This window comes from Acidovorax lacteus, assembly GCF_039540375.1.
Taxonomy (GTDB): Bacteria; Pseudomonadota; Gammaproteobacteria; order Burkholderiales; family Burkholderiaceae_C; genus Acidovorax_G; species Acidovorax_G lacteus.
In genome coordinates this window covers 148,575-206,245 of sequence record NZ_BAABEX010000030.1, presented here as the reverse complement: position 1 = coordinate 206,245, position 57,671 = coordinate 148,575, and the positions used below count along the sequence as shown (strand labels likewise).

40 protein-coding genes (1 of these 40 only partly in view) are annotated in these 57,671 nt (G+C 67.6%); 24 read left to right on the top strand and 16 right to left on the bottom strand.

What is annotated here, in order from left to right; all coding sequences use genetic code 11:
• Window positions 1-1,583: the 5' portion of an outer membrane protein assembly factor BamB family protein gene (locus ABD866_RS15770; protein WP_345067346.1), read on the bottom strand. 1,078 nt of this gene lie to the left of the window's left edge; 1,583 of the gene's 2,661 nt are visible here — the first part of the coding sequence; the start codon lies at window positions 1,581-1,583; its stop codon lies off the left edge, out of view.
• A 285-nt stretch (window positions 1,584-1,868) separates the two neighbouring features.
• Here ABD866_RS15770 and ABD866_RS15765 point away from each other — a divergent pair, with 285 nt between their 5' ends.
• Together ABD866_RS15765 and ABD866_RS15760 are read left to right on the top strand one after the other, a co-directional pair.
• On the top strand, window positions 1,869-2,546 hold the full coding sequence (locus ABD866_RS15765; protein WP_345067343.1) for a LuxR C-terminal-related transcriptional regulator: 678 nt from the start codon (window positions 1,869-1,871) through the stop codon (window positions 2,544-2,546).
• Between the two features lie 138 nt (window positions 2,547-2,684).
• Window positions 2,685-7,619: an AAA family ATPase gene (locus ABD866_RS15760; protein WP_345067340.1), complete on the top strand. Its 4,935-nt coding sequence runs from the start codon at window positions 2,685-2,687 to the stop codon at window positions 7,617-7,619.
• 130 nt (window positions 7,620-7,749) lie between these two features.
• Here the strand turns inward: ABD866_RS15760 and ABD866_RS15755 are convergent, their stop codons facing one another.
• The 3 genes from ABD866_RS15755 to ABD866_RS15745 form a co-directional block, all read right to left on the bottom strand.
• Window positions 7,750-8,517: an ABC transporter permease gene (locus ABD866_RS15755; protein WP_345067337.1), complete on the bottom strand. Its 768-nt coding sequence runs from the start codon at window positions 8,515-8,517 to the stop codon at window positions 7,750-7,752.
• Window positions 8,518-8,533: 16 nt separating this feature from the next.
• A complete protein-coding gene (locus ABD866_RS15750; RefSeq protein WP_345067334.1) occupies window positions 8,534-9,373 on the bottom strand; it encodes an ABC transporter ATP-binding protein in 840 nt (279 codons plus the stop codon).
• Window positions 9,374-9,465: 92 nt separating this feature from the next.
• A complete protein-coding gene (locus ABD866_RS15745; RefSeq protein WP_345067331.1) occupies window positions 9,466-10,497 on the bottom strand; it encodes an ABC transporter substrate-binding protein in 1,032 nt (343 codons plus the stop codon).
• Window positions 10,498-10,796: 299 nt separating this feature from the next.
• On the opposite strand from ABD866_RS15745, the gene ABD866_RS15740 reads away from it, so the two are divergent.
• Entirely contained in the window at window positions 10,797-11,618 is an 822-nt protein-coding gene (locus tag ABD866_RS15740; protein ID WP_345067328.1) for an HDOD domain-containing protein, read from the top strand.
• Window positions 11,619-11,853: 235 nt separating this feature from the next.
• Here the strand turns inward: ABD866_RS15740 and ABD866_RS15735 are convergent, their stop codons facing one another.
• From ABD866_RS15735 to ABD866_RS15710, 6 genes are all read right to left on the bottom strand, one after another.
• Window positions 11,854-14,166, bottom strand: a complete 2,313-nt coding sequence (locus ABD866_RS15735) for an NADP-dependent malic enzyme (protein WP_345067326.1) — start codon at window positions 14,164-14,166, stop codon at window positions 11,854-11,856.
• A gap of 177 nt (window positions 14,167-14,343) precedes the next feature.
• The gene (locus ABD866_RS15730; RefSeq protein ID WP_345067323.1) at window positions 14,344-15,831 is read right to left on the bottom strand and encodes a nucleobase:cation symporter-2 family protein; all 1,488 of its coding nucleotides are present in this window, start codon (window positions 15,829-15,831) and stop codon (window positions 14,344-14,346) included.
• A 618-nt stretch (window positions 15,832-16,449) separates the two neighbouring features.
• Entirely contained in the window at window positions 16,450-17,691 is a 1,242-nt protein-coding gene (locus ABD866_RS15725; protein WP_345067321.1) for a M20 family metallopeptidase, read from the bottom strand.
• The gene (uraD, locus tag ABD866_RS15720; RefSeq protein ID WP_345067318.1) at window positions 17,688-19,475 is read right to left on the bottom strand and encodes a 2-oxo-4-hydroxy-4-carboxy-5-ureidoimidazoline decarboxylase; all 1,788 of its coding nucleotides are present in this window, start codon (window positions 19,473-19,475) and stop codon (window positions 17,688-17,690) included. The genes ABD866_RS15725 and uraD overlap by 4 nt, the downstream gene beginning before the upstream one ends.
• Entirely contained in the window at window positions 19,472-20,443 is a 972-nt protein-coding gene (puuE, locus tag ABD866_RS15715; RefSeq protein ID WP_345067315.1) for an allantoinase PuuE, read from the bottom strand. The genes uraD and puuE overlap by 4 nt, the downstream gene beginning before the upstream one ends.
• 14 nt (window positions 20,444-20,457) lie before the next feature.
• A complete protein-coding gene (locus ABD866_RS15710; RefSeq protein ID WP_345067312.1) occupies window positions 20,458-21,135 on the bottom strand; it encodes a GntR family transcriptional regulator in 678 nt (225 codons plus the stop codon).
• Between the two features lie 91 nt (window positions 21,136-21,226).
• Between ABD866_RS15710 and uraH the strand changes: the two genes are divergently transcribed.
• Window positions 21,227-21,583 carry a hydroxyisourate hydrolase gene (gene uraH / locus ABD866_RS15705; protein WP_345067309.1) on the top strand — a complete coding sequence of 119 codons (357 nt, stop codon included), beginning with the start codon at window positions 21,227-21,229 and terminating at the stop codon, window positions 21,581-21,583.
• Between the two features lie 17 nt (window positions 21,584-21,600).
• Here uraH and ABD866_RS15700 read toward each other — a convergent pair whose 3' ends face one another.
• The gene (locus ABD866_RS15700) at window positions 21,601-22,080 is read right to left on the bottom strand and encodes a hypothetical protein (RefSeq protein WP_345067395.1); all 480 of its coding nucleotides are present in this window, start codon (window positions 22,078-22,080) and stop codon (window positions 21,601-21,603) included.
• A gap of 151 nt (window positions 22,081-22,231) precedes the next feature.
• Between ABD866_RS15700 and xdhC the strand changes: the two genes are divergently transcribed.
• Window positions 22,232-23,062 (top strand): xanthine dehydrogenase accessory protein XdhC, encoded by an 831-nt coding sequence (xdhC, locus tag ABD866_RS15695; RefSeq protein WP_345067306.1) that lies wholly within the window; start codon window positions 22,232-22,234, stop codon window positions 23,060-23,062.
• A gap of 228 nt (window positions 23,063-23,290) precedes the next feature.
• Window positions 23,291-24,535, top strand: coding sequence for a urate hydroxylase PuuD (locus ABD866_RS15690; RefSeq protein ID WP_345067300.1), 1,245 nt, complete (start codon window positions 23,291-23,293; stop codon window positions 24,533-24,535).
• A gap of 31 nt (window positions 24,536-24,566) precedes the next feature.
• Here ABD866_RS15690 and ABD866_RS15685 read toward each other — a convergent pair whose 3' ends face one another.
• On the bottom strand, window positions 24,567-26,411 hold the full coding sequence (locus ABD866_RS15685; RefSeq protein ID WP_345067297.1) for an EAL domain-containing protein: 1,845 nt from the start codon (window positions 26,409-26,411) through the stop codon (window positions 24,567-24,569).
• Window positions 26,412-26,557: 146 nt separating this feature from the next.
• Between ABD866_RS15685 and ABD866_RS15680 the strand changes: the two genes are divergently transcribed.
• From ABD866_RS15680 to ABD866_RS15670, 3 genes are all read left to right on the top strand, one after another.
• The gene (locus tag ABD866_RS15680; RefSeq protein ID WP_345067294.1) at window positions 26,558-27,892 is read left to right on the top strand and encodes a glycerate kinase type-2 family protein; all 1,335 of its coding nucleotides are present in this window, start codon (window positions 26,558-26,560) and stop codon (window positions 27,890-27,892) included.
• 133 nt (window positions 27,893-28,025) lie between these two features.
• Window positions 28,026-28,649 carry a Crp/Fnr family transcriptional regulator gene (locus tag ABD866_RS15675; protein WP_345067291.1) on the top strand — a complete coding sequence of 208 codons (624 nt, stop codon included), beginning with the start codon at window positions 28,026-28,028 and terminating at the stop codon, window positions 28,647-28,649.
• A gap of 309 nt (window positions 28,650-28,958) precedes the next feature.
• Complete coding sequence (locus tag ABD866_RS15670) at window positions 28,959-30,977, top strand: sensor domain-containing diguanylate cyclase (RefSeq protein WP_345067289.1); 2,019 nt, start codon at window positions 28,959-28,961, stop codon at window positions 30,975-30,977.
• Window positions 30,978-31,031: 54 nt separating this feature from the next.
• On the opposite strand, the gene xdhB is transcribed toward ABD866_RS15670, so the two are convergent.
• Window positions 31,032-33,383, bottom strand: a complete 2,352-nt coding sequence (gene xdhB, locus ABD866_RS15665) for a xanthine dehydrogenase molybdopterin binding subunit (protein ID WP_345067286.1) — start codon at window positions 33,381-33,383, stop codon at window positions 31,032-31,034.
• The gene (gene xdhA, locus ABD866_RS15660; protein WP_345067283.1) at window positions 33,380-34,894 is read right to left on the bottom strand and encodes a xanthine dehydrogenase small subunit; all 1,515 of its coding nucleotides are present in this window, start codon (window positions 34,892-34,894) and stop codon (window positions 33,380-33,382) included. The genes xdhB and xdhA overlap by 4 nt, the downstream gene beginning before the upstream one ends.
• A 99-nt stretch (window positions 34,895-34,993) precedes the next feature.
• Here xdhA and ABD866_RS15655 point away from each other — a divergent pair, with 99 nt between their 5' ends.
• The 10 genes from ABD866_RS15655 (at window position 34,994) to dcd (ending at window position 46,411) form a co-directional block, all read left to right on the top strand.
• On the top strand, window positions 34,994-35,926 hold the full coding sequence (locus ABD866_RS15655) for a LysR family transcriptional regulator (protein WP_345067280.1): 933 nt from the start codon (window positions 34,994-34,996) through the stop codon (window positions 35,924-35,926).
• A 79-nt stretch (window positions 35,927-36,005) separates the two neighbouring features.
• Window positions 36,006-37,610, top strand: a complete 1,605-nt coding sequence (locus ABD866_RS15650; RefSeq protein WP_345067277.1) for an ABC transporter ATP-binding protein — start codon at window positions 36,006-36,008, stop codon at window positions 37,608-37,610.
• On the top strand, window positions 37,597-38,682 hold the full coding sequence (locus ABD866_RS15645; protein ID WP_345067274.1) for an ABC transporter permease: 1,086 nt from the start codon (window positions 37,597-37,599) through the stop codon (window positions 38,680-38,682). The genes ABD866_RS15650 and ABD866_RS15645 overlap by 14 nt, the downstream gene beginning before the upstream one ends.
• Before the next feature lie 84 nt (window positions 38,683-38,766).
• Window positions 38,767-39,687, top strand: coding sequence for an ABC transporter permease (locus ABD866_RS15640; RefSeq protein ID WP_345067272.1), 921 nt, complete (start codon window positions 38,767-38,769; stop codon window positions 39,685-39,687).
• A 110-nt stretch (window positions 39,688-39,797) separates the two neighbouring features.
• Window positions 39,798-40,964, top strand: coding sequence for a BMP family ABC transporter substrate-binding protein (locus tag ABD866_RS15635; protein ID WP_345067269.1), 1,167 nt, complete (start codon window positions 39,798-39,800; stop codon window positions 40,962-40,964).
• 134 nt (window positions 40,965-41,098) lie between these two features.
• Entirely contained in the window at window positions 41,099-42,085 is a 987-nt protein-coding gene (locus ABD866_RS15630) for an aromatic ring-hydroxylating dioxygenase subunit alpha (RefSeq protein WP_345067267.1), read from the top strand.
• Complete coding sequence (locus tag ABD866_RS15625; protein WP_345067264.1) at window positions 42,085-43,134, top strand: adenosine deaminase; 1,050 nt, start codon at window positions 42,085-42,087, stop codon at window positions 43,132-43,134. The genes ABD866_RS15630 and ABD866_RS15625 overlap by 1 nt, the downstream gene beginning before the upstream one ends.
• Before the next feature lie 200 nt (window positions 43,135-43,334).
• A complete protein-coding gene (locus ABD866_RS15620; protein ID WP_345067261.1) occupies window positions 43,335-44,435 on the top strand; it encodes a BMP family ABC transporter substrate-binding protein in 1,101 nt (366 codons plus the stop codon).
• A 70-nt stretch (window positions 44,436-44,505) separates the two neighbouring features.
• Complete coding sequence (gene guaD / locus ABD866_RS15615; protein ID WP_345067258.1) at window positions 44,506-45,789, top strand: guanine deaminase; 1,284 nt, start codon at window positions 44,506-44,508, stop codon at window positions 45,787-45,789.
• Between the two features lie 55 nt (window positions 45,790-45,844).
• The gene (gene dcd / locus ABD866_RS15610) at window positions 45,845-46,411 is read left to right on the top strand and encodes a dCTP deaminase (RefSeq protein WP_345067255.1); all 567 of its coding nucleotides are present in this window, start codon (window positions 45,845-45,847) and stop codon (window positions 46,409-46,411) included.
• 228 nt (window positions 46,412-46,639) lie between these two features.
• On the opposite strand, the gene pcp is transcribed toward dcd, so the two are convergent.
• Window positions 46,640-47,311, bottom strand: coding sequence for a pyroglutamyl-peptidase I (gene pcp / locus ABD866_RS15605; RefSeq protein WP_345067251.1), 672 nt, complete (start codon window positions 47,309-47,311; stop codon window positions 46,640-46,642).
• Between the two features lie 195 nt (window positions 47,312-47,506).
• Between pcp and ABD866_RS15600 the strand changes: the two genes are divergently transcribed.
• On the top strand, window positions 47,507-48,967 hold the full coding sequence (locus ABD866_RS15600) for a DEAD/DEAH box helicase (protein ID WP_345067248.1): 1,461 nt from the start codon (window positions 47,507-47,509) through the stop codon (window positions 48,965-48,967).
• An 11-nt stretch (window positions 48,968-48,978) separates the two neighbouring features.
• Here the strand turns inward: ABD866_RS15600 and ABD866_RS15595 are convergent, their stop codons facing one another.
• A complete protein-coding gene (locus tag ABD866_RS15595; protein WP_345067245.1) occupies window positions 48,979-49,824 on the bottom strand; it encodes a symmetrical bis(5'-nucleosyl)-tetraphosphatase in 846 nt (281 codons plus the stop codon).
• A gap of 23 nt (window positions 49,825-49,847) precedes the next feature.
• Between ABD866_RS15595 and ABD866_RS15590 the strand changes: the two genes are divergently transcribed.
• The 4 genes from ABD866_RS15590 to ABD866_RS15575 form a co-directional block, all read left to right on the top strand.
• On the top strand, window positions 49,848-51,137 hold the full coding sequence (locus tag ABD866_RS15590; protein WP_345067242.1) for a hemolysin family protein: 1,290 nt from the start codon (window positions 49,848-49,850) through the stop codon (window positions 51,135-51,137).
• Window positions 51,138-51,304: 167 nt separating this feature from the next.
• Window positions 51,305-51,592, top strand: coding sequence for an H-NS histone family protein (locus ABD866_RS15585; RefSeq protein WP_345067240.1), 288 nt, complete (start codon window positions 51,305-51,307; stop codon window positions 51,590-51,592).
• Window positions 51,593-52,197: 605 nt separating this feature from the next.
• A complete protein-coding gene (gene acnA, locus ABD866_RS15580; protein ID WP_345067237.1) occupies window positions 52,198-55,038 on the top strand; it encodes an aconitate hydratase AcnA in 2,841 nt (946 codons plus the stop codon).
• A 431-nt stretch (window positions 55,039-55,469) separates the two neighbouring features.
• Window positions 55,470-57,671, top strand: a 2,202-nt coding sequence (locus ABD866_RS15575) for a PAS domain-containing protein (RefSeq protein WP_345067235.1), incomplete at its 3' end; no start/stop codon positions are given.

Below are 57,671 nucleotides of genomic sequence, written 5' to 3'. Positions count from 1 at the left end.
ACGGGGCGGAGCTGGCAGGGGGCAGAGCCCAACAACCTGCCTTGGTGCAAGACTTCCAGCGCAAAGGCCGGGCGGTCCACGGGCACCACCAAGTGCACGAGCGTGCCGTCGGCGCTCAGCGCAAACGGCTGGGCCTGCTGGTCGATCCGAACCTGCAGGTCGGCGGGTTGCAGGTAGGCAAAGCCGTTGGCTCCCAGAGAGGCCAGGGTCATGAGCTGACCGCCGTCCACTGTCAGGGGCGTCTGTGGGTCCAGCGGCTGGCGGGCCATGCGGCCGGCAGGGGACACATAACGCAGGCCACAGGCCTGCGGCGGCACCGGGGATGCGCCGAAGGCGTCGTACGGAATGCGGGCCACGATACCGCCCGAGGTGACCGCCACCACGCCCTGTGGGCTGAGCGCCAGGGAGGCGTTGATGGCCGGGTACTGTACCGACGTCCAGAACGCTGGATCGTGCCCCTGGTCGTGCGGGCCGCGCGCCTGCCCGGCCACGTCGAACTGGCCGAGCACTGCGCCTGTGGCCGGAGCGATGGCCAGTACGACCCCGTCGCCTGTGGCCACGTACACGCGATAGCCACGCAGGTCGTCGGGGTCGGGCCCTACCACCGGGGACGAAAAGCTGGGCATGCCGGTAAAGCGCTCCCACATCAGCGACGGCGCGGCGCTGCGATCGCGCAGGTCATAGCCCCGCAGCACGCCATCTGACGAGAGCACGAACATCTGCTGAAGATCGTCCTGTTCGTAGAGCGCAGGCGATGCATAAATGAGCGCCGGCGTGTCCACGCTGGCCAGCCGCTTGCCTTGCGCGTGGGCGTCCAGGCAGACCACGCGTCCGTCGAATGCGCCCACAACCACCCGACCGTCGCGCGTAATGGCCGGCGAACTTGCGCAGAGGTTGTCCAGTGGCGCCGTCCAGAGCAGCGTGGGCGTGTCTTGACGGGGGTCGAACGCGTACACCGTCATATCGGCCGATGCGAAACAGCCCATAGAGCCATCGGCGCTGAAGGCCGCCGCGCTCCAGATGAAAAAGCCTGTGGCAAACGACCAGCGCGGCTTCAGTTGGGCGCCGTCAACCTGGCACGCGTAGAAAAAGAAGTTGTCACAACCCGCGTACAGGTGGCCGTGACCATCGGTGGTCACATTGCCCTCCAGCCAGTCGATGGTACTGGGGGAGTCGAGCTGGGCCTTGAGCTCAAAGCGCTCCAGGGATTGGCCCGGCGCGCGATGGTACAGCGCGCGGTCGCCCCCTGGCACACACAGCAAGCCGCTGGGCAGGTAGCAGGCCGCTGAATCGACCACGGCGCGCGGCGGGTCGGCATCGCGTTGGCAGGCGCCCGCAGCCACCGGCACATGGCTCCACGTTCCATCGGCACCGAGCGCGTACAGGTAGCCGTCCGACGACCCGACGTGCGCCGTGCCGTGCGCGTCCACGATGGGTGTGGCGTTGAGGATTCCGCCCGGCAATGCGCGTCGCAGTACCACGGCTTGGGCGCGCAGCGGAGGACCGAAGCCCCAGCAGCCGGTGTTCTGTGGGTTGCCGCGCATGGTCGGCCACGGTGCGGGTGCGGGGTCGGTGGTGTGCATGGTCCCTCCTTGTGTGCATTGCCTTCGTGGGCGCGAATGTAGGCCCGAACGCCTCGCATGGCGAGCCCCGCCGGTGCCGACTACCGCGAGCGCGGGAGGGGCTCCTGCGGCGCGCCGTATCGCGCATTCCCCGCAGTGGCGCCGGCGGTTTGCGGTGCCGTGGTGTCAGCGGGGCGGATCGCGCTCGGGGTGCGGCTGTCGAAATCTCCGCGCTGTTCGGTGTCCCATAAACATGGGAGCGGGGGGCACGGCAGCGGTGCGACAATCGTTCAAGGAGGTTTGGCTATGCCCGTCCGTGTGTTGGTGGTGGAGGACGAGCCCGCGTTCTTGCAGCGGTTTTCTGAAGCCGTGCAGCGCCATGCGCAGTTGGAACTCGTGGGCGCCGTAGCCACCGTGTCTGCGGCGTGCGCCACGATCGACGCCGTGCTGCCCGACGTGGTACTGACCGATCTGGGCTTGCCAGATGGCAGTGGCACGACCGTCATCCGCCATGCCTTGGCCCGGCGCTCTGATTGCGACGTGCTGGTGGTGACCATGTTTGGCGATGACGCCCATGTCACCGACAGCATTGCCGCCGGGGCCACCGGATACCTGATGAAAGACGCGCTGCCCGACAGCATGGCCGACTCCATCTTGCAGGTGCGCGACGGGGGGTCACCCATCAGCCCCGGTATTGCGCGGCGGGTGTTGCAGCGCTTCCGGGTGGCGGCCACCGGCATGGTGGCAAGTCCTGAGCCTCTGGTTGTCAGCCCGGCCACCCCGCCGGTGGACAACCCCCTCACGGCGCGCGAAGCGGACATCCTGCGCCTGGTGGCCAAGGGCCTGAGTTTCTCGGAGATTGGCGAGGTGCTCGACATCTCGCCGCATACCGTGGTGGCGCATGTCAAGCGCATCTACCGCAAACTGGCCGTGCACTCGCGTGGCGAGGCCGTGTACGAGGCCCAGGCCATCGGGCTGCTCTGACATGCAAGACCTCTGGACACGGCCGTGGAGCCCGGCGGTGTGGCGGTTTTCGGCGGGCTGCCGATGGCATCGGCAGACTGCGCGGGTGGATCGCGCAGGACATGAGCCCAGCCGGAAGCGCCTTGGCGTCTGCTGAGCATGTGGTCTGCCGCGCTTGCCACCCGTTTTGATGCGCTGACGGCCTTGCACGCGCAGGGCGATTTGGTCGTGGCGCGTGCAACCCACCGCGGCCAGCCGGTGCTGCTGTGGCACCGAAGCCTCCTGGATGAAGCCGCCATCCAGGCCGGCCGCATTGTGGCTGAGCGTTTGCGGCAAGGGCAGTGCCTCGAACTGCTGGAGTGCCTGGAAGGGCCTTCTGGGGTGACCTGGGTGGTGCCAGACGATGGCGCGCTGTTCCTGGACGAGTGGATGGGGCAGTACGGGCCTGTGCCCTTGGCCACTGCGGTGCAACTCTTGCAGGCTGTGGCAGAGGCACTGGACGCCCTGCACCGCAACGGCGTGCTGCACCTGCATCTGCGGCCAACCACCGTGCGTGTTCAGCCAGGGACGCCGGTGCGGGTGGCACTGCTGCCGGTGGATGCGGTGCCCATGGAGTCGGCCTCTACCTGGGACTGCACGGCGCCTGGGCACGATGCCCGCTACGGCGCACCCGAGCTCAGCGGCCGCACGGCCAACCGGCCTGGACCGCGTACCGACCTGTATCTGCTGGGACTGCTTGCCTACGAGGTGCTAACCGGCCGGCTGCCGTTTGATGCCGTCGATGCGCTGGAGTGGTGGCATGCCCATCTGGCCGTCCCTGCGCCCGAGGTGTCTGTGCTGCGCCCCGAGCTACCGCGGGAACTGGCTGAACTGGTGGCCGCATTGCTGTCCAAGTCGCCCGAGCAGCGCCCTGCATCCACCGCCGCGGTGGCCCGTGACCTTCGGGCCTGCGTCCAAGGCCTGGCCTCTCCGCAGCCCGGGCAGGCCGTGGCGCTGCGCTCGCCGCGCGCACTGTTCGCGCAGCCGCGCCTGCTGTTGGGCCGCGAGGCCGAAATGGAAGCGCTGCAACAAGCGCTGGACCGCGTGTCCGCAGGGCGTGTGGAGCAGGTCTGCCTGACGGGGCCCGCGGGCATCGGCAAGAGCGCGCTGGCGGCCCGGTTTCTGGAGTCGGCGCGGTTGGGGGGCGCGCGCGTACTGTCGGCCAAGTGCCAGCAACAGTGGGTGCCGCGGCCGTACCCGGTCGTGGCAGCGCTGCTGGATGATTTGGCCAGCCAGGGGAGGGCGCTGCCCCGGGGCGTGCTGGGGCCCGAGGCGGCCGCACTGGTGGCGCTGTCGCCCGATCTGGCCGCACCGCTGGGCCTGCCGGTGGTGGGTTCGGCCTTGCCCCCCGAGCAGGCCAGGCAGCGGCTGCTGACCGGTCTGGTGCAACTGCTGGCCGCGCTGGTGCGCGACCAGACACTGGTGCTGTGGGTGGACGATGCCCACTGGAGCGATCCGGGCACGCTGTCGCTGCTGGACGCGGTACTCTCAGACCGCGCTTTGCAGCGCATTCTGCTGCTGGTGGGACTGCGCAGCGATGAAACGGGGGCTGCGCCCGCACGGGCCGCGCTGGCGTCGCTGCCCGGAGCCGATATGCCACTTTCGGGCTTGCAAGACGACGAGATGCAGCATTGGGTGGAGGCCGCTTTGCCGGGCGGACTCGCCCACCCGGCGGCCACGTTGGCGCGGCTTGCGCAGCGCAGTGCTGGCAACCCGCTGTTTTTGGGTCAACTGCTGGATGCGATGGTCGCCCAGGGCCAGCTCGTGCCAGCCGAAGACGGCCGGTGGGTGCTGGACGACCGCGCCAGCGGCGTGGCCGCCTTGCCCGCGTCGGCTCTGGAGGCAGCCGCAGCGCGGCTTCGCGTACTGCACGGTGGCGACGCCTGGCTGTTGGGGCTCGCGGCCGCGCATGGGGGAGAGGTCGACGCGGCCCTGCTGGCAGCCGCCGCCGGACGCAGTCCCGCGCAGGTGGAGGCCACGCTGCTGCGCGCCCAGGCCGAGGGACTGGTGGAGCCGACGCGCGGTGGACGCTGGCGCTTTCTGCACGACCGTCTGCAGCAGGCCGCTTACCAGGGCGCGGACGAGCCCACGCGGCAACAGTGGCACCGCAGGCTGGGCGAAACCTTGCTCGACCGGGCTGACGACGGGGCGCTCTTCGAGATGTGCCGGCATCTGGCGCTGGCACTGCCGCTGCTGTCGTCCGCCCAGCGCCATGCGTTTGTGCTGGCCTCTCAGCGTGCAGCCCGGCAGGCTGGACTCAGTGCCGCCTTTGTGCAGCAGGTGACGCTGCTGCGCGGTGCGGTGGCGGCTCTGGATGACGAGGGCACCCTGGACGACGTGGCAAGGCGTGGGCTTCTGTTCGATGCCGCGGAAGCCCTGGTGTTGGCGCGCGACTTTGAGCAGGCGGCCCAGTGCCTGGGGGCCGCCGAGCGCTTGCTGGCCTCCGACACGCTGGCACAGGCCCGCGCCGATGAGTTGCGCATTGGATGGCTGGTGGCCCAGGAGCGTGGCGAGGACGCCCTGGCACTGGGCGTGCAGGCTCTCGGCCGCGTCGGCCTGCGCATACACCCAGCGCGCGCCAGCCTGGAGTCGCTGTGGCACTGGGCGCGGCTTCAGCACGTTCTGCGCAGCACCCCCCAAAGCCGTTGGGCTGCGGTGCCGGTCACCACGGATGCGCTGCACATCCAGACCGACCGCCTGATCTTTGCCTCGATCAGTGTGGCGCACACCCTGGCGTCGCCGCTGTATGCGGTACTGGGTCTGGTCGGGGCCCGCCTTGCGCTGCAGCGAGGCTTCACGCCCTGGTCCTGGCAGCCCATTTCAGGGGCCGCCCATGTGTTGTCGGGGGTGTTCAACGACATCGACACCGGCCATGCGCTGGGCGAGCTGTCGGTGCAGCTTGGGGACCGCCTGGGCACCCACAGCCTGAGCTTCAACCACTTGTTCTACGTGATGCACTGGAAGGTGCCCGTGGCCTCCACTTTGCCCCTGCTGCGCCACTGTTTTGAGCAGGCCGAGCGCAGCGGCAATTTCGAGATCGCTGGCTATGCCGCGGGCATGCTCGTGGGCGTCACCTGGAATGCCATGGGCTCGCTCACGGCGCTGGACGAAGTGCTGCACGAGGCGCGGGCCTTCGCCAAGCGGCGCGACAGCGCCCTGGTACGCGACTGCTGCGACACCTTCGACGGGGTGCTGCAGATCCTGCGCGGGGCGGTACCGCGCAGCGAGATCGCACCGCTGCAGCGACGGCGCACCGACGGCCGCGTGCTGCCTCACGATGCGATCTTTGCGCTCATTCACGACCAGCTGGCGGTGATGCTCAATGTGATGGCCGGTTTTACGGGCGACGCCGTGGTGGCCTGCGGGCAGCGCGTGCGGCGCAACCTGCACCGGCTGGCCGGTAATTTTTCGACACCGCTGCACCACTGGTTTGAAGCCCTGCTGCACGCCGACCGCCTGCGCGAACGCAGCTCGCGCGGATCACGGCGGCTGGTGCAGCGGCATCTGTCCAAGCTGCGCACCTGGGCGGCGCATTGCCCGGCCAACCATGCGCACCGCGTGCTCAGCCTGGAGGCAGAACTGGCAGCGCTGGCCGCAGACACCACAGCGAACAGTCTGTTCGAAAGGGCTTTGCAAACGGCTTGCGAACATGGCTTTACGGGAGACGCGGCGATTCTGGCGCACCGTTGGGCGCGCCACTGTGCCCGCAGTGGCCACCCCGATGGACTGCGTGTAGCCCTCGAGCGTGCCCATGCGCTGTACTCCCGATGGGGCGCAGCCTGCATGGTGGAGCAGATCGAAGCGAGCTTGCCCACCTTTGCCCGGCCTCGGCACGACCCGCCTCCATTGCCGCTGGACACGGCGACGCTGATCAAGGCCTCTCAGGCGATCGGCACCGAGCTGGAGATGGGCGCTGTGGCCGAACGCCTGCTCCAGCAGGTGATGGAGAACGCTGGTGCGCGCTACGGGGCGCTGCTACTGCAACGCGATGACCGTCTGGTGCTGGCAGCGCAGCGCTCCAGCCTGGGCGCACGCGTCGAGCCGCCACCGCCGGCTGCTCTGGAGCGTACCGGCCTGCCCCAGGCGTTGCTGCGCGCCATGGTGCAGGGGCGCGAGCCGGTCGTGCTCGAAGACGCCTGCGCCCCCCATGCCTGGGGCGTGGCGTCCCGCTGGGAGGGGCAGTCCCGCGTGTCGGTGCTGTGCGTGCCGGTGGTTGCGGCAGGCCGCCCGCTGGGGGTGCTGTACCTTGAAAACGAGCTGTCGGCCGCCTGCTTCACGCCCGATCGTGCGGCCGTGGCGCGCGTATTGGCGGCGCAGGCGGCGGTGTCTCTGGCCAATGCGCGCCTGTATGCCGAACTGAGCGAAGCCCACGACGAGTTGCAGGCTGCCAACCAGCGGCTGGAGGAGCGCGTGCGCGAGCGTACGCACGCATTGGAAGCCAACCACGCCCAGATGCGGCGGCTGGAACGCCAGCACGCTGCCGACGAGGAGCGCCAGCGCATCATGCGCGACCTGCACGACGGCCTGGGCTCCCAGCTGTTCGTGATGCTGTCGCGCGTCGAGCGCGAAGACATCGAGCGGGGCGAGATCAGCGACGCGCTGCGCGCCTGCATTGCCGACATGCGACTCGTGCTCGAAGCCATGGGCAGCGACGGGCACGACTTTTTGGCCGCCTGGGGCAGCTTCCGCTTTCGCTGGGACGCGCAGCTGCGCGCGGCTGGCTTGCAGGTGCGCTGGCGCGACGAGATTCCGCACGACACCCTGGAGCTGGCGCCGACGACCGGGCTGCAGGTCCTGCGGGTGGTGCAGGAGGCGCTGACCAACGTGCTCAAGCATGCGCATGCGCAGAACGTGGACGTGCACATTGCCGCTTTGCGAGGGGCCTTGCGCGTGACGGTGCGCGACGATGGGTGTGGCATCCGGGAGCAGGCAGGGCCCGCCAGCCGCGGCCTGGCCAACATGCGCGCACGCGCTTCGCGCGTGGGGGGCGAGCTTCGGCTGGAGCCGCTCGTCCCCGGCACTTGTGTGGTGCTGGAACTGCCTGTCGCCCGGTAGCGTGCTGCTTGCGCCGGTGTGGTGACTGCAGCTGATCCTGGGGGCTTGTCCCAGCCGCAGCCCGGTGCGCTTTGGTCCCGGGCCGCGCTGAATGCCCCCGGGCAGCAGGCCCCAAGCCGTGGGCGGGCGCTTACTCGCCCTGCGAACCGCGGTGCGCCCAGCCCGTGGTGCGCTTTTCCACCCAGCTGAACAGCTCGTACATGGCCATGGCCATGGCGCCCACCACCATCAGGCCTGCAAAGGCCAGGCCCATCTGCATGGACGAACCTGCGCTGATGAGCAGGTAGCCGATGCCCTCGTTGGCAGCGGTCATCTCGCTCACGGTGGTGCCCACGAAGGCCAGCGTGATCGCCACCTTGAGCGAGCCGTAGAAGTACGGCATGGAGCGCGGCAGGCCCACCTTGGTGAGCACGTCCCAGCGCTTGGCGCCCAGCACGCGCAGCACGTCTTCCAGCTCAGGCTCCAGCGTGGCCAGGCCCGTGGCGATGTTCACCATGATCGGGAAGAAGCTGATGAGGAAGGCCGTGAGGATGGCCGGGCCCACGCCGATGCCAAACCACACCACCAGAATGGGCACGAACGCCGCCTTGGGCAGGGCGTTGAAGGCGGTCATCAGCGGGTACACCGCCGCGTACGCCAGGCGCGAGCTGCCAATCAAAAAGCCCAGCAGCACGCCGACCACGATGGCAATGCCAAAGCCCGCCATGGTCACCCAGAACGTGCGCCAGGCATGGCCTGCGATCACGCCCTTGAACTCCACCAGCTGCGTGGCAATCGCCCACGGGCTGGGGAAGATGAATTCCGAGACTTGGAAGGCCGAGCAGACGAGCTGCCACAGCAGCACGATGGCCACGAGCAGGATCCACGGCGACCAGCGTTCGATGTTCTTTTTGTGCATGGTGATCAGGCCCCGGTTATTGCGGCAGGGGCGTGGCCGCCTGGGCTGCGCCGTGGCGCATGGCCCCGATGTGGCCGCGCAGTTCGTGGACGATGTCGGTGAACTCGCGGGTGTAGGTCATCTCCAGGTCGCGCGGGCGGGGCAGGTCGATTTCGCGGCGCACCACGAAACGGCCCGGGCCCTTACTCATCACGTACACGGTATCGGCCAGGAACACGCTCTCGCGCAGGTCGTGCGTGACGAGGATGACGTTGAATTGCTGCTCGGCCTGCAAATCGCGCAGAATGCACCACAGCTCTTCGCGGGTGAAAGCGTCGAGCGCGCCGAAGGGCTCGTCGAGCAGCAGCATCTTGGGCTCATGGATCAGCGCGCGGCAGATGCTGGCGCGCTGCTGCATGCCACCCGAAAGCTGCCACGGGAACTTGTCTTCATAGCCGCCCAGGCCCACCTTCTGCAGCAGGCCGCGCGCACGGGCTTCGTATTCCTTGCGGCGCGCCTTGAACTGGCTGCGGTGCGGCTCGACGATCTCCAGCGGCAGCAGCACGTTGTCCACCGTGGTGCGCCAGGGCAGCAGCGAGGGCGCCTGGAACGCCATGCCCGAGATTTTGAGCGGCCCGGTCACGCTCTGGCCGTCGATCAGGATCTTGCCCATGGAGGGCATGCGCAGGCCCGTGGCCAGCTTCATGAAGGTGGACTTGCCGCAGCCCGAAGGCCCAACGATGGCAATGAATTCGCCTCGGCGCACCTGCAGGTCGATGGCCTCGACCGCAAAGTGGTTCTTGGCACGCAGCTCGTCGTTGTAGGCGAGCCAGACATCGCGGAAGTCGACAAAAAAAGGTTCGGCGGCAGCCTGCATGGATAGTGCTCAAACAGGCTGCTCGTGCTTATTTTTCGAGCACGAGCAGCTATCAAAAGAATAGCAGACGCGGTGGCGCTGCACCGCAGGGCTTACTTCTTGGGCAGCACGTTCAGCTCGGCAGCGCTGGGCAAGAGGCTGCCGTTCCACACGTCTTCCACCTTCACGCGGGTCTTGGTGCCGTAGGCGTCGGACACCTGCGAGGCCATCAGCGACAGGCGGCCCGGGTTGACCTGGCCGAAGCCTTCGGCGCGGGCGTCCGGGCTGTTGATCACGGTGTCGATGGCCAGTTGCAGGCGGCGCGTTTCGAGCTGCACGTTCACGATGCCGTCGCGGGCCTTCACATGCTCGATGGCCGCCGCCGGATTGGCGATGACTTCCTTGGCACCCTTGGCAAAGGCCTGCAGGAAGGCCTTGACCGCGGCCGGGTTCTCCTTGACCAGCTTGGGGCTGGCAATGATGGCGTTGCCGTAGAGCTTCACGCCATGTTCGGCATAGGGCAGTACGACCACGTCGGCCGCCTTGGCGCCGCGGGCTTCCAGGTTCAGCAGCGAGGTGAAGGTGAAGCCCGTGATCGCGTCCACGTCGCCGCGCACCAGCATGGTTTCGCGCAGCGGCGGGTCCATGGCCGTCCAGGTGACGTTGCCCACGTTGTTCGCCTTGGCAAAGATCGGGAACGCGCGGCGACCAGCGTCGAACACGGGCGCGCCCAGCTTCTTGCCGGTCAGGTCAGACGGTTTGGTGATGCCGCTTTTCTTGAGCGCCATCACCGAGGCCGGCGTGTTGTTGTAGACCATCATCACAGCCACGGGCTTGTTCTGCGCGTCCGGGTTGTTGGCGTGGAACTCCATCAGCGCCGCAATGTCGGCAAAGCCCATGTCGTAAGTGCCCGAGGCCACGCGCTGCACGGCACCGCCCGAGCCATTGCCGGCGTCGACCGTCACGTCCAGCCCTGCCGCCTTGAAGTAGCCCTTGGCCACCGGTTGCAGGAACAGCGCCGAGGGGCCTTCAAAGCGCCAGTCGAGCTGGAACTTGATGGGCGTGGGCGACTGGGCCTGGGCCAGAGAGGTGGCGCCGACCAGGGCCAGCACAGCAGCGGTTTGCATGAACAATCGTTTTTTCATAAGGGGCTCCTGTCAGGCGGAAAAAGAATCCGGTGGTGCATGGGGTGGCCCGCGTTCGGTGCGGACTGGGGGGCAAGCAGCAAAAAAGATGCCCGGTTTTTGAACGCAGGCATGTGCCGAGGGCCGATTGTTCACCGAATTGGTGCGTGGCGGCATGCTGGGTTTCCCGACACGGTGCAATCGGTGCCGAGGCGTTTGGCAATGCCACGACACTGGGGCAAACCTGCAGTGCGGCGGCACGCGCTGGTGGTACAACGAAATGGCATTCATCACCCACACCACAGAGAGGGGACCGCGCTATGCCCATGGCTTCAGAGTTTTTGGAGAACGTGCAACTGCCCACCATGCCCGATGTGGCGAAGGAACTGATCGCCACCATGCGCGATGAGGACATCCCGTTCGAAAAGGTGCGAGCCGCCATATCGCGTGACCCGGCGCTGACCGCCAAGCTCATCCGCCTGGCCAACAGCGCCCGCTTCGGCTTGCCGCGTCAGGTCGCTTCGCTGGACGACGCCATCACCATGACCGGGCTCAACCAGGTGCGCACGCTGGCCTTGGCAGCGTGCATGTCGGGCGTCTTCAAAGACGCTGAAGGGGTGGACGCCAAGGCCTTCTGGCAGGAGAGCATGGCCATTGCCGGGTATGCGCAGTGGCTGGCGCGCACCCTGGGCTCGGACGTGCAGCAGTCGTGGCTGGCGGGGTTTGTGGTGCGGCTGGGCGAATTGATCATTGCCCAGAAGGCGCCCGAGCAGATTCCGGCCATTGAGCAACTGCCCCGCCATGCGGGTGTGCGCTGGGAGCGTGAACGGTCGCTGCTGGGCTTTTCGGAAGCCCAGGTCACCGCCGCGCTGGCCCGCCAATGGAGGTTTCCGGACACACTGGTGCGGGCCCTGGAGACGGCTGACGATCCGTTGGAACACAGACCGTTTTGTCGTTTGGGTGGCATCCTGCACGTGGCCATGCTGCTGGCCGAAATTGGTCTGGAGGAGCCCAAGTCGCCCGCCGACACGATTGCCAGCCTGCCCGAGGAACTGAAGCGGACGTTACAGCTTGACTCGGAGTGGCTGGCCGAACACTTGCCGCCGGTGGCCAACTTTGTGGATGTGGATATTCGCTCTTAGAGCAGCGCAGCCAACACCCCGGGTGCCGTGGTTCCGGTGTGTCACACGGCACGGGCTGCCTGCGGCGGCGCGCTGAGCCACGGCCGCTTTGCGAAATGCTGCGGGCGGCTCTTGCCCGCGACGGGCGCCAGGCGGTGGTTGCCCCGCAGGCCGCACTGCGCCATGGGGGTTGTGCAGCCCATCCCAGAAAAACGGGGCCCTGGAAGGCCCCGTGATTCGTGGTTGCGTGGAGGCTTCAGCGGGGCCGCGCAGCCGCGCTGGCCACAGCCAGGGCCGTCATGTTGAACACCCGGCGCACCGTGGCGGCCGGCGTGAGGATGTAGGCCGTGGCGGCCGCACCCATCAGGATCGGACCGACCGTGACACCGCCGCTGGTCGTGGTTTTGAGCACGTTGTAGAGGATGTTGGCGGCGTCGATGTTCGGGCAGATCAGCAGGTTGGCCGAGCCGCTGAGTGTGGCGTCGGTTTCGGCCATGTAGGTCTTGCGGATGCTCGGCTCCAGCGCGGCATCGCCGTGCAGCTCACCATCGCACTCGATCTCGGGGTGGCGGGCCACGAAAATGTCTCGCGCCTCGCGCATCTTGCGGGCCGAGGGACGCTTGGACGAGCCATAGCTGGAGTGCGACAGGAAGGCCACCTTGGCGGGCAGGCCGAAGCGCTGCACCTCTTGCACCGACATCCAGGCGATGTCCGCCAGTTGCTCGGCGGTCGGGTTCTCGTTGACGTAGGTGTCGGCGATGAACAGTGGCCCCTGGTTGGTCATCAGCGCATTGAGTGCGGCGTAGTCGTGTGCGCCTGCCTGCCGCCCGATGATGCTGTGGATGCGTTCGAGGTGGGTCTCGTACAGACCCACCAGCCCGCAGATCATGGCGTCTGCATCGCCCAGCTTGACCATCAAAGAGGCGATGATGGTGTTGGAGCGGCGCACCGCGGCTTTGGCCACCTCAGGCGTGGCACCGTTGCGTTTCATGAGCTGGTGGTAGTGCTCCCAGTATTGGCGGAAGCGCGGATCGTCTTCGGGGTTGCAGACCTCCACGTCCTTGCCGATCTGCATGCGCAAGCCTGCCTTGGCGATGCGCGCGGCGATCACGGCCGGCCGGCCGATCAGGATCGGGTGGGCGATCTTGTCGTCAATCGCCATCTGGGCCGCACGCAGCGCGCGCTCGTCCTCGCCATCGGCATAGGCCACGCGCTTTTGCGAGTCTGGCAGCGCCTTGGCGGCGGTCACCACCGGGCGCATGAGCAGGCCCGTCTGGTACACAAAGCGCGACAGGCTTTCCTTGTACGCCTCCATGTCGGTGATGGGGCGCGTGGCCACACCCGAATCGGCGGCGGCCTGGGCCACGGCGGGCGCGATCTTGAGGATCAGGCGCGAATCAAACGGCGTGGGGATCAGGTAGTCGGGGCCAAAGGTCAGTTCCTTGCCCGCATAGGCATTGGCCACCTCCTCGCTGATGTCGGCCTTGGCCAGGTCGGCAATCTGTCGCACGCAGGCCAGCTTCATCGCGTCGGTGATCTTGGTGGCACCGCAGTCCAGCGCGCCGCGGAAGATGTACGGGAAGCACAGGACGTTATTGACCTGGTTCGGGTAGTCCGAACGGCCCGTGGCAATGATGCAGTCCGGCCGCACGGCCTTGGCCAGTTCGGGGCGGATTTCGGGCTCGGGGTTGGCCAGCGCCAGGATGATGGGTTTGGCGGCCATGGTCTTGACCATCTCGGCCGTCAGCACGCCCGGGGCCGAGCAGCCCAGGAACACGTCCGCGCCGTTCACCGCATCGGCCAGCGTGCGCGCTTCGGTCTTCTGTGCGTACTGGGCCTTGGATTCGTCGTAGCCACCGGGGCGGCCTTCGTAGATCACGCCCTTGGAGTCGCACACGAAGATGTTTTCGCGCTTGACGCCCAGGCCCACCATCACGTTCAGGCAGGCAATGGCGGCTGCACCTGCGCCGGACACCGCCACCTTCACCGCGCCGATATCCTTGCCCACCAGTTCCAGGCCGTTGAGCAGCGCCGCGCTGCTGATGATGGCCGTGCCGTGCTGGTCGTCGTGGAACACCGGAATGTTCATGCGCTTGCTCAGCTCGCGCTCGATGTAGAAGCACTCGGGGGCCTTGATGTCTTCAAGGTTGATGCCGCCGAGCGTGGGCTCCAGGCTGGCAATGATGTCGATGAGCTTGTCCGGGTCGCGTTCGGCCAGTTCGATGTCGAACACATCCACGCCAGCGAACTTCTTGAACAGGCAGCCCTTGCCCTCCATCACCGGCTTGCCGGCCAGCGGGCCGATGTCGCCCAGACCCAGCACGGCCGTGCCGTTGGTGATCACGGCCACCAGGTTGCCGCGGGAGGTGTAGTCAAACGCCTTGGAGGGATCGGCCTGGATGTCCAGGCAGGGATAGGCCACGCCAGGCGAGTACGCGAGCGACAGGTCGCGCTGGTTGGACAGCGGCTTGGTCGGCGTGACCGAAATCTTGCCGCGGGTGGGCTTGCGGTGGTATTCGAGAGCGGCTTCGCGCAGGGCCTGTTCGGCGGCGGAAAGGTTCTGGGTCATTCGGAAATCCTCGGGTGCCAGGGCGGTGTGGCCGACGAGCTTACCCCAGGCTGACAGCGTCTGGCACCCCATCTCATGCGATGAATGCATCAATAGAAAACCCCCGGTACAAAGGCGGTGCACCAGGGGTTGCGGCTTGGGCCGGTGGGGTACTCCGGGCATCGCCCGGCCGGCGCGCTAGTGGGCGTCGGCCTGGCGTGCGGCGTTCACGGCCGCGGAGGTGTCGCGGCTGGCGCCATTGAAGAACAGGTTCAGGACCACAGCAGTGATCGAGGCCAGCAGGATACCGGATTCGATCAGCGGATGAATGGAGTGGGGCATCCACTGCCGGAAGTTCGGGGCGATCAGCGGAATCATGCCCACGCCAATCGACACGGCCACGATCATCGCGTTGTAGCGGTTGTCCTTGAAGTCCACCGCCGACAGGATGCGGATGCCCGTGGCCGCCACCATGCCGAACATCACCAAGCCTGCGCCGCCCAGCACCACGGTGGGCAGCGATTCGACCAGCGCCGCCATCTTGGGCAGCAGGCCCAGCAGTACCAGGATCACGCCGCCAGCCACGCAGACAAAGCGGCTCTTGACGCCCGTGACCGCCACCAGCCCCACGTTCTGCGAGAAGCTCGTGTACGGGAAGGTGTTGAAAATGCCGCCCAGCAGCGTGCCCAGGCCATCGGTGCGCAGCCCGCGCGTGAGCGCCGCCTGGTCCACCGGCCGGTCGGTCATGTCGCCGAGCGCGAGGAACATGCCGGTCGACTCGATCATCACCACGATCATCACCAGCGTCATGGTCAGGATCAGGATGGGGTCGAACACGGGCAGCGCGATCTCGAAGGGCAGCACCAGGTCAAACCAACTGGCCTTGGCTACCTTGTCAAAGTTCATCAGGCCCAGCGCCGTGGCCACCACGCCGCCGATCACGATGCCCAGCAGCACCGAGATGTTGGCCACGAAACCCTTGGCAAACCGTGCGATCAGCAGGATGGACACCAGCACCAGGGCTGAGATGCCGATGCCCGTGAGGTCGGCATAGCGCGGGTTGGGCACCGTGGGCACCAGCGCCAGGCCCTTGGGCACGGGCGGCAGGGCGCTGCCGGGCGCACCGGCCGCGGCCTGGGCTTCGGCCAGCCATTTCACATGCTCGGGGTTGACCACATTGGGGGCGGTCGGGCCCACGGGGTTGCCAAAGATCCAGTTGATGCCCACGCGCATCAGGCTGATGCCGATCACCGTGATGATCGTGCCCGTGACCACGGGCGGGAAGAAGCGCAGCAGCCGACTGACGATGGGTGCGATCAGGATGGAGATTACCCCGGCACCGATCACCGCGCCAAAGATCAGCCCCGCACCGGCCGTACCGCCCGTGGACTGTGCCATCGACACCATGGGCGCCACGGCAGCAAAGGTCACGCCCATCATCACCGGCAGGCGGATGCCGAACCACTGCGTGGCCCCCAGGGCCTGGATCAGCGTGACCAGGCCGCAGCAGAACAAATCGGCCGAGATCAGCATGGCCACCTGGTCGGGCGTGAGGTTGAGCGCGCGGCCCACGATCAGCGGCACGGCCACGGCGCCCGCATACATCACCAGCACATGCTGCAGGCCCAGCGCCGACAGCCGGCCCCAAGCCAGCCGCTCGTCCACGGGATGAACAGTGTTTTGCATAGCACTCCTTGCTGCGCCCGGCGGCGCGTTTGCGTACGATGAAGTACACATCGGTAAATACAAAAAGTGTATACAGTTCAGAATGCAGTGCGTCTAGCGGTAAACCCTTGGACATGTCCCGGGCGTGACCAGACCTGCAGGTCTGCGCGGGGTGCGTTGCCGCCGTAGGGCGCGAAACGGCGGCGCGGCCGAGGATGCGCGGCTGTGCCCTGAGGCCAAGGTGTGGCCTGCCAGCGGCCCCCAGGGGCGACGCACCATCGCCTGCCGAGCTGAGCCGACCGCGTGATGCGTGCCGGGGCGTGCGGTCCCCTTTTGCAGAGGGTTGGGTGGGCTGCCCGCGTGTGGGCCGGTGCGGCTGGTGGCACCGCTGTCGCCAGCCCCTGTGGTGCCAGACCGCCATGCCGCGCGAATTCCAGCGGGGCGCTGGCTTCGGTGATGTGTTAGGTCATTTCAGGCGTTCGTGCTGGAAAATCAAGCACGAGAAGCTATCAAAACAATAGCGTCTGAAGGTCGGGGCGAGGGGCTTGCACCCAGGGCTGCAGGACGCTGGAGCGCCCGCGGCGCAGGGACGTGGGCGCTGCCGGAGGCCAACACCGCCACCATGCCCGCGCGCTGCGCTCAGGCCAGCAGATCGGCCAGCGCGCGTGCCACCACCTTGGTGGCGCGGCGCAAGTCTTCGAGCTGCAGGCGCTCGTCGGCGCGCTTGGCGTGCGATTCGAGCACGGTGCGCGGTCCGGCGCCGTAGATCACGCCGGGAATGCCGCGCTCCACGTACAGGCGCACGTCGGTGTACAGCGGCGTGCCCACGGCGGGAATCGCCTCGCCCAGCACCGCCTGGGCGTGCGTTTGCAGCGCCTGCACCAGCGGCTGGTTGCCGGGCAATGGCGTCATGGCGTTGGCCAGCAGCAGGCGGCGGATGTCCACCGTCACGCCCTCGCAGGCCGCAGCGGCGGTTTCGATCACACGGCGGATCGCGGCCTCGACCTCGGCCGGGTTTTCTTCGGGGATCATGCGGCGGTCGAGCTTGAAGCTCACCTTGCCGGGCACCACGTTGGTGTTGGTGCCGCCCTCGATGCGGCCCACGTTCAGGTACGGGTGCTTGATGCCCGCCACGTTCGACGTGATCTGCCGGTAGGCCTCGTTCTGGGCGTACAGCGCGTTCAGGATCTTCACCGCGGCCTGCAGCGCGTCCACGCCCGTGTGCGGAACGGCCGCGTGGGCCATCTTGCCGTGCACGGTCACTTCCATCTGCAGGCAGCCGTTGTGGGCGGTGACGACTTCGTACGAGAAGCCGGCCGCAATCAGCAGGTCGGGCGAGGTCAGCCCTTTCTTGAGCAGCCATCCCGGGCCCAGTTCGCCGCCGAATTCTTCGTCGTAGGTGAAGTGCAGCTCCACGCCGCCGCGCTGCGGGCGGGCCACGGCTTCCAGCGCGCGCACGGCGAAGGTGAAGGTCGCAAAGTCGCTCTTGCTCACGGCGGTGGCGCGGCCGTACATGGCACCGCCCTCGATGGCCGCGCCGTAGGGGTCGTGCGTCCAGCCTTCGCCCGGGGGCACCACGTCGCCGTGCGCGTTCAGCGCCATCACTCGGCCCGAGCCCGGCGCGCCATAGGGGCGGCGCACGATCAGGTTGGTGATGGACTGCATGCCGTAGGCCGCCACCTCGTCGGCCGGGACCGGGTGCTGTTCGGCCTGCAGGCCCATGGCCTGGAGCAGCTCGGCCGTGCGCTCGGCGTGCGGTGCGTTGTTGCCCGGGGGCGTGTCGGTGGGCACGCGCACCAGCGCCTGCAGAAACTGCACCTGCTCGTCAAAGTGCGCGTCGATCCAGGCGTCGAGAGCGGCGTAGGGGGTGGGGGCGGTCATGTGGGGCTTTCTTCGTCGGCCAACTGGAGCAGCACCTGGGTGAAGGCGTCCACGGCCAGTTGCATGTCGTGGTTGGTGGTGGATTCGAGCGGGTTGTGGCTGATGCCCGAGTTCTGCCCGCGCACGAACAGCATGGCCTGGGGCATGATTTCGTGGAGCTTCATCGCATCATGCCCTGCGCCGCTGGGCAGGCGAAACACCGGCAGGCCCAGCGCATCCACGGCGCGCTCCCAGTGGTGCTGCAGACCCGCATGGCTGGGCGCGGCGGCAGCGCGCATGGTTTCTTCGGCGGTGTAGCGCAGGCCGCGGCGATTTGCAATGCGGTCCAGTGCGTCGAGTACGTCGCGCACCAGCGCGTCGCGCTGGGCATCGATGGGCGCGCGCAGATCGAGCGAGAACTGGCAGCGCCCTGGCACCACGTTGATCGAGCCGCCGGGCACGTTCAAGAGGCCGATGGTGCCTACCGAGTCGCCGTCTTGTCGGGCGCGTTCTTCCACGTACAGCGCCAGTTCGGCCACGCCCGCAGCGGCGTCGCGGCGGCGGTCCATGGGGGTGGTGCCTGCATGGCTGGCGGTGCCGATCATCTCGCACAGCAGGCGCACGCTGCCATTGATGGAGGTGACCACGCCGAGTGGCAAGTCCAGCTCATTGAGCACCGGGCCCTGCTCGATGTGCACCTCGACGAAACCCAGGTACTGCGCCGGGTCGCGCCGCAGCTTCGGAATGTCGTCGATGCACAGTCCGGCCTGCTGCATGGCTGCGCGCATCGGAATGCCATCGGCGTCCTTCTGGTCGAGCCAGGCGGGGTTGAAGTCGCCGATCAACGCGCCCGAGCCCAGGAAGGTGGCCTTGTAGCGCTGGCCTTCTTCTTCCGAAAAGGCCACCACTTCAATGCCGAACGGCAGGCGTTTGCCGGCCTGGTGCAAGTCGCGCACACAGGCCATGGGCACGAAGATGCCCAGGCGACCGTCGTACTTGCCGCCGTTGCGCACGGTGTCGTAGTGGCTGCCGGTCATCAGATAACGGCCCTGGCTGCCGGGGGCTGGGTGGTAGCGGCCCACCACGTTGCCCACCGCGTCGATGGCCACTTCGTCAAAGCCGCAGTCGCGCATCCAGTGGCTGATGCGCTGCGCGCAGGCGCGGTGCGCGTCGGTCAGGTAGGTGACGGTGAGCTGGCCTTTCTCGGCAAAGCCCGGGTCAGAATGCTCGGCCAGCTTTTCGTGCCAGTCCCACACGTGGTTGCCCTGCTCGGGCTGCTCGCCAAACTTGTCGGCCAGGCGAATCTCGGCAATGCGGTGGATGTTGCGCAGCGCCTCGGCCAGTTCGAATTCGGGGTGGTGGTCCAGCCGACGCGCGAAGGTGGCGATGATGGCCTGCTTGGACAGGCCCGTGCCCCGTGGGCCGCGCACGGCCAGGATGAACGGGAAGCCGAAGCGCGCGTTGTAGTCGCGGTTGAGCTGCTGGATGCGCTCAAACTCCTCGGGCGTGCATTCGGTCAGGCCCGCGCGCTGCTGCTCGCCGGTGGATTCGGCGGTGAGTGTCTTGCTCACCATGGCCTTGCCCGCCAGCTCGGGGTGGGCGCGGATCAGGCCGAGTTGCTCGTCAGTGGTGGCGGTGCGCACCGCCTGCACCAGCGCCTGGCGCAGGTGCGCGAGCGAGCGAAACGGCCGCTGGGCCAGCGCGCGCTCGGCAATCCAGGGCGAATGCTCGTAGGTGCCGTCCAGCCAGGCCAGGGCCTGGGCCAGGGGCGCCTCGTTGAGTTGGGCAAGGGTCAGAGAGGTCATGGGGTGCCCGTGGCGGTGGCCTGTGAGGGGAAGGGGTGCACGCGCTTCCAGTGCTGCGCGATATCGAGGCGGCGGCAGACCCACACGTCGGAATGGCGCTCGATGTGGTCCAGAAAGCGCTGCAGCGCGGTGATGCGGCCGGGGCGGCCCAGCAGGCGGCAGTGCATGCCGATGCTCATCATCTTGGGCGCGTTGTCGCCGTTCGGGTCACCTTCGGCGTACAGCACGTCGAACGTATCCTTCATGTACTGAAAGAACGGGTCGGCGTGCGAATAGCCCTGGGGCAGCGCAAAGCGCATGTCGTTGCAGTCCAGCGTGTAGGGCACGATGAGCTGCGGCACCACGCTGCCGTCGGTCTTGCACACCTTCATCCAGAAGGGCAGGTCGTCGCCGTAGTAGTCGCTGTCGTACTCAAAGCCGCCATAGTCGGCCACCAGGCGGTGGGTGTTGGGGCTGTCGCGTCCTGTGTACCAGCCCAGCGCGCGCTGGCCCGTCAGCCGCTGCAAGATCGCCATGGCCTCGGCCATGTGCGCGCGCTCTACGTCTTCGGGCACGTTCTGGTAGTGGATCCACTTGAGGCCGTGGCAGGCGATCTCGTGGCCCAGTTCCACGAAGGCATGGGTCACGTCGGGGTGGCGCTGCAGCGCGGTCGAAACCCCAAACACCGTGAGCGGGAGCTGTCGCTTTTCAAACTCGCGCAGCAGGCGCCACACCCCGGCGCGCGAGCCGTATTCGTAGATGCCCTCCATGCTCATGTGCCGATCTGGGTAGCTGGCGGGGTTGAACATCTCGGAGAGGAACTGTTCCGAGCCAGCGTCGCCGTGCAGCGTGGCGTTTTCGCCGCCTTCTTCGTAATTGAGCACAAACTGTACGGCCACGCGGGCGCGGCCAGGCCATTGGGCATGCGGGGGCGTGCGGCCGTAGCCAACCAGGTCGCGCGGGTAGGGCAGGGTGGTGTCGTAGACCATGGGGCGTTGCTCTCTCAGGGCGTGACAGGGGCAAGCGCCAGGGCCAGGTCGCTGGCCGGGCGCTTGCGGTCAAAGGTGAGGCTGGCCTCCACATGGGCCAGGTGGGCCTGCATCAGCGCCACGGCGCGCTCTTCGTCGCGCGCGGCCAGCGCCGCCACGATCTCGGCGTGCTCTTCATGCGAATGCTCGGCGGCGCTGGCCGACTGGTACATCAGCGTGATCAGTGCGCAGCGGGACACCAGGTCGCCCAGCATCTGCGCGAGCACTTCGTTGCCCATGAGTTCGGCCATGCGCACATGGAAGTCGCCCAGCAACTCATTGCGGCTGCTGGCGCTGGCAGCGCCCATGGCGGCTTTCTCGGCGGCCACGTGGGCCTTGAGCGCTTTGATCTTGGCGGGTGTGACCGCGCGCACAAAGGCACGGGTCATTTCGGTTTCGAGCATACGGCGCACCGCGAACACCTGGCGTGCCTCTTCCACCGAAGGGGCGGCTACGAACGCGCCGCGTGCGGGCTCCAGGGTGATGAGGCGGTTCTGCGCGAGCTGGAACAGCGCCTGGCGCACCAGCGTGCGCGACACACCAAAATGGTCGGCCAGCTTCTGCTCGGCCAGCTTGGCGCCCGGCTGCAGCCGGTGCTCGACGATGGCACGCGTCAGCGCCTCGACAATGGTGCTGGTGGACGAGGATTCCATAAGGGCATGATAGTACGGATCGGCTAAAAGTGTATACACTTTTGGTCGACACAGATGCCCGATTCCCCGGGTGCGATTCAGGAGATTCCCTATGGGCTTGAGTACCCACGTTCTGGACACCATGCACGGCACGCCCGCGGCGGGCATGGCGGTCACGCTGTACCAGACCGACGCCGCCGGCCAGGCCACGCCGGTGCGCAGTTTTGTGCTGAACCACGACGGGCGCAACCCCGACGGCCCACTGTACGACAACGCCAGCCTGCGGCCGGGCACCTACCGCCTGAGCTTCGAGGTGGCGGCGTATTTCCGCCAGCGCGGCGTGCAGCTGCCCGAGCCGCCGTTTCTCGACCGGGTGCACATCGACTTCGGCATTGCCGACGTCAGCCAGCACTACCATGTGCCGCTCTTGGCAAGCCCCTGGAGCTATTCGACCTACCGCGGCTCCTGAGCGGGCGCCGTCAACGGCTAATGCTGGCCTTCGCTGAGCGTATCGAGCTGGAAATGCCCGCTCTTGTCCCACAGCCAGGTGTCGGTGTAGGTCACACGTCCCATGCGGGCTGGCACCGGAAACGGTGCGGCAGCGCGCACGGTGCGCTCGATCTCGGCCACCACCTCGGGCGCATGGCGCGGCGCGCGCAGCCAGTGCAGGCGCGTCACGCGGCCCGCACGGTCGATGTCCACCTCCAGCACGCCGATGGCGTAGAGCATGGGGGGCAGCTTGCCCTGGTAGATGCGCTGGGCGTTCAGGCCGTACAGGTGGGTGGCGGCGTCCTGGCGGTAGGCGCGCGGTGTGGCTGCGGCCGACTGGCGGGCCGAGCCCTGGGCTGCGGAAACCGGGCCGGTCACGGGCGGCGCATCGGCACCCGGGCTGCGGCTGTCCACGGGCGGGGGCGGCGCCTCAGGCGCCGATTTGCAGGCGGACACGAGCGCGGCCACCGCCGCCAGCAAAGGGGCCAGAAAGCGCTGGGTGCGCGAGAAGGATGGCGGCGGGTCGGCAGAATGCGTCATGGTGTTGTATCGGGCCACTGGGCGCACCCCGTCTGCGGCCATGCCGGGTGCGCAGAGGCCTGAGGCGCAGGGCAAGGGAGCATGCAGGGTGAGCGATTGGACAGATTTGCAGGCGGCCCTGGCCACAGGGCCCGTGTGCCTGGTGGGGGTGGAGTCTACCCAAGGGTCGGTACCGCGGGAGCGTGGGGCCTGGATGGCCGTGTTGCCGGAGCGCAGCATTGGCACCATCGGCGGCGGGCATCTGGAGTTTGAAGCCCTGGCCGAAGCCCGTGCCCGCCTGGCCGGGCGCACTGGCCCGCGTACGGCGCGCTACGCGCTCGGCCCCAGTCTGGGGCAATGCTGCGGTGGCGTGGTGCATCTGGCGTACGACGTGGTCACGGCGCACGATCTGCCCGCGCTGGCCGGGCGGCTGGGGCAGGGCCTGTCGCCGCTGGCGCTGTTTGGCGGCGGGCATGTGGGCCACGCCTTGGTGCGCGCGCTGGTCCCCTTGCCCTATGCCGTGCGTTGGGTGGACAGCCGCGACGGCATTTTTGCGCCCGACCTGCCCGGACACGTGAGCACCGAAGTCTCCGAGCCCGTACACGAAGCCGTGCGCGACCTGCCCGCTGGCTCCGAGGTACTGGTCATGAGCTTCAGCCACGCCGAGGATTTGGACATCGTGGCCGCCTGCCTGCGCCGCCAGCGCCAGCAGGGCGATCTGCCTTTCGTCGGCCTGATCGGCAGCCGCACCAAATGGGCGACGTTTTCGCGCCGCCTGGCCGAGCGCGGCTTTGCGCCCGAAGAGCTTGCCCATATCACCTGCCCCATCGGGCTGCCCGGCATCACCGGCAAGGAGCCCGCAGTGATCGCGGCCGCTGTGGTCGCGCAACTGCTGCTGCGCCGGTCGGAGCGCATGGTGCAAGGGGGGCTCTCAGGGTAAGTCCGGCCCTGCTGCCAAGCCCCCGGGCTGGTGGCAGGAACCGTTCTTGCATACACTTTGTGTGGACCGCGCTGCAGGCATCGCCTGCCAGTGCGGCCATGGGTCGCAGCGGTGCCCCGGCGTGCAATACGCCCTGGTGCGCGGCCCTCGTCAACTGCTCAGAGCGCCCGCAGTGGTGAGCAGGTTGTGTGCAGGCGGCTCCACGGCCGCCGCAAGGTTGAGAACACTATGGAAAGCTATCTTCTCGACTGGGCCAACCTGCTGTTGCGGTGGCTCCATGTCATCACCGCCATTGCCTGGGTCGGTTCGTCGTTCTACTTCGTCTTTTTGGACAGCAGCCTCACGCCGCCCCAGGACGAAGACCTCAAGCGCCAGGGCGTGAGCGGCGAGCTGTGGGCCGTGCATGGCGGCGGCTTCTATCACCCGGTCAAGTTCAATGTCTCGCCCCCCAAGCTGCCCGGGCACCTGCACTGGTTTTACTGGGAGAGCTACAGCACCTGGCTCAGCGGCTTCGCGCTGTTCACGGTGTCGTACCTCTGGAGCGCCAGCACCTATCTGATCGACAAGTCGCGCATGGATTGGGCGCCTTCGCAGGCGATCGTCGTGGCACTGGCGTTTCTGGTGGTGTTCTGGCTGCTGTACGACGCGATCTGCCGCGTGTTCGGCCAGCGCAAGAACGGCGATGCCATCGTGGGCGCGCTGGTGTTCGGGCTGGTGTGCATCGCCTCCTGGCTGGCCTGCCACTGGTTTGCAGGGCGTGCGGCCTTTTTGCTGGTGGGCGCGATGATCGCCACGGCCATGAGCGCCAACGTGTTCTTCTGGATCATTCCGGGTCAGCGCAAGGTGGTGGCGTCCATCAAGGCCGGCGCGCCGGTGGACCCGATCCACGGCAAGCGCGGCAAACAGCGCAGCGTGCACAACACCTACTTCACGCTGCCGGTGCTGTTTGCCATGCTGTCCAACCACTACAGCTTTCTCTGGAGCCATCCGCAGAACTGGCTGGTGCTCATCCTCATGATGTTTGCGGGGGCTGCGATCCGGCAGTTCTTCGTCATGCGCCATGGCTACAAGCTGGGCCGCAATGCACACCCCTGGCCCTACGCCCTGGTGGGCGTGCTGGTGATCCTGGCCACGGCCGTCTGGATGCGTCCGGCCCCGGCACCGGCCGCAGCGGCAGGCACTACTGAATCGATAGCTGCAGCGCAAGCAGGGACAAGCACAAGCTCCGGTTCTGACTATGCGGCTGTGCGTACTGTGCTGGAGCAGCGCTGCTACCAGTGCCACGGCGAGCAGGTGCAGATGAAGAACCTGCGCGTCGATTCGGACGCAGCCGTGCGCCAGCATGCGCAAGCCATCTACCAGCAGGTGGTGGTGACCAAGCTCATGCCCATGAACAACTCCACCGGCATCACCGACGCCGAGCGCGCGCTGATCGGCCGGTGGTTCCAGGCCGGAGCCCCGACCACGCCCTGAGTCGCCGGGAGGCCGCGGCCCCTGTGGCCTCTCAGGCGACGCGCACCTGCGCAGCAGGCCAGGCCCCGTCGTCGGGCAGGCACACGACCACGGGCGACGCTGCCGCTTTGGCGCGGCGCTTGGCGGCGGCTGCTACATGGGCCACCTCTTCGGCGCGGGCAAAGCGCCCGGGTGCCACCGGCACAGCCCCGATCGATAGCGTGACCAGCGGAAAGAACCGCTGCACGCCGTGCCGGTCTTCTGCCAGGATGCCGCCCTGGCTGCGCGCCTCCTCGTCGTGCAGTTGCGCCGCCTCCAGCGCAAACTGCGCGGCAATGTGCTCGCAGCGCTGCTGCCAGTTCGGGCTCTGGAAGAGCAGCATGAAATCGTCTCCGCCCACATGGCCCACAAAATCGCGGCGCGGGTCGCAGTGGGCGGTGGCAATGCGCGCGGCGCAGCGGATCATCTCGTCGCCCTGCCAGTAGCCGTAGGTGTCGTTGAAGGGCTTGAAGTGGTTCAGGTCGGCGTAGCAGGCCGCAAAGGGCGTGCCGCTGTCCAGCAGGCGCTGCAGGTGCAGGCTGATGGGAATGTTGCCCGGCAAAAAGGTCAGCGGGTTGGCGTGCCGTGCGGCCTCGATGCGTGTTTCGGTCACGGCACGCACCAGTTCGTCGCCCGTGCCCAGGCCTACGTAGCGGCCGTTCTCGGTGACGATGTAGCCGTCGCGCAGGTAGCGCTGGTCTTGCGACGTGAGAATGCCCACGAGCTGGTCCACGTCGCAGTCGATCTCGACCACGCGCGGAGCCGTGTTGGCCTGCTGCAGGCAGGGCTTGCGGCCGTGCACCTCGCGAAAGTAGGGTGTGGCGTAGTGCGTCATGAACTGCAGCCGGTTGATCAGCCCGACGGGCCGTGCTCCCTCGACCACGGCCACCGCGTGCAGATCGGCCTGCTGGCGAAACAGCGCGGCCACCGCTTCGTTGGGGGTGTGCGGCGTCACCGTCGGGGCGTGCAGCCGCAGCAGGCTGCGCAGAATGCCCGGCCGCGCTGCCTGGCCCAGGTGCGGCAGCACGGCCACGCGCCGGTCTTGCAGCACGTCGTGCGCTGCGCCCTCGATGCGGCTGCGCGGCGCAGCCGCCGGACGCCCGATCAGCCAGCCCTGGCCGTACGGAATGTCCAGATCGCGCAACGCGTGCAGGTCTTCACGCGTTTCGATGCCTTCGGCCACCAGGGCTGTGCCAAACACGTCGGCAATGCCCTTGATGGCCTGCACCATCTGCAGGCGGGCCGGGTGGTCGGCAATCGCGTGGATGAAGTACTTGTCGATCTTCACGTAGTCGGGCTTCACCTCCGACCACAGGCGCAGGCTGGAGCGCCCGTCCCCGAAGTCGTCCAGCGCCACGCGCGCACCGGCGGCGTGCACCTCGCGCAGCGCCACGTCCAGTTGCTGCAAATCGCTGACCCGATCGTGCTCGGTGAGCTCAAGCACCAGCATGCGCGGCTGCAGGCCATAGCGCCGCAGCACCGCGCCCAGGGTGCCCGGCGGGCACAGGCGCATGGTGTGCACCAGCGCATCGGCGCTGATGTTGATGAACAGCCGCCCCGGTGCCTGCAGCGCCGTCCAGCCTTGCAGCGCCTGCACCACACAGGCGATTTCAAAGTCGTGCAGCAGCCCCTCGGCACGGGCCTGCGCGAGCAGCGCGTCTGGGGTGTGCAGCGCGGTGCCCTCAGGCCCGCGCACCAATGCCTCGTGTGCGTAGATGTGCCCGGAGCGCAGGTCGGCCAGCGGCTGGTACACACACCGCAGCCCCTGCTGGCGCAGCAAATGGGCCACGGGGCCTGCGCCCTGGTGCGCCGCGGGGCTCAGGAGCCGGTCGAGCAGCAGGGCTTGGAGGGAAGACATGGCGGCATGGCAGGGCGATGAGCGGCCTCGCAGCGTAGTGCGGTGCCATGACATGCGCATGACGCGTCTTCGTACCATTGACAGGCGGGTAGCGCAGAAGCCCGCGCCTCGGAAAGGCTGCGGTCGGCTCGGGCCACAATGACGGCATGAACTCCGCTGCGCCTGATCTTCAGCTTGCGTCCCTGCTTCGGCGCGACCCGCGTGCGTTCCTGGCGGAGCTGTACCGTGCGGCCGTGGCCAGTGCCCAGCCGCTGCACGGCATGCGCGCGCACCTGCCCGCACCGCCTCCGGGCCGCACCGTGGTGGTGGGGGCGGGCAAGGCTGCCGGTGCGATGGCCCATGCGCTGGAGCAGCTCTGGCCGGCCGATGCGCCGCTGTACGGCGCGGTCGTCACGCGATACGGCCATGTGCCGCCCCGGCCTGCCGGTCTGCCCCAGCGCATCGAGGTGCTGGAGGCCGCCCACCCCGTGCCCGACGCGGCGGGCGAGGCTGCGGCACAGCGCATGCTGCGCAGCGTGCAGGGCCTTGGGGCCGACGATCTGGTGCTGTGCCTGATCTCGGGCGGCGGCTCGGCCCTGCTGAGCGCGCCTGCCCCGGGGCTGGGGCTGGCCGACAAGCAGCGCATCAGCCAGGCCCTGCTGCACAGCGGAGCCAGCATCGCCGAGATGAACTGCGTGCGCAAGCACCTCTCGGCCATCAAGGGCGGTCGCCTGGCGGCCGCCTGCGGCGCGGCGCGGGTGGTCACGCTGGCCATCAGCGACGTGCCTGGCGACGACCCCTCGGTGATCGCCAGCGGCCCCACGGTGCCAGACCCCAGCACCTGCGCCCAGGCGCTGGACATCCTGACACGCTACGCCATCGACATTCCGCCTGTGGTGCGTGCCGCGCTGGAAAGTGGACAACTGGAGACTCCCAAGCCTGGCCACCCTGGGTGGCAGCACCATGCCGTACACCTCATCGCAACACCGTGGCAGGCCCTACAGGCCGCCGCCGAGCGGGGGCGCGCTGCCGGGGTGCCGGTGCATGTGCTCTCGGATGCGGTCGAAGGCGAATCGCGCGAGGTCGGGCGTGTGCATGCCGCGCTGGCCCGCGCGGTGGCAGAGCGGGGCAGCCCGTTTGCGCCGCCGTGCGTGCTGTTGTCGGGCGGCGAAACCACGGTCACCGTGCAGGCGTCAGCCGCAGTGGCAGGGCGCGGTGGCCGGGCCACCGAGTTCTGCATGGGCCTGGCGCAGGGCCTGCAGGCCCATCCCCGCATCTGGGCGCTGGCGGCCGATACCGACGGCATCGACGGCAGCGAGGACAACGCCGGTGCCTGGGTGCGGCCTGACACCACCGCCCGCGCGCAGGCCCTGGGCCTGAGCCTGGACGCCCACCTGCAGCGCCACGACGGCTGGGGCTTTTTTTCTGCGCTGGACGACCTGCTGGTCACGGGGCCGACCCATACCAATGTCAACGACTTTCGGGCACTGTTGGTGTTGTAGTCCGGGCCCGCCGAGGCCCGCACGGCCTTGAAGCCTGTAACTACAAGGTCTGTCACCTCCGCAAGGCGTGGCCTGCCATGGTCGTTGATCTTGCTCAAAGCCCCCGGCCGGCGTAGCGGGCACAGTGGCGAGCATGTCCTTCCCAGCCTGCTTTCACCTGCCTCCCGACGTTGAGGTCTTCGCGGGCGGTCATGTGCTGCGCCAGCGCAACGAGATGCTCGATTCGGTGCTCCATCTGGACAGTGGCCGTGTCTTGCGTTGTCTGCGCGAGGGCGGGGAGATCCGCCACCAGCTCGGCGTGGTCGAAGGTCCGTGCTGGGTGGATGCCGCGTCGGCCTTGCTCGGATTGCCGTTCCCGCTGGATCTGGTGGCCGAATCGCGCGTCCAGGTGCGGCGCATGCCGATGGCCGAGTTCCGGCGGCATCTGGACGCGTTGCCCGCCGAAGCGCGCTCACTGCTCATCGACATGGCCAAGGGTTTTCGCCAGCAGTCGGAGTTGGCAATCAGCCGGCTGGCGCTGGACGCGGAATCGCGCTGCGCCCAGTGGCTGCTCAGCCAGGCCCAGCCCGATCCGTCCGGGGCGATGCGGGTCACGCTCAACCAGCGCAAGCGCCTGATTGCAGCGCAGCTGGGGATTGCACCCGAGACGTTTTCGCGCGTGCTGCGCCATCTGCGCGAACTGGGCCTGATCGACGGCACCGGTACGGTGCTGAGCCTGCCTGAGCCTCGCGCGCTGCAGTCCATGGCCGGCTGCTGACGCAGCGCGCTCGGTTTCACGCGCTGGTCTTTTGCAGCCAGTGCGGCAGTGCGCCCCTGCGCCTGGTGCGCCATCAGGGTTTCTCCGTGCCCGCTGGTGAGGGTTCCACCCAAGCGCTGCCCGGCGGGGCGCTGCGTATATTGGTTGGACGCTTTTTCATGCGCCACCTGCCGCTATGTCCGCCGTCCTGTCTGCCTGTTCCGGATCGGTTCCTCGCAAGGGGGCGCCGTGACGCCGCCAGCGTCAGTGCCAGCGCCCACCGCTTCCGATGGCGGAGGCTGGCGCGCGCCAGGGGCCTTGGTGCTGCGCATGATATTGGTGGCGTGGCTCGCCATCTGGGTGGCAGGCGGCGCGGCGTTGTGGGTGGTGACCCGCGCTTCGGGCCAGGAGGCCGTGCGCCATGTGGTGCGCCAGCAGACCGATGAGGTCGAGGTGGTGGCGCGCCTGCTGGCAGGCAAGATCGAGCAGAGCCAGAAGGTACTGCGCATGGTCTCTGGTGGGGTGACGCCTGCCATGCTCGACGAATCGCTGTTGCTGGAAGGCTGGTTGCACCAGGGCATGCCCGCCGTACGCTTTTTTGATGCCCTGCAGGTGGCGCGTGCCGATGGTGAGATCGGCATCCATCTGCGGGCTGGCAAGCTGGAGAGAGCTTCGGCCGTTGACCCCGCCGAGCGCGACGCACTGCGCCGCACGCTGGTGGACGGTAAGCCCCTGGTCATTGAGCATGTGGCGGGCCGTTCCGGCGAGGCGCGGGTGCTGTTCACCATGCCCGTGCACCGCGAGGACGGCACAGTCATGGGGGCCGTGTTGGGCGCAATGCGGCTGCAGTCGCAAGGCCTGCTGCCTCCGTCCATGGCACTGCCCAGCCGCGAAGACTCGCGCCTGATGGTGTTCACACGCGACGGCACCATCCTGGCGCACTCGAATCCGGGACGCATCCTGGGGCATGTGCGGGACGAGCCTGGCGTGGCCAGCGTGCACGCCGCCTGGCGGGGGCAGGGCCATGCTGTGGCGGGTCGCGCAAGCAGCGAGGTCACGGCCGACCACGTGGTCAGCGTGGCGGGCATGCCCCTGCCCCAGTGGTTCGTGGGCCGTGTCAGCGACGCGCCCCCCCTGTTTGCTCCGCTGGAAGGCGCCCAACGCGAGGCCGCCGCCGTGGTGGGAGGAGTGGTGGCCGTGGCCATGGTGCTGGTGGCGCTGGCCATGGCGGCGCTGGCGCAGCCCCTCGCGCAGCTGCGCCATTGGGCGCCACGCCTGCTGCAGGGCCAGGTGCCCGAGCCGTGGCCCCGCGGGCGGGGCGAGGTCAATGCGCTGGTCGGTGTCTTCCGCGGCCTGGGCGAGCGTGCAGCGCTGCGCACCCAGGAGGCTGCGCAACTGGCCCAGCAATTTCAGGCCATTCTCGACTGCGCCTCGGTGGGCATCATCATCACGCGCTCGGGCATGCTCGAGGTCGTGGGCCGCCAGGCCTGCGAGATGCTCGGCTACTCGCCCGGCAGCCTCCAGGGGCGGCCTGCGCGGCTTCTGTATGCGTCAGACGCTGAGTACGCGCTCATCGGTCAGCGGGTGCGCCATGAGTTCGAGGCCCACCATGTGTTCGATGGCGACGTGCGCTTTATGCGCCGCGACGGCAGCGCCCTGTGGGCGCGGGTGCAGGGCCGCAGCGTGGTGCCGGGGCAGGTGGCCGGCGGCACGGTCTGGATTCTGGAAGACCTGACGGCCACGCGCGAGGCCCAGCAGGAACAGGCCTGGCAGGCCACGCACGACCCGCTCACGCAGTTGCTGCACCGCGATGCGTTCGATCAGCGCCTGCGCGCCTTGCTGGCCGAGCGTTCTACCCGCCCGCGTACCCAAGAGGGCCTGGATGCCGGCGACGACCCCCCGTGTGACGGGGTGGTGCTGTTCCTGGACATCGATCATTTCACGGTGGTGAACGACGTGGCCGGCCACGACGCAGGCGACGACGTGCTGCGCCACGTGGCGCGGATGATCGAGTCGCAGGTGCGCCGCATTGGCTGGGCCGCTCGCCTGGGGGGCGATGAATTCGCGGTGGTGCTGCCTGGGTGCTCACCTTCGCGCGGCCTGGCGGTGGCCGAGCAGTTGCGGGCCACCGTCGCCGAATGGGAGCCTTCGTACGGTGGACGCAGCTTCACGCTGGGTGTAAGCATTGGGCTCGTGGTGCTCGATGCCACGCTGCAGGACGTGCCCTCGGTGCTGTATGCGGCCGACATGGCCTGCTACGACGCCAAGCGAGCCGGTCGCAACCGGGTGGAGTTGCGCCGTGCGCGTGAGGCCACAGCCTCGGGTCGCATGGCGCTGGGCCCTGCCTAGCCGTCGCGATGCGGGCGGCCTTTCCCGCGGCCTCTTGCTCAGCCGGGCGCGGCGTCAGTCCTGCACCTTGCCCAGCGCACGCAGCACGTTTTCGGCTGTGGCCGGGGCCACCAGGGCGACGGGCTGTGCGGCTTGTTCGGTTGGGCGCGCCGCAGCCACCGCATTGCGCAGTGCTTCGTACACGCTGATGGCGAGCATGAACGGTGGTTCGCCCACGGCCTTGCTGCCGCCCACGTTGTCTTCGCGGTTGGCTTCGTGCCAGAGTTCCACGCGCAGGTGTTCGGGCACGTCGCCCGTAGCCGGAATCTTGTAGGTGCTGGGGGCATGCGTGGCCAGGCGGCCGTCGTCGGTCCACACGAGCTGCTCGGTGGTCAGCCAGCCCATGCCCTGCACAAAGCCGCCCTCGATTTGCCCGATGTCGAGCGCCGGGTTGATGCTGTGGCCCACGTCGTGCAGGATGTCCACGCGCACCACGCGGCTCTCGCCGGTCAGGGTGTCGATCACCACCTCGGAGCAGGCCGCGCCGTAGGCAAAGTAATAGAACGGCCGGCCCGTGAGCGTGGTCTTGTCGTAGTGGATCTTGGGCGTGCGGTAGAAGCCGTCGCTCCAAAGCTGGATGCGGTTGGCGTAGGCTTCCTTGACCACGTCGCCCCAGGCGCGCACCTTCTTGGGCGAGATCACCTGTCCGTCCTGGAAGCGGATGGCGCCCGCGCCGCAGCCGTCGAGCCCGCAGACGAACGAGGCCAGGTTGTCGCGCACGTTGCGCGCGGCAAACTGGGCCGCGCGCCCGTTGAGGTCGGTGCCGCTGCTGGCCGCGGTAGCGCTGGCGTTGGGCACCTTGCTGGTGTCGCTGGCCGTGACCAGCACACGGTGCAGCGGCACGCCCAGCTCGTCGGCCACGATCTGCGCCACCTTGGTGTGCAGGCCCTGGCCCATTTCGGTGCCGCCGTGGTTCACCTGCACGCTGCCGTCGGTGTACACATGCACCAGCGCACCGGCCTGGTTGAACAGCGTGGCCGTGAAGCTGATGCCGAACTTCACCGGCGTGATCGCCAGCCCGCGCTTGAGCACGGGCTGGCGTGCGTTCCATGCGGCAATGGCCTGCTGGCGGGCGCGGTAGTCGGCGCGCTGCTCGAGCGTGGGCATGAGTTCATGCAGGATGTTGTCTTCCACCTGCATCTGGTAGTGGGTCACGTTGCGGCCGCTGGCGGCGTCGGTGCCGTACAGGTTGTGCAGGCGCACGTCCTGCGCGTCCAGGCCCAGCCGGCGGGCAATGTCGCCCAGGATGGCTTCGATCACGATCACGCCCTGCGGGCCGCCAAAGCCGCGGAAGGCGGTGTGGCTCTGGGTGTTCGTCTTGCAGCGGTAGGAGCTGATCTCCACGTCGCTCAGGAAGTACGCGTTGTCGGCGTGGAACACCGCTCGGTCGGCCACGGGGCCCGACAGGTCGGCGCTGAAGCCGCAGTTGGCGGCCATCTGCAACTGCAACCCCAGGATGCGCCCGCGGTCGTCAAAGCCCACGGTGTAGCGGTAGGCAAACGGGTGGCGCTTGCCGGTGATGACAAAGTCCTCGTCGCGGTCGAGTCGCAGTTTGACGGGGTGGCCCGTCTTGTGCGCGGCCACGGCGGCCCACACGGCCAGGTGGCCGGCCTGCGTCTCCTTGCCGCCAAAGCCACCGCCCATGCGCCGGCATTCGACGCGCACCGCGTGGTTGTCGATGCCCAGCGCGTGCGCCACCCAGTGCTGCACCTCGCCCGGGTGCTGCGTACTCGAATAGATGTGCCACTGGCGCTGCTCCAGCGGCAGTGCGTAGGCGATCTGGCCTTCGAGGTAGAAGTGCTCCTGCCCGCCGACTTCGAGCGTGCCGTCGAGCCGGTGCGGCGCGGCCTGCAGCGCGGCCTGCGCGTTGCCGCGGCGCACATGCACCGGGGGCAGCACAAAGCTCTGCGCGGCCAGGGCCTGCTCCACCGTGAGCACGGCGGGCAGTGGTGTGATGTCGAGCCTGACCAGCCGGGCCGCACGGCGCGCGAGCATGACCGAATCGGCCACCACCAGCCCCACGACCTGCCCGCGGAACTGCACCGTGTCGCGCGCAAAAATGGGCTCGTCGTGCGCAAAGGCGGCCAGGATCGGGTCGCCCGGTACATCGCTGGCCAGCACCACGGTGCGCACGCCGGGCAGGGCGAGTGCCGCAGAGGCATCGACGCCGTGGAGCGTGCCGTGCGCCACCGGCGAGCAAATGGGCGCGGCATACAGCGTGCCGCGCACTTCGGGCAGGTCGTCGATGTAGTGCACGCGGCCGGCCACCTGGGCGCGGGCGCTTTCATGGATGTGCGAGCGGCCCACGGCCGGCCCCGGGGCGTCGGATGCGAGGTGTGCGGCCAGCGAAGTGTCGGGCGCGTTCATGCGAGTTCCTCCAGGCGCAGGCGTTCCACACTCACCAGGGTTTCGCCCTGGCTGTCGCGCCACAGGCGCTCCAGCAGGTTGCGCAGCACCGTGCGGCGGTAGGCGCTGCTGGCCCGCATGTCGCTGATGGGCTGGAATTCGTCCGCCAGCGCCTGCTGGGCGCGGGCCACGGTGGCGGCCGTCCAGGGCTGGCCCACCAGGGCCGCCTCGGTGGCGCGGGCCCGCGCCGGGGTGGCGGCCACGCCGCCCGCGCCGATGCGGGCCTGCTGCACCACACCGCCCTGCAGGTGCAGGTGCACCACCAGGCACACGGCCGAGATGTCGTCGTCAAAGCGCTTGGAGATTTTGTAGGCCCGCAGCAGCGCGGTGGGCGCGTCGGGCCCTGAGGCGGGCTGCGGCAGCGGCACGCGGATCTGTGTGAGCAACTCGTCGGCCGCCATCACGTTCTGGCGGTAGCCGGTGTAGAGGTTCTCGAGCGGCAGCACGCGCTCGCCGCGCACGCTGGCCAGCACCACCTCGGCCCCCAGCGCGATCAGCAGCGGCATCGAATCCCCGATGGGCGAACCGTTGGCCACGTTGCCACCCAGCGTGCCCGAATTGCGCACGGGCAGGCCGGCAAAACGGCTCGCAAAGCTGTGCAGTTGCGGCCACACGGCGGTAAGCGCTGCAAAGGCCTCGGTCAGCGTGGCGGCCGCGCCGATGCGCAGCTGCCCGTCCACGGTGTCGATGCGGCGCAGTTCGGCCGCGCGGGTCACATCGAGCACCTGCTCGAATCGGCGGTGCTGCTTGGTCACCCACAGGCCAACGTCGGTGCAGCCGGCCACCACCTGCGCGCCCGGGTGGGCGGCGCGGGCCTGCAGCAGGGCGGGCAGGGTGCCGGGGGCCATGTAAGCAAAATCAGGGGCTTGTGCTTGTCCCTGCTCATTGAGTTGCTTCAATTTTGATAGCAAGGCGTTTTCATTGACCTGCAGGGGCGGCAGCGTGCCCATGCGCTCGGCGGCATCCAGGATGGGGCGGTAGCCGGTGCAGCGGCAGAGGTTGCCCGAGAGGTCCTCCTGCGCGCGTTCGCGCGTCACGGTACGGCCCCGGCAGACCTGGTTCTGGTACATGCCGAACAGGCTCATCACAAAGCCTGGCGTGCAGAAGCCGCATTGAGAGCCGTGGCACTGCACCAGGGCCTCTTGCGCCGGGTGCAGCGCGGGCACGGGCTGGCCGGGCAGGGGTTCGATCAGCGGGTCTTCGGTCAGGTCTTCTACCGTCCACAGCGCCATGCCGTGCACCGAATGCGCCAGGCGGATGCACGCGTTGACGGCGCTGTATTGCACGCGGCCGTCACGGGCTTCGCCCAGCACCACGGTGCATGCGCCGCAGTCGCCTTCGCCGCAGCCTTCCTTGGTGCCGGTGCAGCCCAAGTCCTCGCGCAGCACCTCCAGCAGCGTGCGGTCGGGTGGTACATTGCCCAGCGCTACCGGCTGGCCTCGTCGAAGGAATTGCAGGGGGCGGGTGGTCATGACGGATGCGGACTCGATCTCTGGGAATGCATCTGAGGGTAGGGCGTGCAACCGCGCCCGGCATACGCCCAAGCTTATGACATCAATGCGCGCACCGCTATGAGAGACCAAGCCCTTTTCGACAAGATAGACCTCCACTTGATCAGGGTCTTGCACACCGTGTTGACTGAGCGCAGCGTTTCGAGGGCCGCCGTCCGGCTGGGCATGCACCAGCCGGCGGTGTCGGCCGCGCTCAAGCGGCTGCGCGACCTGTCGGGCGATCCGCTGCTGGTGCGCTCGGGTGTGGGCATGATGCCCACCGACGCTGCGTTGCGCATGATCGATCCGGCCGCCGCCATCCTGCGCTCGGCCGAGGCGTTGTTCTCAGACGCCCGCGGCTTTGACCCACGCACCGCCACGCGCACCTTTCGCGTGGCCGCAAGCGACTATCTCGACCCGCTGTTCTTGCCGCAACTGGTCGCGCGCATCAAGGCGCAGGCGCCGCTGTGCCCCATCGAGGTGCTGCCCCTGTCGCCCGACACGCACTACCACGCGCACCTGGCGCAGGGCGAGGTCGATGTCGTGATCGGCAACTGGCCCGCGCCGCCCGAAGACCTGCACATGGGCCGGCTGCTTGGCGACGAGGTGGTCTGTCTGGTGCACCGCGACCATCCGGCCGTGCGCCGCGGCTGGGAGGTGGCCGACTGGCTGGCCGCCGAGCACATCGCGCCCACCCCCATGCACCCCGGGGCGCGCGGCGTGATCGACGCGCACCTGGACAGCCTGGGCCTGGCGCGCAACATCACGGCACGGTGCGCGCATTTCAGCCTGATTCCGGACATCGTGGCATCGAGCTTGCTTGTGATGACCACCGGCCGCCAGTTCTGCGAGCGCTACCTCGACCGCTTGCCGCTGGCCATCCTGCCGAGCCCGGTGCCGTTTCCGCGCCTCATGTACTACCAGCTCTGGCACGCCCGCACGCACCATTCGGCGGCGGCCATGTGGCTGCGCGACTGCGTCAAAAGCGTGGCCGCATCGCTACGAAAAGAATAGCGGCACACGCTGGCAGGGAAAGCACGAGCACCCCCTTCGGGCTCTAAACAATTTGTAAAACTGAGAGACAATTCCCGGCATGAGTTCCAACCCCCCTTCCCAGGCTGGCGGCGCGCCGCCACCCCGGCTGCAGCTGGCCGGTATCACCAAGCGCTATCCGGCGGTGGTGGCCAACAGCGGGGTCTCGCTCACGGTGCGTCCGGGCGAGATCCACGCGGTGCTCGGCGAAAACGGCGCGGGCAAGTCCACGCTGATGAAGATCATCTACGGTGCCGTCAAACCCGACGAGGGCAGCGTGCACTTCAATGGCCAACCCGTTCAGGTGCGCAACCCGCAGGAGGCGCGTGCGCTGGGCATTGCCATGGTGTTCCAGCACTTCAGCCTGTTCGACACCCTGACGGTGGCCGAGAACGTGTGGCTGGGGCTCGACAAGTCGCTCGCCCTGGCCGAAGTGACCGAGCGCATCCGCGCCAAGGCGGCCGAATACGGGCTCGACATCGACCCGCTGCGCCCGGTGCACACGCTGTCGGTGGGCGAGATGCAGCGGGTGGAGATCATCCGTGCGCTGCTCACCAACCCGCAGCTGCTCATCCTGGACGAGCCGACCTCGGTGCTCACGCCCCAGGCGGTCGAAAAGCTGTTCATCGTTCTCAGGAAGCTCGCGTCCGAAGGCTGCAGCATCCTCTACATCAGCCACAAGCTGCACGAAATCCGCGCGCTGTGCACGGCCTGCACGGTGCTGCGCGGCGGCAAGGTGACAGGCGTGTGCAACCCGGCCGAAGAGTCGAACGCGTCGCTCTCGCGCCTGATGATTGGGGCCGAGCCCCCGGCGCTCACGCACCGGCCGCAGCAGCTCGGTGCCACCGTGCTGCGCGTGCAGGGCCTGTCGCTGGCGCGGCAGGACCAGTTTGGCGTGGATCTGGTTGACGTGGATCTGCAGGTGCGCGCGGGCGAGGTGGTAGGCATTGCCGGGGTCTCGGGCAACGGCCAGAAGGAGCTGCTGTATGCGCTGTCGGGCGAAGACCCGCGCGCCGACGCGGCCTGCATCGAAGTGGCCGGACAGAAGGCTGGGCGCCTCGGGCCTGCAGCCCGGCGCGCGCTGGGCCTGCACTTCGTGCCCGAGGAGCGCTTGGGCCGCGGTGCCGTGCCCAGCATGGGGCTGGCGCACAACCTGCTGCTTACGCGCACGGGGGCGGTGTCGCGCAGCGGCTGGATCCGCGTGGGGGCGTTGCAGGCCCATGCGCGGGACATCATTGCGCGCTTCAACGTCAAGGCCGGTGGTCCGAACGCTGCGGCGCGCTCGCTGTCGGGCGGCAATCTGCAGAAGTTCATCGTCGGGCGCGAGATCGACGCCAAACCCCGGCTGCTGATCGTGTCGCAACCCACCTGGGGGGTGGACGTAGGCGCAGCCGCGCAGATCCGCGGCGAGATTCTGGCCCTGCGCGACGCGGGCTGCGCCGTGCTGGTCGTCAGCGAAGAGCTGGACGAGCTGTTCGAGATTTGTGACCGGTTGCACGTGGTGGCCAAGGGACACCTGTCGCCCTCGATCGACCGGGCCGACGCGACGGTGGAGCGCATCGGCGAATGGATGAGCGGCCTGTGGCATGCCGATGTGCAGGCCCACCTGGCCCAGGCCGCGCAGGCGGCGTCGCAACAAGAAGGAGCCGCGCATGCTCAAGCTTGAACCCCGTCCCGAAGCCTCGCGCTGGTGGACGTACGGCTCGCCGCTGCTGGCGCTGGCCATTACGGTGGTGGTGGGCATCACGCTGTTTGCCGCGCTGGGCAAAGACCCGGTGCGCGGCCTGCAGATCTTCTTCTGGGAGCCGATCAAGTCGGCCTACGCGGTGGGCGAGTTGATGGTCAAGGCCACGCCGCTGCTGCTCATCGCGCTGGGCCTGGCCGTGTGCTTTCGCTCCAACGTCTGGAACATCGGGGCCGAGGGGCAATTCGTGATCGGCGCCGTGGCGGCCGGTGGCGTGGCGCTGATGGCCGACAAGACCACGGGCACCTGGATCGTGCCGGCCATCTTGCTCGCCGGGATTTTGGGCGGCATGGTGTGGGCAGGGCTCACCGCCTTGCTGCGCGACAAGTTCAACGCCAACGAGATCCTGGTGAGCCTGATGCTGGTGTACGTGGCCACGCTGGTGCTCGGTTATCTGGTCTACGGCCCCTGGAAGGACCCGATGGGCTACAACTTCCCCCAGACCAAGATGTTCGAGAAGGTCACGCAGATCCCGCGGCTCATGCAGGGCTCGCGCGTGTCCATCGGGCTCGTGATTGCGCTGGCCGGGGCGGCTGCGCTGTGGGTGTTTTTGTTCCGCACGCGGGCCGGGTTTGCGCAGCAGGTGGGCGGGCTGGCCCCGGCTGCCGCGCGCTATGCGGGTTTCTCGTCGCGCCGCGCGCTGTGGCTGGCGCTGCTGGTGTCAGGCGGCGCGGCCGGTCTGGCCGGTGCGCTGGAGGTGGCCGGCCCGATCGGGCAGCTCACGCCCTATGTGCCGGCCGGCTATGGCTTTGCGGCCATCATCGTGGCCTTTGTGGGGCGGTTGCACCCGGTCGGCATGGTGTTGTCGGCCATCCTCATGAGCATGTTCTACATCGGCGGCGAACTCGCCCAGTCGCGCCTGGGCCTGCCCAAGTCGCTGACCGGCGTGTTCCAGGGCTTGCTGCTGTTTTCGCTGCTGGCCTGCGACACGCTGATCGCCTACCGCATCCGCTGGGTGCCGCGCCGCGCTGCTGCGCCAGGGGCGAGCGCATGAGCGCGCTGCCATCTCCCACCATTGGCCTGGGCGCGGTGGCGCCGGGCACCGCCGGTGCTGCCGGCAGGAAGGGCTGACCGTTCCATGGAATCGTACGCATTGCTGCTGGGCGCCACGCTCAGCGCAGGCACCGTGCTGGCGATTGCCGCGCTGGGCCTGTTGATCAACGAAAAGGCGGGCATCGTGAACCTCGGGGCCGAGGGCATGATGCTCTGCGCGGCCATTGCCGGGTTTGCCACGGTGGTGCACACCGGGCACTTCGGCCTGGGGCTGCTGGCTGGCATGGCGGCTGGGGCGGTGCTGGCCGCCATCTTTGGCGTGCTGGTGATCTGGCTCAACACCAACCAGTACGCCACGGGGCTTGCGCTGTCGCTGTTCGGCGTGGGTTTTTCGGCCTTTGTCGGCATCCGCTACGTGCAGGCCAAGCTGCCCGAGCTGCCCAAGTTCGCCATACCGGTGCTGTCGGATGTGCCCCTGCTCGGGCCTGCGCTGTTCCGCCAGCATCCGGTGGTGTATCTCACGGTGCTGTTCACCGGGGCGCTGATCTGGTTCCTGTACCGCTCGCGCGCCGGGCTGGTGCTGCGCTCGGTGGGCGAATCGCCCGAGTCGGCGCATGCACTGGGCTATCCGGTGCGCCGCATCCGTCTGGCGGCCGTGGTGGCGGGGGGCGCGCTGTGCGGGCTGGCCGGGGCCTACATCTCGACGGTGTACACGCCGCTGTGGGTGGAGGGCATGGTCGCGGGCCGTGGCTGGATTGCGCTGGCGCTCACCACCTTCGCCACCTGGCGTCCGGCACGCGTATTGCTTGGGGCTTATCTGTTCGGCGGTGTGACCATGCTGCAGTTCCATCTGCAAGCCACAGGCGTGCAGGTGGCCAGCCAGCTGCTGAGCATGCTGCCCTACATCGCCACCATCGTGGTGCTGGCCCTGATCTCGCGCAATCCGACCTGGATCCGCGTGAACATGCCGGCCTCGCTGGGCAAGCCGTTTTATCCGGGTTCGTGATGTGCTGATTCCGTCCGCCGTGCAGGGTTTCTACTCGCCGGTCGAACAGCCCATAATCGACGCTTTTGTAACCGCCTCTGTCGCCAACCTTGTCCTTTGAAGGAAACAACATGACCGATCTGCACAAACGCTCCCTGCTGAAGGTGGCCGCACTGTCTGCCGTGGCCGCTGCCGCCTTGGTGGGTTGTGGCAAGAAGGAAGAGCCCGCACCGGCTCCCGCGCCCGCTCCGGCTCCTGCCGCCGAAGCTCCGGCACCCAAGCCCGAGCCGCTGAAGATCGCATTCGCCTACGTGGGCCCGGTGGGCGACGGCGGTTGGACCTTCGCGCACGACAACGGCCGCAAGGCGATCGAGAAGGAATTCGGCGACAAGGTCGTGACCAGCTTCGTGGAGAGCGTGCCCGAGTCGGCCGACGCCGAGCGCGTGCTGCGCGACATGGCCGGCCAAGGCAACAAGCTGATCTTCGGCACCACCTTCGGCTACATGGAGTCCATGCTGAAGGTCGCTGGCGACAACCCGAACATCAAGTTCGAGCATGCCACGGGCTACAAGACGGCCGACAACCTGCGCACCTACGACAGCCGCACTTATGAAGGCGCGTACATGGCCGGTGTCATCGCCGGTGCCATGACCAAGTCCAACACCCTGGGTGTGGTGGGTTCGGTGCCGATCCCGGAAGTGATCCGCAACATCAACAGCTTCACCATGGGTGCGCAGTCGGTCAACCCCAAGATCAAGACCAAGGTGGTCTGGGTGAACGAATGGTTCAGCCCGCCGAAGGAAACCGAAGCCGCCACCAGCCTGATCAATGGCGGTGCCGACGTTCTGTTCCAGAACACCGATTCGCCAGCCGTGCTCAAGACCGCCCAGGAAAAGGGCAAGCGCGCGTTTGGCTGGGATTCGGACATGACCGCCTACGGTCCCAAGGCCCACCTGGCTTCCGCCATCATCAACTGGGGTCCGTACTACATCAAGGCCACCAAGGATGCGCTGGAAGGCACCTGGACCACGGGCCAGAGCTGGTGGGGCGTGAAGGAAGGCGCCATCGACATCGTCTCGATCGCCGACGACGTGCCGGCCGACATCAAGGCCAAGGTCGAAGAGATCAAGAAGGGCCTGGCCGCTGGCACGTACCACATCTGGAAGGGCCCGATCGTGGGTCAGGACGGCAAGGAAGTGCTGGCCAAGGATGTGGTCGCTGACGACAAGTTCCTGTCGGGCGTGAACTTCTACGTCAAGGGCGTGGAAGGCAAGATCCCCGGCGGCGAGAAGAAGTAAGCACCGCTATGCACGGGCCTGCTGCGGTGGGCCTGTCGTGCTGCTGGGCCGCCTGCGGGCGGCCCTTTTCATTGGGTCGCGCGTGCCTCCGTTGCAAGGGCATGCGCTTGTGGTCGTACCGGGAGGAGGCTCGCATGCGTTATTCGGTGGAAGCCAGCCTGTGGCACCCGGTGGCGGCCAGTGACGACGTGGCCGAGGCACCGGTGGCGGTTACGTTGCTGGAGCAAGCGCTCGTGCTCTGGCGCGATGCCCAAGGGGCCGTGCGGGCCATGCCAGACCGCTGTCCGCACCGGGGCGCGCGCCTTTCGCTGGGCCGTGTGTGCGACGGTCGCATCGAGTGTCCGTACCACGGCTGGCAGTTCGATCACCAGGGCCAGTGCCGACATGTCCCGGCCTTGCCTGGCTTTGTGCCACCGACCACCCACAGCGTGGCCTGCCACGCGGTACAGGAGGCGTATGGCCTGGTGTGGGTGCGCCTTCAGGGCGCTGGCGGCATGCTGCCAGCCTTTGCAGCCGAGCACGAGCCTGCGCTGCGCACAGCGCTCTGCGGTCCGTACGACGTGGCCTCCAGTGCACCGCGCGTGGTGGAGAACTTCCTGGACATGGCGCACTTCGGCTTCGTGCACGAGGGCTGGCTGGGCGCCCGTGCCCACACGGCTGTGCCCGACTACCGGGTGGAAGACACGCCCACCGGGCTGCGTGCCTTCGACTGCCGGGCCTGGCAGCCGCAGTCCAACCTGCATTCCACCGCACCGGCCCTGGTGGCGTACGGCTACGAGGTCACGGCCCCGTATGCCGCGCTGCTGACCAAAGAGCCGCCCCCAGGCACCACGGCCGTGGCCGGCTGGCGTGAGGCCATCGGCCTGTTCATCTGCCCGGTCACCCCGGAATATTCGCGTGTCTGGTTTCGCCTGGCCGTGGCCGATGTCGAGACACCCGACGATGCCTTGCGGGCGTTTCAGCACACCATCTTCACGCAGGACCAACCCGTGCTGGAATCCCAGCAGCCCAAACGGCTGCCGCTGGATGTGCGGGCAGAGTTGCACACCGCCGCAGACCGTGCATCATCGACATACCGCCGATTCCTGCAGCGCAGCGGCATCACATTTGGAGTTTGCTGATGTTCAAGGTCCCGCCCGTTCCCGCCCGCCGTCTGCCCGAGCTGCTGCGCGCCATGCCCAAGGCCGAGCTGCACATCCACATCGAGGGCTCGCTTGAGCCCGAACTGATCTTTGCGCTGGCGCAGCGCAACGGCGTGGCGCTGCCCTATGCCAGCGTGGAGGCGCTGCGCAGCGCCTATGCGTTCACCAACCTGCAAAGCTTCCTCGATATTTATTACGCCGGGGCGAGCGTGCTCTTGCACGAGCAGGACTTCTACGACATGGCCTGGGCCTACCTGCAGCGCGCGGCGGCCGACCAGGTGGTGCGGGCCGAGATTTTTTTCGATCCGCAGACGCATACGTCCCGGGGCGTGTCGATGCAGACGGTGCTGCAAGGCCTGCACCGCGCCTGCGAAGACGCCCGCGCGCAGCTGGGCGTGAGTGCCGTGCTGATCCTGTGCTTCCTGCGCCACCTGAGCGAGGAAGACGCGTTCGCCACGCTGGAGCAGGCCCTCCCGTACCGCGACCGCATCGTGGGCGTGGGCCTGGATTCGAGCGAGTTGGGGCATCCGCCCGAAAAGTTTGCGCGCGTCTTTGCCCGTTGCCGTGAGCTGGGCCTGCGCCTTGTGGCCCATGCGGGGGAAGAGGGGCCTCCGGCTTACATCTGGAGCGCACTCGATGTGCTCAAGGTCGAACGCATCGACCATGGCGTGCAAGCGGTGCACGACGCTGCCCTGATGCAGCGCCTTGCGCACGATCGGATTCCGCTCACAGTGTGTCCGCTGTCCAACCAGAAGCTTTGCGTCTTTCCGGATCTGCGCCAGCACAACCTGGGCACCTTGCTGGACGCAGGTCTGGCCGCCACCGTCAACTCCGACGACCCCGCCTACTTTGGCGGCTACATCAACGACAACTTCACCCAGGTGTTTGCGGCCACGGGCCTGACCGCGAAGCATGCGTACCAGCTGGCGTTCAACAGCTTTGAAGCCAGCTTTGCCAGCGATGCCGAAAAGCGCGACTGGGAGCACCGTCTCAAGGGCGTGTTCGAGCGCTTCGTCGAACACGACTGAGCCGTATCGCACGGCACAGGCCCGCAAGCCTGTGGGGTGCGCGAGGCTGTGCAAGCAGCCGTTGCCCCGCGGGCGGGCGGCCCGGCCCCGGGCGGCTGCCAGCCGGTCAAGGGGCGCTTTCGGTACAATTTGAGGCGCAAAGGCTGCTGTCCCGGCAGCCTTTTGCTTTTTCTGTCCCCGGGACCATGTAGAGGAACACCATGTACAAAAACCTCGCTGCCGCGCTCGCGGCCGCCTGTTTTTTCCTTCCCTTTTCCCTCCCAGCCCAGCAGCGCAGCGCCCCGGCTGCAGAGCCGCTGAAGGCGGGCTTTGTCTATGTCTCCCCCATCACCGAGGCCGGCTGGACGCGCCAGCACGACGAGGGCCGCAAGGCCGTGGAGGCCGCGCTCGGCAACCAGGTGAAGACGACTTTCGTCGAGAACGTCGCGGAAGGCGCGGATGCCGAGCGCGTGATCCGCGATCTGGCCGCGACGGGCCACAAGATCATCTTCACGCCCAGCTTTGGGTACATGGAGCCCACGTTGCGTGTGGCGCGCGACTTCCCGGACGTGCGCTTTGAGTCGATCACCGGTTACAAAACGGCGGCCAATGTCACCGCGGCCAATGCGCGCTACTACGAAGGACGCTACCTCGCCGGCATCGCGGCAGGCCGCATGAGCAAGACCGGCGTGGCGGGCTATGTGGCGGGATTCCCGATTCCCGAGGTGCTGCAGGGCATCAATGCGTTCGCGTTGGGCATGCGCTCGGTGAACCCGCAGGCCAGTGTCAAGGTGGTGTGGCTCAACGTCTGGTTCGACCCGCCCAAGGAGCGTGATGCGGCCATGGCGCTGTTCAACCAGGACGTGGATGTGGTGGCGTTTCACACGGGCTCGACCGCGGTGATGGCTGCCGCACAGGAGCGCGGCAAGATGGCCGTCGCCTACCACTCGGACATGCGCCGGGTGGGGCCCGACGCGCAGATCGTGGCCGTGACCCACCAATGGGGCGACTACTACACCCAGCGCGTGCGCGCAGTGCTTGACGGAAGCTGGAAGAGCCGTACGGTGTGGGGCGGCGTGCGCGAAGGCATGATCCGCGTGGGCGATTTCGGCAGCCGCGTGCCGCAGGCCGTGCAGGCCGAGGTGCTGGCTGCGCAAAAAGCCATCGGCGAGGGGCGTCTGCACCCGTTCCACGCGCAGCGCGCGGCAGTGCGCGACAACGAGGGCCGCGAGGTGATTGCCAAGGGCCAGACCCTGGGCGACGAGCAGATCCTGCAGATGAACTGGCTGGTCGAGGGGGTGGTCGGCCGCCTGCCCCGTTGATGCGCAGTGCATACCCGCTATAGGCCGGCGCGTATGCGCGCCGTGCCAGCCGCGGATAAGCTCGCTTCCCATGAATGTCTATCGCGCCGCGCTGCTGCGCTTTGCCGACGACGGGTCGGCCGTGTACGAATCCGATGGCCTGCTGGCCACAGAGCGGGGGCCTGACGGCCTTGCCCGCGTCGTGGCGGCCGGGCCGTGGGCTGCGCTGTCGGCCACTTATGCCGGCCATCCGGTGACCCATTGGCCGGATCGCCTGATCGCCCCCGGGTTTGTGGACCTGCACGTGCACTACCCGCAAACCGATGTCATCGGCTCGCCGGCCGAGGGCTTGCTGCCCTGGCTGGAGCACTACACCTTTCCGCACGAGAGCCGTTTTGCCGACCCAGCCTACTGCGATGCGGTGGCGGCGTTCTTTCTCGATGAACTGCAGCGCAACGGCGTGACGACGCCGCTGGCCTTTGCGACCTCCCATCCGGCCTCGGTCGATGCGCTGATGGGGGCTGCCCAGGCACGCGGTATGCGGCTCATCACGGGCAAGGTGCTGCAGGATCGCCATTCGCCCGACGGTGTGCGCGACGACACCGAGCAAAGCCTGCGCGATACCGAGGCCTTGATCCGGCGCTGGCACGGTGTGGACCGTCTGGGCTATGCGATCACCCCCCGCTTTGCACCCACCAGCACGCCGGCCCAGTTGGGCGGCGCGGGCGAACTGGCCGCGGCCTACCCGGACGTGTGGATCCAGTCCCACGTCGCGGAAAACCGCGACGAGATCCGCTGGGCGCGCGAGCTGTTTCCGCAGGCCAGCAGCTATCTTGCGGTGTACGACGATTTCGGTCTGATGCGCGAGCGGGCGGTGTACGCCCATTGCATCCACTTTGACGACGAGGACCGTGCGCGCATGCGCGGCACGGGCGCTGCGGCAGCGGTCAGTCCCACCAGCAATTTGTTCCTGGGCAGTGGCTTTTTCGACTACGCCGGGGCCGACCGCGTGGGCTTTCGCTACGGTCTGGCCAGCGACGTGGGCGGGGGCACGAGCTTCAGCCCGTTCCACACCATGCTCGCGGCCTACTATGTCGGCCGGGAAGGGCAGACCAAAAGCGGGCTCAGCCTGTCGCCGCAGCATCTCTGGTGGCAGCACACGGCGGGTGCGGCCCAGGCCTTGGGCCTGGCGGGCGTGGTGGGCAATCTGCAGCCCGGGTGCGAAGCCGACTTCGTCGTGCTGAATCCGGCCGCAACGCCCCTGCTGGCCCGCCGCACCCAAGCGGCCCGCACGCTGGACGAGCTGCTGTTCGCCCTCATCGTGCTGGGCGATGACCGATTGGTCGAGCGCACCCTGCTGGCAGGCGCGGCCTGATGCGGGCACGCGGCCCTTGGCGGCTTCGTACAATCGCGCCAAACAAGGGCCACCCATGACCATCAAGAGCGACAAGTGGATCCGCCGCATGGCGGAACAGCACGGCATGATCGAGCCGTTCGAGCCAGGCCAGATCCGCGAGGCCGACGGCCGCAAGATCATCAGCTACGGCACCAGCAGCTACGGTTATGACATCCGCTGCGCGCCCGAATTCAAGGTCTTCACCAACATCCACAGCACGGTGGTGGACCCGAAGAATTTCGACGAGAAGAGTTTTGTCGATTTCCATGGCGACAGCTGCATCATCCCGCCCAACAGTTTTGCGCTGGCGCGCACGGTGGAGTACTTCCGCATTCCGCGCAACGTGCTGACCATCTGCCTGGGCAAGAGCACCTACGCCCGCTGCGGCATCATCGTCAATGTCACGCCCTTCGAGCCCGAGTGGGAGGGCTATGTGACCCTGGAGTTCAGCAACACCACGCCGCTGCCAGCCCGTATCTACGCGGGCGAGGGCTGCGCGCAGGTGCTGTTCTTCGAGAGCGACGAGGTCTGCGATGTGTCGTACAAAGACCGTGGCGGCAAGTACCAGGGCCAGGTGGGCGTGACGCTCCCCAAGGCCTGAAGCGCGCGCACTTCCTCACCACCAAAGGCACTGGCCCCGGGCCGGGCGCTGCACGCGCCCCTGGTCTGGCATGCGGCTTTGCCCAGCACAGGCGCTTAGGGGCCTACCTTGCGTGGCTGCAGATGCGAAAACGGAGCAGTCGGCCAGGGGCTTTGGCTTGCTGCTGTGGTGCACGCAACCCTTCGCGGCTCGGTTATGCAATCCTCGGGGTGTGGCGGTGTGCCCGGCTCAGTGCAGCGTGCCGCCCGCCACCGCCAGGTCGTGTGGCTGCAGCGCAGCCGCCCAGAGCGCCTCGTACACGCCGCGCACCATGGTGGCCAGGGGCAAGCAGGGCTCGCCTTGCCCCGGAAGCCAGGGCACATGGATGAAACCGGCTCGCGGACGCGCCGCAGGCGCTTGCTGCGCCACATGGTGCAGCAGGCCGTACAGCACATGGTTGCAGACAAAGCTGCCCGCCGTGTACGACAGCTCGCACGGCACGCCAGCCCGCAACACAGCCTGGCGCATGGCCTTGACCGGCAGGGTGGCAAAGTAGGCGGCCGGGCCGCCGGGCACCACGGGCGTGTCGATGGGCTGCGCGCCGACGTTGTCAGGAATGCGTGCGTCCTGCAGGTTGATGCCCACACGCTCCAGCCCGATGGCCGCCCGGCCGCCGGCCTGCCCCAGGCAAACCACCAGGCGCGGTTGCCATCGTGCCAGGGCCTGCTCCAGCACCGGCAGGGCGGTGGCAAACACCGTGGGCAGCGTCTGCGCCTGGACCTGCAGACCCGCGATGCGCTGGCCCTGCAGCGCCTGGGCGATCTGCAGGCTGGGGTTGGCGGTGTCGCCCCCAAACGGATCGAAACCCGTGAGCAAAAGGGTCGGGGGCGGCAGCGGTGCGGCGGGTGTGCAGGGGGCCATGCGTCGATGGTAGCCTGAGACCGCCGCCCGCGAACGCTCCGAGGGCCTTGTGCAAAATGGCGGCTTGTGCTTGATTTGTGTGACTGGGTTGCTATTAAAAATATAGCAATCGTGTGCAGGCGCTGCCCGGGTGATGCGCCCGAAACCGGCCGTTTGACCCGCTGGCGGCCCGGAGTGCGACAATCTGAGGCTCAGATGACAAGCTCCTTCTCCAATCTATCGCTGGCAGAACCGCTGGCACGCGCCGTCGCAGAAATGGGCTACGAGTCCATGACGCCGATCCAGGCGCAGGCGATCCCCGTGGTGCTGACCGGGCGCGACGTGATGGGCGCAGCCCAGACGGGCACCGGCAAAACGGCGGCGTTCTCGCTGCCGCTGCTGCAGCGCCTGCTCAAACACGAAAACAGCTCGACCTCGCCAGCGCGCCATCCGGTGCGTGCGCTGGTGCTGCTGCCCACGCGCGAACTGGCCGACCAGGTGGCCCAGCAGATCGCGCTGTACGCCAAGCACACCAAGCTGCGCAGCACCGTGGTGTTTGGCGGCATGGACATGAAGCCGCAAACGCTTGAGCTGAAAAAGGGCGTCGAAGTGCTGGTGGCTACGCCGGGCCGCCTGCTCGATCACATCGAGGCCAAGAACGCGGTGCTCAACCAGGTCGAGTACGTGGTGCTCGACGAAGCCGACCGCATGCTCGATATCGGCTTTCTGCCCGACCTGCAGCGCATCCTGAGCTATCTGCCCAAGCAGCGCACCACACTGCTGTTCAGTGCCACGTTCTCGCCCGAGATCAAGCGCCTGGCCAGCAGCTACCTGCAAGACCCGATCACCATCGAAGTCGCACGGCCGAACGAAACCGCCTCGACCGTCGAGCAGCGTTTTTTCAGCGTGTCGGACGACGACAAGCGCCGCGCCATCCACCAGATCCTGCGCACGCGTGGCGTCAAGCAGGCCTTCATCTTCGTCAACAGCAAGCTCGGTTGTGCGCGCCTGGCGCGCAGCCTGGAGCGCGAAGGGCTCAAGACAGCCGCCCTGCACGGCGACAAGAGCCAGGACGAGCGCCTGAAGGCCCTGGACGCCTTCAAGCGCGGCGAGGTGGATCTGCTGGTGTGTACCGACGTGGCAGCACGTGGCCTGGACATCAAGGACGTGCCGGCGGTGTTCAACTTCGACGTGCCCTTCAACGCCGAGGACTATGTGCACCGCATCGGCCGTACGGGCCGTGCGGGCGCGTCGGGCATCGCGGTCACGTTGGTGTCGTCGTCGGACGCGCGTCTGGTGGCCGACATCGAGAAGCTCATCAAGAAGAAGATCGACCTCGAAGCGGTGGAGTGGGACGAAGACCGCCCGCGAGGCCGCATCAACGACGGCCGCCGCGCCTGGCGCGAGGGGGATGAGGCCCCGCGTGAGCGTTCTTCGGAGCGCCGCGAGGGTCGCGAGACCCGAGAGCCCCGTGAGTCGCGCTATGGCCGGTCGGCCCCGGTGTCTCGCGATCCGTTCTTCGAGCGGCCTTACGAGCCCGGCAATACCGAGACCCCGCCTGCGTGGGAGCCGTCGGTGCGCACGGCCGCGCGCAGCGCCGTATCGGCCAACATCAAGCCGCGGCGCAAGGTGGCGGCGCTGTTCAAGTCGCCGACGCCCCCGACCACTGCCGGTTGATCCATCTGCGCTCAGGCGTGCGGGTCTTGCGCCTGCTCGCAGCGCACCTGCAGGCGCTCGCGCTCGTCCAGCGTGGCTCCAAAACGCACGGCGGTCAGGCAGCCCCCCCAGACGCAGCCGGTGTCCAGCCCGAGCAGGTCGGGGCGGCTGAGCCATCCGAGCGTCGACCAGTGACCGAAAGCGACCAGCGTGCCTGCGGCGGCACGGCCTGGCACGCTGAACCAGGGCATGAGCCCGGCAGGCGCGTCGGCTGCACTCTCGGAACTCTCAAAATCCAGCGCACCGTCGGCCGCACAAAAGCGCATGCGCGTGAAGGCGTTGACCACGAAGCGCCAGCGGTCGGGGCAATCCAGGCCTTCGTCCCAGCGCGCTGGCGCATTGCCGTACATTTGCTGCAAAAAGCCCGGCAGCTGCGGCCCGCGCAGCACGGTATGAACCTCCTCGGCCAGTGCGTGGGCTTGTTCGGGCGTCCAGCCTGGCCAGAGCCCCGCGTGGGCCAGTACCAGTCGCTGCTCGCCATGCATGTGTAGGCGCAGCAGGGGTTGGTGGCGCAGCCAGTCCAGCAGCACGTCGCGGTCAGGGGCCTCCAGCACGCTGGCCAGGGTGTCGCGGCGTGTGGGTTTGCGGGCCCCGTGCGCAGCGGCCAGCAGGTGCAGGTCGTGGTTGCCCAGCACGGGCCGCAGCGCTCCTTCGTAGCGCAGACAGCGGCGCAGAACCTCCAGCGAACCAGGGCCGCGGTTGACCAGGTCGCCGAGCAGATATACCGTGTCGCGGCTCGGGCTGAACCCCATATCGGCCAGTAGCCGCTCCAGGGCGCTGTCGCAGCCCTGAAGATCTCCGATGCAGTACAGTGCCATGCTTCCTTTCACATGATGAATCCATGGATTTTCTGCTGATTGCGCTGCTGACCTTGCTCAACGGCGTGTTCGCCATGTCGGAAATGGCGCTGGCCTCCAGCCGCAAGTCGCGCTTGCTGGCCTTGGCCGAAGGCGGGGACCGTGGTGCCAAGGCGGCGCTGGATCTGCTGGAGAGGCCCACGCAGTTTCTCTCGTCGGTACAGGTGGGCATCACCTCGATCGGCATGCTCAACGGCATCCTGGGGGAGGCGGCGTTCAGCGCGGGGCTGGGGGCATGGCTGGAAGGGCTGGGCCTGCCCGAAAAGGCCGCTGATATCACCGCCACTGCGCTTGTGGTCACGGTCATCACCTACGTGACCATCGTGTTCGGCGAACTCGTGCCCAAGCGCATCGGCCAGTTGTATCCCGAAGCCGTCTCACGGCTCATGGCGCTGCCCATGGCTTGGGTCGCCCGCGTGGCGGGGCCGTTCGTGCGCCTGCTGTCACTGTCCACCCAGGGCGTGCTGACCGTGTTGCGCGTCGGTGACGGCGCCGACCGGGCCGTGACCGAAGAGGAAATCGTGGCCAGCCTCGAGGAAGGTCGCGATGCGGGTGTGATTGAACACCACGAGCACCAGATGGTGCGCAATGTGTTCCATCTGGACGATCGTCCGCTGATCTCGCTGATGGTGCCGCGTGCCGACGTGCAATGGCTCGACGCCAGCTTGCGGGTGGCCGACGCTCTGCGTCTGGCGGGCGAGGGGGGCGGTCACGGTGCGCACTCTTGGTATCCGGTGTGCCGGGGCTCGCTTGACGATGTGGTGGGCATTGTCAGCGTGGCCCGGTTGCTCGAATTGCGTGAACAGGGCGATGCCGTGTTAGAGGCCCATGTGCAGCCGGCCATCTATGTGCCTGAAACCCTGAGTGGTCTGGAGCTGCTGGGCCAGTTCCGGGCGCGTTCGGGACGCATGGTGTTCGTGGTGGACGAATACGGTGTGCTGCAGGGCATCATGACACCGCGCGATTTGCTGGAAGCCATCACCGGAGAATTGCAACCCGGTGCGGCGACCGACGCCTGGGCCACGCCGTCGGCCGATGGCAGTTGGCTGCTGGATGGTCTGATGCCGGTGGCGGAACTGCGCGCGCGTCTCGATATTCGTGAATTGCCCGGGGAAGACCGCGGTCTGTACAACACCCTGGCCGGTCTACTCATGGCGGAGTCAGGGCATTTGCCATCTCAGGGTGAAGCGATTAATTGCGCGGGCTGGATATTTGAGGTCTTGCGGCTTGAAGGCAAACGAATCGACCAGGTGCGCGCCCGGCCCGAAGGCTGACATGGCATGCGGCGATGGCCCGAACTTGGCAGTGATGAATGCTTCGACGTCTGGTGCTGATATGGGCCAATAATCGCAGCCGGATGTCAATATGGATTCGGAAGACGGGATAATCGTGCGGACCCTATAATGTGAGTTCCAGCCAACCCTACGCAATCTAACGCATCATGATCAGCTATAAAGAACTGTTGAAGCAGCGCGAACTTCTGGAGCAGCAGATCGCCGACGCACGCCGCCGCGAACTGTCGGACGCTGTGGCCAAGGTCCGTGCTCTGATTGAGGAGTATGGTCTGAAGGCAGAGGATGTTTTTCCGCCATCGCGTGCGCGCAGTGCCAGCGCGGGCAGCAAGGTGGCCCCGAAATATCGCAACCCCGCAACCGGCGAAACCTGGACGGGCCGCGGCAAAGCCCCAAAGTGGATTCAGAACGAGAATCGCGAGAAGTTCGCCATCTGAGCCTGGGCGGTGTTGTCGCCGCTGGTGTTCAGGTTTCGGATACAGGCTACGGGCTTTGGCCGCGTGGTTCCCAAAGGCCCGCTATGCGGGCCTTTTTCATGCAAGATTCCGCGATCGGTAGTTCAGTTCAAGGAGATTCGAGGCGTATGCGATCACCCGAGCCCTTTACGCTGATGCCTGGGCGTCGCGCCACACAGGGCTGTCGTGGAGGCCTGTGCCGCGATTGCACCCAGCCAAACGCCTGCCTGGGGTAGTCTTTTGCGGAAGCGCGGTGGTTTCCCAATATCGAGGGCTTGCGTCCGCTTGAGGCCTGTTTACTCTCTGTTACTGCCAGGGGCTGGCCCTTTGAATGGAGTTTTCACGAGTGCGAGGGAACTGCTCGGAGCCTCTGCATAGGGTGAGTGGGCGGAGTTCGGGGCGTTGATGTCCTGGTGCGCGCCCCCGGCATGGCGTTGAGTCGGGCAACGCGCCGCGGAGAATGTCCTGCCGGGCCACCTCAAAGGCCAGGATTTACAGGGGGCGAAGTTGACAAAACCCTACCCCCACCAGGGCCCGATGCGCTGACAGAATGTTGGGCATTGCCGTCGCCCCGAGGAGAGATTCGCATGGCCGTCACGACCCCAGCGTCCACCCATCCGTTTGCCCATACGGTACAGACGCTTGAAATCGCATCGGGCAAGTCTGGTCGGTTTTATTCGCTTCCAGCGCTCGCCGTTGAATATCCGGGCGTATCGCGACTGCCTGTCTCGCTGCGATTGGTGCTGGAGTCGGTGCTGCGCAATTGCGATGGGCGCAAGATCACCCCCACGCACGTGGCCCAACTGGCGCAGTGGCAGCCACAGGGCGAGCGGCGGGACGAGATTCCGTTCGTCGTGTCGCGTGTGGTTCTGCAGGACTTCACTGGAGTGCCCCTGCTGGCCGATTTGGCGGCCATGCGCAGCGTGGCGGCGCGCCTGGGACGCGATCCGCGCAAGATCGAGCCGCTGGTGCCGGTGGATCTGGTGGTGGACCACTCGATCATGGTGGACCACTACGGCAAGAAAAACGCGATTGACTTGAACATGAAACTCGAATTCCAGCGCAACCGCGAGCGCTACGAGTTCATGAAATGGGGCATGCAGGCGTTTGACACCTTCCGTGTGGTGCCGCCGGGCTTTGGCATCGTGCACCAGGTCAATCTGGAGTACCTGGCGCGCGGCGTGCACCGTCGGCCTGATGGCGTGGTGTACCCCGACACGCTGGTGGGCACCGACAGCCATACCACCATGATCAACGGTATCGGCGTGGTGGGCTGGGGCGTGGGCGGTATCGAGGCCGAAGCGGCCATGCTGGGCCAGCCGGTGTACTTTCTGACGCCCGATGTGGTGGGCTTTGAGCTCAAGGGTCGGCTGCGCGAGGGCGTGACCGCCACCGATCTGGTACTCACCGTGACCGAGATCCTGCGCCAGCACAAGGTGGTCGGTAAGTTTGTGGAGTTTTTCGGCGAAGGCACGCGCACGCTGGCGCTGCCCGACCGCGCCACCATTGCCAACATGGCACCCGAATACGGGGCCACGATGGGCTTCTTCCCGGTGGACGAGAAAACCATCGAATACTTCCGTGGCACGGGCCGGACCAAGGCCGAGGTCGAGGCCTTCGAGGCGTACTTCCGCGCCCAGGGTCTGTTTGGCGTGCCGTTGGCGGGCGAGGTGGATTATTCGCAGGTCGTCACCCTCGACCTGGGGGCCGTGACGCCCAGCCTGGCCGGCCCCAAGCGGCCGCAGGACCGCATCGAGATCGGCCAGGTGGCGCGTCAGTTCTCCGATCTGTTCAGCCGGCCCGCGGCCGACAATGGCTTCAACCGGCCTGCCGACGTGCTGCACACGCGCTACCCGTTGGGGCGGCCCGGCGCTGGCCCGCTGCCCAAACCGCTGGCCGGCGTGACGGTGGGCCATGGCGACGTGTTGATTGCAGCCATTACGAGTTGCACCAACACGTCCAACCCCGGCGTATTGCTGGCCGCCGGCCTGCTGGCCAAGAAGGCGGTGGAGGCTGGGCTGCGCGTCAAGCCGCACATCAAGACGTCGCTGGCCCCGGGCTCGCGCGTGGTCACCGATTACCTGCAAAAGACAGGCCTGCTGCCGTATCTGGAGAAGCTGGGCTTCGCGCTCGTGGGCTACGGGTGCACGACCTGCATTGGCAACGCGGGTGACCTGGCACCGCAGCTCAATGAGGTCATTCTGGACAACGATCTGGTCTGCGCGGCCGTGCTGTCGGGCAACCGCAATTTTGAGGCGCGCATCCACCCCAACCTCCGGGCCAACTTTCTGGCCAGCCCCCCGCTGGTGGTGGCATACGCGCTGGCGGGCACGGTACTCAAGGACCTGATGACCGAGCCGGTGGGCCAGGGCAAGGGCGGCCGCGACGTGTACCTGGGCGATATTTGGCCTTCCAGCGACGAGATCCACGCGCTCATGGCCCAAGCCATGAATGGCAAGGTCTTCCGCGAAAACTACGACCGCGTGCGCACCGACCCGGGTGCGCTGTGGCAGAACGTGCGCGGCGTGGAGGGCACGGCCTACACCTGGCCCCGCAGCACGTACATTGCCGAGCCGCCTTTCTTTGCTGATTTTGCTATTGAAAATATAGCTAAAGATTCAGCCTTGAAAAGCACGAGCACGGGTTTTGGTTCGAATGCTGCAGCCGCGACGGGTGAGGCACATTCGCCGGTGGCCGTGGAGGGCGCACGCATCATGGCGCTGTTCGGGGATTCGATCACCACCGACCACATTTCGCCTGCGGGCTCGATCAAGGAGCATTCACCCGCTGGGCGCTGGCTGATGGAGCATGGTGTGGGCCGGCTTGACTTCAACAGCTACGGTGCACGCCGAGGCCACCACGAGGTGATGATGCGCGGCACCTTTGCCAATGTGCGCATCAAAAACCTGATGCTGCCAGCCTTGCCCGACGGTTCACGCGAGGAGGGTGGCCTGACCGTGTTCCAGGGCGATGGTCCGCAGCATGGCCAGAAGCTCAGCATCTTCGACGCCGCGATGCAGTACCAGGCGGCGGGCACACCCACGGTGGTGCTGGCGGGCGAGGAGTACGGCACCGGCTCCAGCCGCGACTGGGCGGCCAAGGGCACCCAGCTGCTGGGCATTCGCGCTGTGGTGGCACGCAGCTTCGAGCGCATCCACCGCTCCAACCTCGTGGGCATGGGGGTGTTGCCGCTGCAGTTCCGGCCGGGCGATTCCTGGCAGTCGCTGGGGCTCACGGGGGCCGAGCGTATCGACGTGCTGCCCGATCCACAGCTCACGCCCCAAAGTGAAGCCCTTCTGGTCATTCACCGCGCCAATGGCCAGCGGGATGCGGTGAGGGTGGTCTTGCGTATCGATACGCCCGTAGAGGCCGACTATTACCGGGCGGGTGGCATCCTGCCCTACGTGCTGCGGCAGTTGCTGACCTGAGACACCGGCTGGCAAGTCCAGCCGATGCGCTTGGGCAGCCTTCGCGGCGGGCGGGTGTGTCGATACACTTGTTACGTCGCGTCGCATACTGGCGCTGACCTCGCCCTTTCGCCTGGAGTGTGATCGCCGTGCCAGCCTGCCAGCCCACTACGCGGGTTCCTTTGTTCCCAGCCGTCCGGCGTTGCGGGGCCTTGCGCTGCCGGGCAGGCAGCGTATCGGCGTGCCGGGCATTGGGGGGCTGATTCATGGCGTCTCCGGTGCCTGCGTCTCCGTCTGCTGCCGCCATCCCGCCCGCAACACCTGAGGGGCCCACGCTTGCAGGCGTGGCGCCCCCCGCAGCGCCTGGCCACGAGGGCCGGGCTTCTGTCGGCACAGGGCGCACGTCCCGTTCTGGCCTGAGTCCTGCGCTGGGTGTGTTGCTCGGAGTGGGCATGCTGGTGGCGATGCTGATGCTCGCCACCCGCGCCCTGGGTTCGACCGCTGGCAGCACCCACGGGCTGGAGCCGCTGCTGGAATTGGTGGCCGTCGTGCTGGGCCTGCTCGTCGTGGCGGTCTCCTTGCATGTGCTCGACGAGCAGGACCAGGGCTGCGCCAACGTGCTGGTCGTGGGCATCCTCGTGGCGGCCATCTGCAACTTTCTGCACGGTGTTCTGGCCCACTCCACCCCCGTGCATATGCCGGCCGAGGTGGCCCAGCCATCGCTTTGGCTGAGCACGGTGGCGCGGCTGGGCGAGGCGTTCGCGCTCGGGTGGCTGGCTTTCGGCGGTCGTTTGCCTGGGCGGGGACGTCTGTGGCTGGTGCTGGGCGTGGTCTGCGGGCTGCTGGTGGTTGCACTGGCCCAGACGCCGCTGGCGGCATGGTTAAGCACCGGTCTGCAGGGGCACGTGCGCACCGTGGTGGCATCGGGCCTCGCATTGCTGCTGGGGATGACGGCCTGGCGGCTCTTTCACCGCCCCGATCAGGCGGCCTCTGGCCCGGGGCTTACACGCAATGCGAGTTTGGCGGCAGCGGCGTTTGCCTTCATGGCGGGCGAGCTGGCGGTGGCGACGCTGGGCGGCCACTCGGCCATCGGCGGGCCACTGGCCCACGCGCTGCGGGTGGTGGGGTATGCGCTGCTGTTCCAGGAGGTCTTCACTGCGGGCATTCGCCAGCCCTACCACCGCCTGCAGGATGCGCAGGAGCGCCTGCGTGAGAACGAAACCCGCCTGACCTTGCTGGGACGCAACCTCCCGCACACGGTGCTCTATCAGATCGTGCGTGAGCCCGACGGAACCCGCCAGTTCGTGCACGTGAGCGATGCGGTCGAGCGCGTGCACGGTGTGACGGCGCAGGCGGTGATGCAGGACGCCCGCCTGCTGTACGGACAGATCGTGGAGGAAGACCGCGCAGAACTGTCCCGCATCGAGATCGAGTCGTTCCGCACCCTCACCCCCATGGAGGCGGTGGTGCGCACCCGGCATCCGGGTGACGGCCAACAGCGCTGGATGCGCATCAGTGCCTCGCCGCGCCGCATTGGCTCTGGCCGCATGCTCTGGGACGGCGTGATCAGCGACGTGACGGCCGAGCACCATGCGCAGGAAGCCGAGCACGCGTTGCAGGCCCAGATGGCCAATATGCTGCAGCGCATGCCCGGCGGGGTGGCCCGCATAGACCGCGACCTGCGCGTGCTCTATGTCAACCCGCAGCAGGCCCAATGGATGAAGACCACGCCCGACCAGATCCGGGGTCGCTTTCTGGCAGAAGTGCTGCCCTGGGACCTGCACGAACGCCTGCTGCCGCGTTGGATGCAGGCCTTTGCCGGGCAGCCAGCGGTGTTCGAGAACCGTATCGACGGGCGCAATGGCCCGCGCTATTGGCATTCGGCCATCGTGCCCGAAGCGCCGGGGCCCGACGGCGTCTCGGCCGTGACGATGTTTTCCTACGATCTCACGGGCCTCAAGCGCATCGAGCAGGAGCTTGAGCAGCAGAAGGCCCGGCTGGCCAGCGTGGTCAACGCCATGCCCGACATGGTGTTCCTCAAAGACGTGGAGGGCGTGTACCTGGCCGTCAACCCGGTGTTCGAGCGCTTTGCGGGCCGTCCGGAAAGCGACATCGTTGGTCGTCGCGACGAAGACCTCTTCGGCCAAGAGCAGGCCGAGCAGTTCCGCCGCTACGACCACAAGGCCATGGCGGCCTGGCAGCCGCTGGCCTACGAGGAAACCCTGCGCTTTGCGGAAGACGGATACGAAGGCCTGTTCGAAACCATCAAGACCCCGATCCGCGACCTGTCGGGTCAGGTGACGGGCGTGCTGGGCGTGTGCCGCGACATCACCGACCGCAAGCGCGCGGAGCAGGAGATCGAGCGGCTGGCGTTCTTTGACGCGCTCACCGGTCTGCCCAACCGCCGTCTGCTCCTCGACCGCCTGCAGCATGCGGTGATGACCTCGCAGCGCAGCCGCCAGTTGGGCGCCCTGCTGTTCATCGACCTGGACAACTTCAAGGACCTGAACGACACCCTGGGGCACGACATGGGCGACCAGCTGCTGCGGCAAGTGGCCCAGCGCCTGAGCGGCTGCGTGCGCGAAGTGGACACCGTGGCGCGCTTTGGCGGCGACGAATTCGTCGTCATGCTCGAAAACCTCAGCGCCGAGCTG

Coding starts and splice junctions, on each gene's coding strand:
- ABD866_RS15735 (WP_345067326.1), bottom strand. CDS start 14,166: ATGACCCAGAACCTTTCCGCCGCCGAACAGGCCCTGCGCGAAGCCGCT.
- ABD866_RS15630 (WP_345067267.1), top strand. CDS start 41,099: ATGCGTTATTCGGTGGAAGCCAGCCTGTGGCACCCGGTGGCGGCCAGT.
- ABD866_RS15675 (WP_345067291.1), top strand. CDS start 28,026: ATGTCCTTCCCAGCCTGCTTTCACCTGCCTCCCGACGTTGAGGTCTTC.
- dcd (WP_345067255.1), top strand. CDS start 45,845: ATGACCATCAAGAGCGACAAGTGGATCCGCCGCATGGCGGAACAGCAC.
- ABD866_RS15620 (WP_345067261.1), top strand. CDS start 43,335: ATGTACAAAAACCTCGCTGCCGCGCTCGCGGCCGCCTGTTTTTTCCTT.
- ABD866_RS15740 (WP_345067328.1), top strand. CDS start 10,797: ATGCCCATGGCTTCAGAGTTTTTGGAGAACGTGCAACTGCCCACCATG.
- ABD866_RS15590 (WP_345067242.1), top strand. CDS start 49,848: ATGGATTTTCTGCTGATTGCGCTGCTGACCTTGCTCAACGGCGTGTTC.
- ABD866_RS15760 (WP_345067340.1), top strand. CDS start 2,685: ATGTGGTCTGCCGCGCTTGCCACCCGTTTTGATGCGCTGACGGCCTTG.
- ABD866_RS15685 (WP_345067297.1), bottom strand. CDS start 26,411: ATGTCTTCCCTCCAAGCCCTGCTGCTCGACCGGCTCCTGAGCCCCGCG.
- xdhA (WP_345067283.1), bottom strand. CDS start 34,894: ATGACCACCCGCCCCCTGCAATTCCTTCGACGAGGCCAGCCGGTAGCG.
- ABD866_RS15600 (WP_345067248.1), top strand. CDS start 47,507: ATGACAAGCTCCTTCTCCAATCTATCGCTGGCAGAACCGCTGGCACGC.
- ABD866_RS15650 (WP_345067277.1), top strand. CDS start 36,006: ATGAGTTCCAACCCCCCTTCCCAGGCTGGCGGCGCGCCGCCACCCCGG.
- ABD866_RS15645 (WP_345067274.1), top strand. CDS start 37,597: ATGCTCAAGCTTGAACCCCGTCCCGAAGCCTCGCGCTGGTGGACGTAC.
- puuE (WP_345067315.1), bottom strand. CDS start 20,443: ATGGTCTACGACACCACCCTGCCCTACCCGCGCGACCTGGTTGGCTAC.
- ABD866_RS15595 (WP_345067245.1), bottom strand. CDS start 49,824: ATGGCACTGTACTGCATCGGAGATCTTCAGGGCTGCGACAGCGCCCTG.
- ABD866_RS15670 (WP_345067289.1), top strand. CDS start 28,959: ATGATATTGGTGGCGTGGCTCGCCATCTGGGTGGCAGGCGGCGCGGCG.
- xdhB (WP_345067286.1), bottom strand. CDS start 33,383: ATGAACGCGCCCGACACTTCGCTGGCCGCACACCTCGCATCCGACGCC.
- ABD866_RS15625 (WP_345067264.1), top strand. CDS start 42,085: ATGTTCAAGGTCCCGCCCGTTCCCGCCCGCCGTCTGCCCGAGCTGCTG.
- pcp (WP_345067251.1), bottom strand. CDS start 47,311: ATGGCCCCCTGCACACCCGCCGCACCGCTGCCGCCCCCGACCCTTTTG.
- ABD866_RS15765 (WP_345067343.1), top strand. CDS start 1,869: ATGCCCGTCCGTGTGTTGGTGGTGGAGGACGAGCCCGCGTTCTTGCAG.
- ABD866_RS15655 (WP_345067280.1), top strand. CDS start 34,994: ATGAGAGACCAAGCCCTTTTCGACAAGATAGACCTCCACTTGATCAGG.
- ABD866_RS15640 (WP_345067272.1), top strand. CDS start 38,767: ATGGAATCGTACGCATTGCTGCTGGGCGCCACGCTCAGCGCAGGCACC.
- ABD866_RS15745 (WP_345067331.1), bottom strand. CDS start 10,497: ATGAAAAAACGATTGTTCATGCAAACCGCTGCTGTGCTGGCCCTGGTC.
- ABD866_RS15755 (WP_345067337.1), bottom strand. CDS start 8,517: ATGCACAAAAAGAACATCGAACGCTGGTCGCCGTGGATCCTGCTCGTG.
- ABD866_RS15585 (WP_345067240.1), top strand. CDS start 51,305: ATGATCAGCTATAAAGAACTGTTGAAGCAGCGCGAACTTCTGGAGCAG.
- guaD (WP_345067258.1), top strand. CDS start 44,506: ATGAATGTCTATCGCGCCGCGCTGCTGCGCTTTGCCGACGACGGGTCG.
- acnA (WP_345067237.1), top strand. CDS start 52,198: ATGGCCGTCACGACCCCAGCGTCCACCCATCCGTTTGCCCATACGGTA.
- uraD (WP_345067318.1), bottom strand. CDS start 19,475: ATGACCTCTCTGACCCTTGCCCAACTCAACGAGGCGCCCCTGGCCCAG.
- ABD866_RS15690 (WP_345067300.1), top strand. CDS start 23,291: ATGGAAAGCTATCTTCTCGACTGGGCCAACCTGCTGTTGCGGTGGCTC.
- ABD866_RS15730 (WP_345067323.1), bottom strand. CDS start 15,831: ATGCAAAACACTGTTCATCCCGTGGACGAGCGGCTGGCTTGGGGCCGG.
- ABD866_RS15635 (WP_345067269.1), top strand. CDS start 39,798: ATGACCGATCTGCACAAACGCTCCCTGCTGAAGGTGGCCGCACTGTCT.
- ABD866_RS15680 (WP_345067294.1), top strand. CDS start 26,558: ATGAACTCCGCTGCGCCTGATCTTCAGCTTGCGTCCCTGCTTCGGCGC.
- ABD866_RS15725 (WP_345067321.1), bottom strand. CDS start 17,691: ATGACCGCCCCCACCCCCTACGCCGCTCTCGACGCCTGGATCGACGCG.
- ABD866_RS15750 (WP_345067334.1), bottom strand. CDS start 9,373: ATGCAGGCTGCCGCCGAACCTTTTTTTGTCGACTTCCGCGATGTCTGG.
- uraH (WP_345067309.1), top strand. CDS start 21,227: ATGGGCTTGAGTACCCACGTTCTGGACACCATGCACGGCACGCCCGCG.
- ABD866_RS15710 (WP_345067312.1), bottom strand. CDS start 21,135: ATGGAATCCTCGTCCACCAGCACCATTGTCGAGGCGCTGACGCGTGCC.